Origin of the sequence: Ewingella sp. S1.OA.A_B6, assembly GCF_049889095.1 — a bacterium.
GTDB lineage: Bacteria > Pseudomonadota > Gammaproteobacteria > Enterobacterales > Enterobacteriaceae > Ewingella.
In genome coordinates this window covers 460,139-516,846 of sequence record NZ_JBLJFK010000001.1, presented here as the reverse complement: position 1 = coordinate 516,846, position 56,708 = coordinate 460,139, and the positions used below count along the sequence as shown (strand labels likewise).

The following is a 56,708-nucleotide window of genomic DNA, read 5'->3' as shown; positions in this document are numbered from 1 at the left end:
AGGCGATCCAGCGGCACGTAGCGCGCGACCTCACGCAATTGTTCAGCATTGCGGAAAGTGACAATGCCCGAAAACGAGATATAAAAACCTAAATCAAGCAGAAACTCTGCCGTGGATACATCCTCGGTAAAACAGTGTAAAACACCGCCGCATTCCCCTGCCTGCTCGTCACGCAGGATATCCAGCGTGTCCTGACACGCATCACGCGTATGTACAATCACCGGCTTGTTCAGCTCACGGCCAACGTGAATGTGATGACGGAAGGAGTCCTGCTGAAGCTTGAGCTGGTGATCTTCTTTTTGATAGAAGTAATCCAGACCCGTTTCGCCCATCGCAACAACTTTCAGATCCGTGGCCAGACGACGCAGTTCCTCGAAATCATACCCCTCTTCAATATTTAAAGGGTGTACACCGCAGGAAAACGCTACATCAGGGCGGTCGCCAATTAGCTGGGTCATGGCGGTGTAACCCGGCAAAGTGGTGGCGACGGCCAGCATAAATTTCACATCACGTTCACGGGCTTTTTCCACCACCGCATCCACGCCGCTGTGTAGCTCGTTGAAATCCAGGCTGTCGAGATGACAATGGGAGTCGACTAAAAACATAATATTTAACTCGTTAGGGTGGTTTTTCAGGCCAGTACGCAGGTAAAACTCGCATACCGCTGGGGGAGAATCGAAGCGGAACTAGCTCAGGGAAATATCCCATTCGAGCAGTTGCTCAGTCAGTATCAATTCACGGTTCACGCCAATGATTGTTAGCAGTTGCTGGCGGCAATGCATCCAGGCCTGAACATTTTTTTGCAGGGAATCATTACTCTGCAACCCGGCAACTTGTGCGATTAACAGCTGTTGATCGTGATTGATAATAAAATGTGCGGCGTTTTGCTGCCATTTGATGGCGTCCAGCAATAAAGAACAAAGCCATTGTAGGCGATCGGCCACATCATCATGGTTCAGTTGCGCCAGCAAAGAGAGCATATCGCGCTGCTGACAACTGGTGGCCAACTGCTGGCACAGATCGGTGCGCTGTTTCCAGCGCTCAGGCTGTAACAGGTCCAGCGCAGCCAGCGGAGTTCCGTTGCTGAGACGCAATGCGGTTTTAATTGCCACAGGAGCAGCACTAAGCTGGCGGCCAATCCATTGCGCGGCGGGAGCGTCATCCGGTATCGGCAGACGCCAGTAAAAACAGCGGCTGCGCAATGTCGCAAGTAGCCCCGACGTTTCACGACATCCAATCAGAAAGTAGGTTTTCGCGGGTGGCTCTTCCAGCGTTTTCAACAAAGCGTTGGCCGCGGCTTCTGTCAGCAATTCTGCCTGAGGCAGCCACACCACTTTTGCGCCACCTTGTTGAGAATAGTTGTAAAGCGTTTCAATCAGTTGGCGAACTGGCTCAACACCGAGGGAGTTTTTCCCTTTTTCAGGCGACAAAACGTGCCAGTCTGGGTGATTACCTGCAATCATCAACTGGCAACTGTGGCATTTACCACAACTTTTTTCGCCATCCTGATGCTGACAGAGTAACCAACGGCTAAGACCATAAACCAGCGCCTCATCACCCATACCATTGGCAGCATGCAGCAACACTGCGTGATGTCCACGGCCTGACTGATATTGACTAACCAGCTGCCGATAGGGGCCGCTCAGCCAGGGATACCAGGTCATTGCTGACCACCTTCCAACTGCTGTTGCGCTTCAAACCATTGCAACAGAGTCTGGTGAATCAACGTGCTCACCTTTTCCAGCGATTGGGAGGCATCTATGGTTTTAATGCGGCTGTCTTCGGCCACCAGGCTAAGATAACGCTCGCGCGTGCGTTCGAAGAACGGTAGCGCTTCTTTTTCGATGCGATCCAGTTCACCGCGGGCACTGGCACGTTGCAGACCAAGTGCCGGTGGCAAGTCGAGATAAAGCGTCAGGTCCGGGCGGAAGTCACCGAGTACCGTATCGCGCAAGGAACGCATCAGTTCGGCGTCGATACCGCGTCCACCGCCCTGATAAGCCTGTGAAGAAAGATCATGACGATCTCCTACCACCCAGGCACCGCGTGCCAACGCAGGCAGAATAACCGTTTCAATCAGTTGGACTCGAGCTGCGTAGAGCATCAGCACTTCGGCTTTGACGGTAGGTTTATCATCGTCCACTCCGAGCTTGAATAAGTCCCGCAGTTTTTCGGCCAATGGAGTACCGCCCGGCTCGCGGGTAAATACAATATCCTCAATACCAAGGCTACGCAGTGTATCAACCACCACGTCGCGCGCGGTGGTTTTACCGGCCCCTTCCAGACCTTCAATAACGATAAACTTACTTTTCATTCTTATTCTTTAATGCCTCACGATACACACGCACCGCTTTATTGTGATTTTCGAGGTTAGTAGTAAAAGTATGCCCGCCTTTGCCATCGGCCACAAAGTAAAGATACGGTGTTTTGGCTGGATGCGCTGCGGCTTCAATTGACGCTTCGCTCGGCATGGCGATCGGTGACGGCGGTAAACCAGAAATCACGTAAGTGTTATAAGGCGTCGGTGTTTCCAAATCTTTACGCGTGATATTACCGCTGTAGCTTTCACCCATACCGTAAATGACGGTTGGATCAGTCTGCAAACGCATACCAATGCGCAGGCGGTTGATAAAGACAGAGGCCACTTCAGGGCGCTCTTCTTTAACCGCCGTTTCTTTTTCAACAATTGACGCCATCGTCAGCATTTCAGTCGGATTTTTGTAGGGCAGAGACTCATCACGACCTTTCCAGATCGTATCAACGGTTTTTACCATGCGCTGGTGCGCTCGTTTGAGCAGGGATAAATCCGTCATGCCGGCAGTATAGAGATAGGTATCCGGATACAGCCAGCCTTCAGCATTAGTGGTGTCGTTGATGCCGATGGCCTTCGCGATTTCTTCTGCGCTTTTACCGGTCAGTTCATGCTTCACATATGCTGAATTTTGTAATAATTTCATCCAGTCGCTCAGTTTAAAACCTTCAACAAAGCGAATACTGAACTGTGCCTCTTTACCGCTTTTAAGCAACTCGAGCATCTGTCGGACAGTCATTCCTTTCTCAAAACGGTAAGTCCCGGCTTTAAACTCACTGAGTTGTGGCTCAATCCGCAACAGCCAGGAAAAGTAAGGGTTTTCCTGCATCAATTCATGCTTGACCAGCAGGGTTTCCAACACCACGCGTCCTGTACCAGCAGGCAGTGTAAAGATAGTTTCGCTGCTGACGTTAATAGGCCGGTCGGCAAAACGTTGCACTTTATGATAGGAGAAGGCAACAGCACCGAGTAACAGGACCAGGATAAGGGCGAAAATTTTGATTTTTTTATTTTTCATAGACATTCACTTTTAACGCGCGGTTTCAGCAAACCGGATGTAAAAAATCGTACAACTGCGACGACGTAAAGTGCCAGTCATCTGCCTGTCGAACCGGCAGAACGGGCATTAGAGCATTGCAAATAATAACCTCATCCGCTTCACGCAGAATTTCAGGTGTTTGTTGGACAATAGAAATTGTATAAATTCCCGATTGCTCAAGTAAAGAAATGATATGGCTGCGCATGATCCCCGCGACGCCGGAGCCGGAAAGTTCTGGGGTAAAGACCTGGTAACCTTCACGCCAGAAAATATTCGCGGCACAGCATTCTACCAGCATCCCTGAGGTATCAACCACCAGTGCCTCATCGGCATCCGTCTGGTCAAGGTGCAGTCGGATCATCACCTGCTCCAATCGGTTAAGATGCTTGATACCGGCGAACAACGCATTCTTACTCAATGCCACCGGGCTTAGCGCTAACTTGACACCCTGCTGCCGCCACTGATGGTAGTGCGCCGGATAAACAGAGAAGGAAACAATACGGGTAGGTGAACCACAACCTTGCGGGCTGTAACCACGCCCTCCCTCGCCTCGGCTTATAATGGCTTTAACGACGCCGTCCTCACGCATGCTGGCAGCATGGCCCATTTCAGCGGTAAGAGCAGACCAGTCAACGCCTTCAATCATCAATCGTTGAGTAGCCGTTTTTAACCTTTCTATATGGGCGGTTAAATACTGAATTTCACCGGCAATGACCCTTGCAGTGGTAAAACTACCGTCACCAAATTGTACCGCACGGTTGCTGGCTGCCAGCAAGCTGACCGGAGTGCCGTTAATCCACATGATCACTCTCCCGTGTCTGATTTATGGTTTGATATGCATAGAGCCTGATCTATTTTATGTTCTGTATCAAGCAGAGCATTCCTGTATTTTGATAGGAATATCAGACAGCAAAAAGGCCCGAAAATGGGCCTTTCAAGGAGATAGACGCCGCGTTATTACTCGTTAGATTTTACGGAAAACCAGTGAACCATTGGTGCCGCCAAAGCCGAATGAGTTACACAGCGTGTATTCCATATTTGTGACCTGACGAGCCTCGTGTGCGACGAAATCCAGATCACAACCCTCATCCGGGTTATCCAGATTGATGGTCGGAGGTACAGCCTGATCGCGAAGTGCCAGCAGAGTGAAAATTGACTCAACCGCACCGGCAGCACCTAACAGATGACCTGTCATGGACTTAGTGGAGCTGACCAGAACACGTTTTGCATCAATGCCAAATACTGATTTGACAGCCTGAGTTTCCGCTTTGTCACCCGCCGCTGTTGAAGTGCCATGTGCATTGATGTAGCCAATTTTTGACGCTGGGATCCCTGCATCGCGCAAAGCATTTTCCATCGCCAGAGCAGCGCCAGCGCCATCTTCTGGGGGTGACGTCATATGATAGGCGTCACTGCTCATGCCGAATCCGACGATTTCCGCGTAAATTTTCGCACCGCGTTTTTTTGCGTGCTCGTACTCTTCCAAAATCATGATGCCTGCCCCGTCACCCAGCACAAAACCATCACGATCTTTGTCCCACGGACGGCTTGCAGCCTGAGGGTTATCATTGCGTGTGGACAGTGCGCGCGCGGCGCCAAAACCACCTACACCCAAAGGAGTACTGGCCTTTTCAGCCCCGCCCGCCAGCATCACATCTGCATCATTATAAGCAATGATACGCGCAGCATGACCAATATTGTGGACACCAGAAGTACAGGCTGTGGCAATTGAAATGCTCGGACCACGTAAACCAAACATAATGCTCAGATGACCGGCAATCATGTTGACGATAGTGGAAGGAACGAAAAATGGGCTGATCTTGCGTGGTCCACCGTTAACCAGTGAGGTATGGTTTTCTTCGATCAAACCAAGACCACCAATGCCGGAACCAATCGCAGCACCAATGCGTGGCGCATTCTCAGCAGTCACTTCAAGCCCGGAGTCTTGCATGGCCTGAATACCGGCGGCAATACCATACTGAATGAAGGCATCCATCTTGCGTGCATCTTTACGCGCAATGTACTCTTCACAGTTAAAATCTTTTACTAAGCCAGCAAAACGCGTTGCATAGGCGCTAGTATCAAAATGATCGATTAGGCTGATGCCACTCTGACCGGCAAGAAGAGCATTCCAAGTTGACTCTACAGTACTGCCGACGGGAGACAGCATGCCAAGTCCAGTCACTACAACTCGACGCTTAGACACGTTGTGTACTCCAGGGAGGGAGAAAAGTGATACGGTGGTACAGAAAGAACTTAGGCGGTCAAGTGACCGCCTAATTATCTAAACTAAAATGCAGATTAGCTTATGCCTGGCTAGCGTTGATAAAATCAATAGCTGCCTGAACAGTAGTGATTTTTTCAGCTTCTTCGTCAGGGATCTCGGTATCAAACTCTTCTTCCAGAGCCATAACCAGCTCAACGGTGTCGAGAGAATCAGCGCCAAGGTCGTCTACGAAAGACGCAGCATTAACTACTTCTTCCTGTTTAACACCCAGCTGCTCAACAATGATCTTCTTAACGCGTTCTTCGATAGTGCTCATACTCTTAAATTTCCTATCAAAACTCGCTTTCGCGATGGTTTTCGTAGTGTATAAAATGTTGGAAAAGATGCAACTAAATCCCGGCTGGTCAAACCACGAATTTGCTCTATTTTGCGGTTTCTACCGCAAATAACGCAAATAGTTTCGTGATTTTTAAATCATGTACATGCCGCCATTGACATGTAATGTTTCGCCAGTGATATAGCTGGCCTCGTCAGAGGCTAAAAAAGCAACTGCGCTGGCAATCTCTTTTGCATCACCCAACCGGTTAGCTGGAACTGATGACAAAATGCCTGCGCGTTGATCATCTGTCAACGCCCTTGTCATGTCCGTCTCGATAAAGCCGGGAGCAACGACATTGACAGTAATGCCACGTGAAGCAATTTCACGCGCCAAAGACTTACTAAAACCAATCAAGCCAGCTTTAGCCGCCGCGTAGTTCGCCTGCCCTGCGTTACCCATAGTTCCAACAACAGAACCGATAGTAATGATCCGGCCAAACCGCTTTTTCATCATAGCCCGCATTACTGCTTTTGACAGCCGAAACACAGAAGTCAAATTCGTATCCAGGATATCCTGCCACTCGTCATCCTTCATACGCATGAGAAGGTTATCACGTGTGATGCCGGCATTATTAACTAAAATGTCAATTTCGCCAAATTCAGCTCGAATCGTAGCCAATACCTGTTCAATCGATGCAGAATCAACCACATTTAGAGCGATACCTTTACCGTTTTCGCCCAAATACTCGCTGATTGCTTCTGCGCCTTTCTCACTGGTCGCAGTGCCAATCACTGTTGCACCACCGGCTGCTAACTTTTCTGCAATCGCACGGCCAATACCACGACTTGCGCCAGTGATCAGAGCAATTTTACCTTCGAAACTCATTATCTACCTCTTTTTATTGTCCAAGCGCCGCTGACAGGCTGGCAGAGTCGTTCACTGCGCCCGCGGTCAGGGTGTCAACAATACGTTTGGTCAAGCCGGTTAATACTTTGCCCGGGCCAACCTCAACTAAATGCTCAATGCCCTGTGCCGCCATAAATTCGACTGACTCAGTCCAGCGGACTGGGTTGTAGAGTTGACGAACCAGCGCGCTGCGAATAGCTTCTGGGGACGTTTCCACCTTCACATCTACGTTATTTACTACCGGATAATGAGGCGCATTGAAAGTGACATTTTCGAGTGCTACAGCCATTTTGTCAGCAGCAGGTTTCATCAAAGCACAGTGAGAAGGTACGCTGACAGGCAGAGGCAACGCACGTTTAGCACCGGCGGCTTTACAAGCAGCACCAGCGCGTTCAACGGCCTCTTTGTTCCCTGCGATAACCACTTGGCCAGGGGAGTTAAAGTTCACCGGAGAAACAACCTGACCCTGTGCAGACTCTTCACACGCTTTAGCAATAGCGTCGTTATCGAGCCCGATAATCGCCGACATCGCCCCAGTACCCTCAGGCACGGCTTCTTGCATCAGTTTGCCTCGTAATTCAACCAGCGAAATGGCCTGTTTGAAATCCAGCACACCAGCACACACCAAAGCAGAGTACTCACCTAAGCTATGGCCTGCCATAAATACTGGCTCAGCGCCTTTCTGATCTTGCCACACCCGCCAGATAGCCACAGAAGCGGCCAGCAAAGCAGGCTGAGTCTGCCAGGTTTTATTCAACTCTTCAGCAGGTCCCTGTTGCACCAACTGCCATAAATCATAACCCAGAGTAGAGGAAGCCTCCGCAAAGGTTTCTTCTACAATCGGGTAGGTTGCGGCCAAATCAGCCAGCATTCCCAGAGCCTGTGAGCCCTGACCAGGAAAAACAACTGCTATTTTTGTCATTTTCATCATCCTGTTAAATCAAAAACGTATTAGCGCCGAGCCCCAGGTAAAGCCACCGCCAAATGCTTCAAGCAATACCAATTGCCCACGCTGAATTCGTCCGTCACGTACTGCTTCGTCAAATGCTGCAGGCACAGACGCCGCAGACGTATTCCCATGACGATCAAGCGTAATAACGACTTTATCCATCCCCATGCCCAGTTTTTTAGCTGTAGCAGTAATGATGCGCAGATTCGCCTGATGCGGAACCAGCCAGTCGAGTGCGGAACGGTCGAGGTTATTTGCTGTAAGCGTTTCATCAACAATGTGGGCAAGCTCAGTCACCGCCACTTTGAAGACTTCGTTGCCAGCCATGGTTACGTAAGTCGGTTTTTCTGGCTCAGCCTGACTTGGATACGGTAGCATCAACAAGTTGCCGTAATGGCCGTCAGCGTGCATGTGCGTTGAAATAATGCCGGGTTCTTCGGATACGCCAAGTAATACGGCACCGGCACCATCGCCAAACAAAATCACCGTGCCACGATCTTCAGGATCGAGTTTACGCGACAACACATCGGAACCGACCACCAGTGCATGTTTCACTGCACCGTTTTTGATGTATTGATCTGCCACGCTCAGCGCATAGGTAAAACCAGCACAAGCCGCAGCCAGATCGAACGCTGCACAATCTTTAATGCCCAGCATATTCTGCAATTGACAGGCAGAACTAGGGAACGCGTGGGAAGATGAGGTGGTTGCAACAATGATTAAACCCACGTCGCTTGCGCTGACGCCGGCCATTTCAAGTGCTTTTTCTGCCGCATGCAGGCCCATTGTGGCCACAGTCTCATCCGCCGCAGCGATGCGACGTTCACGAATACCTGTCCGGGTGACAATCCACTCGTCGGAGGTATCAACCATTTTTTCTAAGTCGGCATTAGACCGAACTTGCACGGGTAAATAGCTCCCCGTACCGAGAATTTTTGTATACATGTACGATCAGTCACTCTTGGGTAATACAGCCTTAAGGCGCGCGGCTATCCGTTTAGGAACTTGCCGCTGCACCGCCTGCACAGCCTGTTCGATAGCAACAGCAAACGCGCGCTGGTTTGCCCCGCCGTGGCTTTTAATAACAATGCCCCGTAATCCTAACAAACATGCGCCATTATATTGGTCTGGATTAAGATGGCTGAAGCGCTTTGCTAACTTCTTCTGCAAAATACGGCCTAACCATTTCAGCCACCAGGCCTTCTTGCCACCCTCACCAGAGGATTTTAACAGTGACAAAAACATCCTTATTACACCTTCCATGGTTTTAAGCGTGACATTACCGACAAAACCGTCACATACCATGACATCCGTCTTACCGGTTAACAGGTCATTGCCTTCAAGATAACCGATATAGTTGATTGCGGGGGTATTTTTTAGAATAGATGCTGCGCCCCGGATGTTATCCAGCCCTTTTGACTCTTCCTCACCAATATTCAGTAAGGCTACGCGTGGATTCGAAATACCCATGACTTCTTCAGCCATTACCGAACCCATCACGGCAAACTGGACTAGCATCGTGCTGTCACACTCAACATTTGCCCCGAGGTCAAGCACCACCGTTTTAGTGCGCTGCTGATTCGGTAAAACCGTCATCAACGCCGGACGCTCTATACCTTCGAGAGGTTTTACTATCATTTTCGCCAACCCCATCAGCGCACCTGTATTACCGGCGCTGATGCAGGCCTCGGCTTCTCCGCTTTTGATAAGTTCCAACGCCATACGCATTGAACTGCCCTTGCTGGTACGAATAGCTTGGGATGCACGAGCGTCACTCGCTATAACTGATTCAGCAGGAATAATCCGGATTCTTTCCATTTGGGAAGCATCGGCTTTATCGAGAAGAAATGGTGTGATTGCGTCGGGATCGCCGACCAAAAGAAGATAGAGTTCAGAATTAGAGATCAGTGCCTGCAATGAAGCAGGCACTGTAACGGAAGGACCAAAGTCCCCGCCCATTACATCTAACGCAAGGGTTAGACGAGTCAAGGAATCGCCTTGCTAGTACTTATCACGAGGGTTTCTCCGCAAATAAGTAGCAAGCAAATCTTAGCCGATTACCTTGCGACCGCGGTAGAAACCGTCGGCAGTAATATGGTGACGCAGGTGAGTTTCACCAGAAGTTTTGTCCACAGACAGAGTGGCGGTGGTCAGGGCATCGTGAGAGCGACGCATGCCACGTTTAGAACGGGTTGGTTTATTTTGTTGTACGGCCATGGACCTTACTCCTTAAGTACTTTTCTTTAAACTCGCTAATACGGCAAATGGATTTGGCTTCTCCACCTCTGCAGGCAGTTTACCAAACACCATGTCCGCGTCGGACACTTCACAGTGTTCAGATTCATGTACCGGAACGACAGGTAATGAAAGAATGATTTCATCTTCAATCATCGCCAGCAGATCGACTTCGCCAAACTCATCGACTTCAATCGGCTCGTACGCTTCCGGTAATGCCTCAGCCTGTTCATCATTGCGAACGGGACTAAAACAATACGTTGCGTGAACCTGGTGTTCAAACGTCTTACCGCATCTCTGACATTCCAGAGTGACGGTCAAATCAGACTGGCCATTAATAACAGCCAGACGCAGATTGTCGATATCAAACGACAAAGAGGTTTGTACATCAGAATCAACACTAACTACTGATGCAGCTACACGTGTCACCTGACCAGCAGTGTAGATACCGGAGTAATCTAAACGCTTTTGGGCTGTACGAATCGCATCAACAGCTAAGGGTAATTTTACTTTTTGCATAGGGCGCGCATATTAACTTTGTAACGACGTAGAGTCAAAGAAAAAGGCCTAAAAACCGCACCTTTCACCAATATTCGCTTCCGCAGCGGCATACAGTTTAAAATGTGTGATTCAAGAACGCTATGCTTTGTGGAAAAAATTATGGAACTCTCCTCTAAAAAACTTTTACTGGCCTCCACATCCCCCTATCGACGCGCCCTGCTGGAAAAAACGATGCTGCGCTTTGCCTGCGCCGCCCCAGACATTGACGAATCAGCGCTTCCGGATGAAATACCTGAGTTATTGGTGCAAAGATTGGCACAAGCCAAAGCCCGCGCATTGATCGTTTCATATGCGGACCATTTTATTATCGGGTCGGATCAGGTCTGCGTTATCAACGGACAGATAACCGGAAAGCCACATACCTTCGATAACGCATTTAAGCAATTAACCGCCGCCAGCGGGCAGACTGTGACCTTTTATACCGGTTTATCATTGGTTGACAGTGATACTGGGGAGGCTCTGACGCTATGTGAGACCTTTGAGGTTACTTTCCGCCACCTAACGGCTGAAGAGATTAGGGGTTATTTACAGGCCGAAGAACCTTTCGATTGTGCCGGAAGTTTTAAATGTGAAGGTTTGGGTATCACCCTTTTTGAGCGCCTCAACGGAAGAGACCCCAACACGCTCATTGGCATGCCCTTAATAGCCCTGCTGGAGTTGTTACGAATGAAAGGGATCAATCCATTGCTCGGCTGATTAGTATCTCAAAAATGAATAAAGCGCCTTTCAGCGCTTATTCATCAAATTTTCAAAATACTCAGGACTTTGCGGGTTTCAGTCGAAGTTTTTTCAAACAATTACGCAATTTCAGGTCGAGCGGCGCTTCAATACGCATGGTTTCGCCTGTTCCAGGGTGTTCAAAACGCAGAGCGGCCGCATGCAAAAACAGGCGACTCAGTCCAGTGCCCGCGAGCTGCCCGTCAAATTCGCGGTCACCATAGCGGTCATCGAAGGCGATCGGATGCCCTGCATGTTGCGCATGGACACGAATCTGATGCGTTCTTCCTGTTACCGGGCTGGCTTTAACCAACGTAGCAAACTCATAACGCTCTTCAATTTTGAAGCGAGTTTCAGAAGGTTTACCCTGCGCATTCACACGAACAATACGTTCACCACTTTGCAAAATATTCTTTAACAAAGGAGCTTGAACAACTTTGCAATGCGATTGCCACTCACCACGCACCAGAGCCAGGTAATCTTTCTGCATACCTTTCATGCGCAGCTGCTCATGCAGTGAACGCAACGCCGAACGCTTCTTGGCCACCAGCAATACGCCGGAGGTATCACGGTCCAGACGATGTACGAGTTCGAGGAAACGAGCTTCAGGGCGCAATGCACGTAACCCCTCAATAACACCAAAACTCAGTCCGCTGCCGCCATGTACCGCTGTGCCTGAGGGTTTATTAAGGATCAGTAGATGATCATCTTCATATAAAATGCAGTCGGTCAATGCCGCGACCTTGTCCAACTTAGCAGAGACAGGTATTTCATCGCGCTCAGCAACGCGTACAGGTGGAACCCGCACTATATCGTCGGCCAGCAATTTATATTCTGGCTTAATACGTTTTTTATTAACCCGAACTTCACCCTTGCGCACAATTCGATAAATCATGCTTTTCGGCACGCCTTTAAGGATTTTGAGCAAGAAGTTATCGATCCGTTGCCCGGCTTCGTCTTCGGAAATGGAGATTAGTTGTACAGATGGATTCTCAGTTTTCATGGCTCGCGATTCTAAATATCCGGCACGTTCCGCGCCACAAGTTTTATGTGCTTAGCGTATAGCTTACCAGTAAGCGGCAATGAAAACCCGACGGACTGCGTGCGATGAGTGGTAAATCAATGCGGCACATCTCGCATAAGCATAAGAATCTTTACTACAAGCGGTAAAGTCACCTTGCTATCACAGGGCCTGCAATGGAATAATGAAGTTACTTTCCGCGTTGTTTCTCTTAAGTTAGGGAAAACGCAGGAATTATATATTTGCCTGATCGCACAAAAGCGCAGCAATGGCGTAAGACGTAATGTGAAATCAAGCAATTAGCGGGCTGCGGGTTGCAGCTTGGCCGGCAAATGGAATGAGATCTGTTAACCTAAATTCAGAGGCTATTCCCCTAATAAAAGTACTGCTTTCACAACGCTGGTGTTTTTAAAACGGCAAAAGCAGGCTTACCGAAATAATGCGCCCCTATGCAAGCGACAGCCGTGAGGTTGACGACTTTGCGAGAAGACTCGGGGCCAACGGTTTATCCGGTCATGAGGTCATTTTTGCCCGTAGTTCTATCAATAATGGAAAAATAACGAGTAAGTTAAGATGAAAAGAATGTTAATCAACGCGACTCAACAAGAAGAGTTGCGCGTTGCCTTGGTAGATGGGCAACGGTTGTATGATTTGGATATTGAAAGTCCGGGCCATGAGCAGAAGAAAGCTAATATCTATAAAGGGAAAATCACCCGCATAGAACCTAGCCTTGAAGCTGCATTCGTTGACTATGGCGCGGAACGACACGGTTTTCTCCCTCTCAAAGAAATTTCCCGCGAATACTTCCCTAGCAACTATTCCTCGCATGGTCGCCCTAATATCAAGGATGTTCTGCGTGAAGGCCAGGAAGTTATTGTTCAGGTTGATAAAGAGGAACGCGGTAACAAAGGCGCTGCGCTGACAACATTCATTAGTCTGGCCGGTAGCTATTTAGTGTTAATGCCGAACAATCCACGCGCTGGGGGTATTTCCCGCCGTATTGAAGGTGATGACCGTACTGAACTGAAAGAAGCCCTGTCATCTCTGGAATTACCCGATGGCATGGGACTCATTGTGCGTACTGCAGGTGTGGGTAAATCTGCTGAAGCATTGCAGTGGGATCTGACTTTCCGTCTGAAACACTGGGATGCTATTAAGAAAGCAGCTGAAGGTCGCCCTGCTCCTTTCCTGATCCATCAGGAAAGCAACGTCATTGTGCGCGCATTCCGTGATTATTTGCGTCCAGATATTGGCGAGATCCTGATTGATAATCCGAAAGTCCTCGAACTGGCAAAGGAACACATTGCTGCGCTGGGCCGTCCGGACTTTAGCAGCAAAATCAAACCTTACGTTGGCGAAATTCCGCTGTTCAGCCATTATCAGATTGAGTCTCAGATTGAGTCTGCTTTCCAGCGTGAAGTTCGTCTCCCTTCTGGTGGCTCGATTGTCATCGACAGTACCGAAGCGCTAACGGCTATCGATATTAACTCCGCGCGTGCAACCCGCGGTGGCGATATTGAAGAAACGGCCTTCAATACCAACCTTGAAGCATCGGACGAGATTGCACGTCAATTACGCCTTCGTGACCTTGGTGGCCTCATTGTTATCGACTTCATCGATATGACGCCAGTGCGCCATCAACGTGAAGTGGAAAACCGTCTGCGTGATGCCGTTCGTCAGGATCGCGCGCGTATTCAGATTGGCCGCATTTCCCGCTTTGGTTTACTGGAAATGTCACGTCAACGTCTAAGCCCCTCGCTGGGTGAGTCAACGCATCACATCTGTCCGCGTTGTGCCGGTACAGGGACGATTCGTGATAACGAATCCCTGTCACTGTCTATTCTGCGTCTGATAGAAGAAGAAGCTCTTAAAGAGAACACCAAAGAAGTTCACGCCATCGTTCCGGTACCTATCGCATCGTACCTGCTGAATGAAAAGCGTGAATCGGTTAATGCTATTGAAAAACGTCAGGGTGGTGTCCGTGCAGTGATCGTTCCTAACGATCAAATGCAAACACCTCATTATGCCGTTCTGCGTGTACGTAAAGGTGAAGATTCTTCTGTATTAAGCTATTTACTGCCTCAGTATCATGAAGCCGAGATGCTGCAACCGTCAGAAGAAGCCCCTAGCGAACGCAAACGTCCTGAACAACCGGCTCTGGCTGCCTTTGCCTTGCAAGGCGAAGCACCACCGTCTTCTTTCGAACAGCCCGATGCTGTTGAGCAGCCAGTACAAACTCGTACAACAGTTATCAATACACCGGTTGCCGAGAAGCCAGGTTTAGTCAGTCGTTTCCTTAGCGGTTTGAAAGGTTTGTTTGCTTCAGAACCGCAAGTGGAAGTTAAACCTGTCGAAGCACCGAAAGTTGAAAAGGAAACCACTGAGGGCGAAAATCGCCGGAATGGTGAACGCCGGAATCAACGCCGTCAGGGCGGTGGACGCCGTGAACGTAACGGTGAGCGAGGTGATCGCGGCGACCGTGGTAACCGAGATAACCGCAGTGAAGGCCGCGAAAACAACCGTGATAGCCATGCTGAAGGCCGTGATTCTCGTGAGAATAACCGTGAACCACGTGAAGATCAGCGTCGTAACCGTCGTAATCAAGAACCGGTCGTTGTTTCTGAAGTGGTTGTTGAACAAGAAGTCGATACAACAGTCTCCCAGGATGAACAGCAGCAGCAACCGCGTCGTGAACGAGGTGATCGCTCTCGCCGTCGTTCAGACGATAAGCGTAAAGGCCCGCAGGAAGAGAAACCTCAGGAACCGATCGCGCAGGAACCCGTTGTTGCAGCTCCAGCCGCACCGGAAGAAACTGAGCAAGAAGATCGTCAACCTGCACAGCGCCGTCAGCGTCGCCAGCTATCTCAGAAGGTTCGTTTTGAGTCGGAAGTGGATCACGACGTAGAAGCCGCTGCACAACAGTTGATCACGGGTGTTATGCCATCGGCCGTGGTATCTCAGGAGCCGCAGGAGATTGCCCAGACAGCTCCTGAGGCTGAACATGTTTCTAACAATGATAATGATGACAACCAAAGTGAAAACGGTCGCGATGGTGGCATGCCACGTCGTTCGCGCCGTTCGCCTCGTCATCTGCGTGTTAGTGGCCAACGCCGTCGCCGTTATCGTGATGAGCGCTATCCAGGACAATCACCCATGCCGTTAGCGGGTGCATTCGTCTCTCCAGAGATGGCATCAGGCAAAGTATGGATCACATACCCGGTAGCACAAATCACTGACCAGCAGGACATTCAGGAAACGGTGGCGGATAACGCTGACTTACTGGCAAATCAGGTCGACATTGCTCAGACGAATACGCCAGCAGTCAATGAAATGACTGGCGTTGTGGCTGAACCCGTACAAGCTGAGCCTGAAGTGGCGCATGTCGCAGAAGCTAAAACTTTCGAGCCAGCACACGTTGAAACTGCAGTTGTCAGCACGCCAGTTGAACAGGAGCAGGGACAACCTGAAGTAACGGCTGAACAGCCTGTTACAGATGAGCCTGTACTGGTTAATGCTGAAACCGTAGAACCGGTTGAAGAAACGCCAGCGGTTGAAGTGAAGCCAGAAGCACAGCAACCGGTTGTCGTAGAGCCTGTCGCAGTGGCTACTGAGCTTCAGTTTGAGGTCATTGCTCCGGCTGCCGCCAAACCGGCACCGGTGACTGTCGTCGCCGCCGTACCGGCTGAACTTGCTCCACGCTTCAAGCATCATGCTACCGCTCCGATGACCAAAGCGCCTGCACCTGTTTATGTGCAGGAACCAACGCCTAAGAGTGACTGGGTCCGCCCGGAGTTTGACTTTGAAGGTAAAGGTTCAGCGGGTGGTCATGCTGCAGCCAGCACAGCGACAGCACCAGCCACTAAACCGGCCATGCCAACCGAATAATACGGCATCACTCTGGTAATAAAAAACCCGCCTCGGCGGGTTTTTTATTACCAGTTTTCAGGCATTCTCAAACAACGACTCCTGAACATTAGGCGACGGTTTTAAGACGTTTTATATCCAGACTGACTAGTTTCCCCTCCAGACGTCGGGCGAAATTAACAAAGTGCTCGGTATCATTGTGTTGCAACAGAGACTCTTTTGAAGTCCAGCGTTCGTAAAAAACAAAGGTTTCAGGATGGTCAATATCACGATGCAATTCATATTGTAAACATCCTACCTCCTGCCGACTTGGCTCAATCACTTCGTACAATGCGTCACTTACATCATTCAAAAACTCAGGTTTTACAATAACAGTGGCAACCACTCTGATTTCCATAATCCTCTCCTGTGGTATAGATCAAGCTTTCATTAGTTCGGATGAAATCTCTTGCTAACAATCTGCTGCCATTACTATGGACCTTTCACCACGTTGATTTCAACGCTAACTTTATTAAACAGATGCACCGGAACACATTTACGCTTATCCTTGTTCCCCGCTGTTAATGCTCCCATTACTGCACCTGACCCCAACTTTTGTCTCTCAATGCCGGAGTTCTGACTGATGACTGCAACACCGCAAGTTTTGAAAATTCGCCGCCCTGATGACTGGCATATTCACCTCCGTGATGACGACATGCTCAGCACCGTCTTGCCATTCACCAGTGAAATCTTTGGCCGGGCTATCGTTATGCCGAATTTGACACCTCCCGTGACCAGCGTAAAAGCAGCCATTTCTTACCGCAACCGCATAATTGCAGCCATTCCTGCTGGCCATCGTTTTACACCATTGATGACCTGCTACTTGACAGATTCTCTTGATCCTGAAGAAGTCGCGCGTGGCTATCTGGAAGGTGTTTTCACTGCAGCAAAACTTTACCCCGCGAACGCGACGACTAATTCCCAGCACGGCGTGTCTGATATTAAAGCGATTTACCCTATTTTGGAGCGCATGCAAAGCATCGGCATGCCGCTATTAATTCACGGCGAAGTAACCCATAGCGACGTGGATATTTTCGACCGCGAAGCCCGCTTTATCGATGAAGTTATGGAGCCTATCCGTCTTCACTTCCCTGAGTTGAAGATAGTATTTGAACATATCACCACTAAAGAAGCTGCGCAGTACGTCCAGGAGGGCAATCAGTATATTGGTGCCACCATTACCCCACAGCATCTGATGTTCAACCGCAATCATATGTTAGTGGGCGGCGTACGCCCTCACTTGTTCTGTTTACCGATCCTCAAGCGTAATATCCATCAGCAAGCGCTACGTGAAGTGATTGCCAGTGGCTCAGATCGTTTCTTCCTTGGTACCGACTCTGCGCCTCATACTAAAGGTCGTAAAGAATCCAGCTGCGGCTGCGCAGGGTGTTTCAATGCACCTCTGGCTATACCCGCTTACGCCAATGTTTTTGATGAGATGGATGCCTTACAGCATTTTGAGGCTTTTTGCTCCCTAAACGGTCCGCGTTTCTACGGTCTCCCCCTTAATGACGATTTCATCGAATTGACACGTACCAGCGTGGTTCAACCGGAAGAGATAGCTCTTGGACATGAATCCGTGGTGCCATTCTTAGCCGGACAAACCCTAAACTGGGCAGTGACATCCAGCTAAATACGTCCAAGAGCAGAATGTAATATTCAGCTATCTTACTTTGCCAATGCCTCAAAGGACTCTGCTTGCTTATCTGGAAATTTGACTGTATAAATATACAGTCAAATTTATATTCAGGTGGTATTATGCGTGTTGAAGTCACTATCGATAAAACCAAACCTCTGCCAGCCGGTGCTATCGAAGCATTGTCTGGAGAATTAAGTAAACGTATTAACCAACAGTTTTCCGATACCGATAATAAAGTTCAGGTACGTTACGCTGGCTCGAACAATCTTTCAGTAATGGGTGCGCCCAAGACAGACCGCGATCGTATTGAAGAGATTTTGCAGGAAACGTGGGAAAGTGCTGATGAATGGTTCACCACTGACTAATCAATATTAAGCCAGTCAGTAAATGCGGTTAACTGCGCTAAATGCTTTAACGAGATTAATAATAATCAGGTTGATAAAACCAGGCTCTTTGAGCTGATGCTTTTTTCGCCGGGCGTCGCTGTCCGGTTTTTTTTGGCAGATGCTTGCTTGTTCGAAATTCACTCATCTTTCCACCTGTGAATTTATGTTAAGTCAGTACCTCCACCCTTTCTTCATTTTTTCTCACACTTTATTTACGCTTAAATACGTAACTAGTCTCCATAAACACTTTTAAATGCTTATACTCAAAAAGCTCACAAGATAATGAGCCGCCTTGATCCTCGCTAGTTACTCATGTTAGTCACTACCAATAAGGGGTCTATATGGACAGAAATGATGAAGTTATTCAGACACACCCGCTTGTAGGCTGGGATATCAGTACCGTAGACTCTTATGACGCCATGATGATACGCCTTCATTACCTGTCTTCTAAAGGCCAAACCCCAGAGGATGCCCATGTAGACAGAACCTTGTGGTTAACCACAGATGTTGCAAGACAATTGATCAACATTCTTGAAGCTGGCATAGAAAAGATTGAATCCAACGAGTATGAGTATATTGAGCATCGTAAACATTAGTTCAGCCTTATTAGGCGCTTCACATTGAAGGCACTCTCGACTCACGTCAGAGTGCCTTTATCATTTATGACGCTTTAAAGCACCGCGCTCCGCCATCAGCGACTCTTCAAATACAGTACGCACCTTGCCTTTGACCAACAAAACTCACTATCATGAGCGTCACAAAATTGTGAAAAGTCATCTTAGGAACCTCAATAAATGGAGTATGACCTCATTGTGATCGGCAGTGGTTCAGTCGGTTCAGCCGCTGGATATTATGCGACCCTTGCCGGGCTGAAAGTACTCATGATTGACAGTGCCATGCCGCCACATACAGAGGGCAGCCATCATGGGGAAACACGCATCATACGTCATGCCTATGGCGAAGGTGCTCGCTATGTCCCTATGGTACTTAGGGCCCAGCAGCTTTGGAATGAACTGGCGCAAACCAGTGGCGAAGAAATTTTTCACCGCAGCGGAGTGATCAATATCGGCCCGCAAGGATCTCCGTTTATCACCAATGTTAAAAACAGCTCTGTAGAATATGACCTGAACACCGTAGCCATGAGCGCCAGTGAAATCCGAGCAAAGTGGCCGCTGATCAGCGTTTCTGATGACTACTGCGGGGTTTATGAGCCTGATTCAGGCTATCTGCAAAGTGAAATTGCTATAGCCGCTTATATCCGTCTTGCGCGCGAAGCTGGCTGCGCACAACTGTTTAAGTGCCCGGTCGAATCCATCGACTATGATGATCGGGGCGCGATAGTGTCGACACATGAAGGGACATATCGCACAGCTAAAATAGCGTTAACGGCGGGAACCTGGGTCAAAAAATTGCTACCTGAATTACCGGTCAGCCCGGTTCGTAAGCTTTTTGCCTGGCACCATGCAGATGGCCGCTACAGTGAACAGAACCACTTCCCCGCCTTTACCTTTGAAACGCTACAAGGCGACCAGTTTTATGGTTTCCCCTCCGTCAAAGATGAGCTAAAACTGGGTAAACATAATGGTGGCCAGCCGATCGACTCGCAGGAACAACGCAAACCTTTCGGCGCGGTACAACAGGACGGTACTGAAGTATTCAACTTTCTGCGCCATCATCTGCCTGGAGTGGGTGTGTGTCTGCATGGCGCGTCCTGTACCTATGATGTCACGGCAGATGAAGATTTCATTATCGATACCTTGCCGGGGCGTGACAATACTTTATTGATCACGGGACTGAGTGGTCACGGCTTTAAGTTTGCCAGTGTACTGGGTGAAATTGTTTCTGAATTCGGCCAAAACACGACGACAACGTTCAACCTAACCCCCTTCTCGCTTTCACGGTTTACCCGGTAAATCCTCAACGTTTATTATCCCGGACGCTCTGGCCGGGATAATAAACTAAGACTTAATTCATAATTATTTTGAAAAAATAATTATGATGAATTTTTATTATTGATCAATAACCACGTTTTCGGATTGACATTACTACGCGTAAAATTTTATCCTTTCCCCAGTTATCACAGGAGTGATAACCGACGCGCATCCTATGCGCATTGACAAGGAAGTAATATGAACCTGTTAGTCATCGAGTGCTGTAGTTTCACTCGTCTCGGCATATGCTCTTTTCTTCGAGAAAATGAAAAAATTCACATTGTGGACTGTGAGAGTATTTCACAGGCAATGCAAAAAATACCAAATTTTCGGCCTACTCTAATTATAGTTAATGCCACTAATTACTGTAAGAATTCAGAACTTTCGACTGAGTTAAAAGAGTTCATCGCGCAAGTGCATAACGTTAAGGTGTATTGTTATCTGGATGCAAAATATCCGGTAACCGACATCCCCATTCCAGTTACTCATGATTTCCACATCTTAAATAAATATCTGATCATTAGCTTATTGCAAGAAATAGTCTCCCATTCTGAACGTTATTCATCCACCAATATTTCCCGCATCAATAGGTCAATTTTTAGCGACCAAGAAATTCTGGTCATGAATTATTGGATGTCAGAAATGCCCAATCATCGCATAGCCCGTAAGCTTGACATAAGCAGTCGTACTGTCTATGTGTACAAACGTAATCTGACACAAAAAATCAAGGTAAGAAATCGGTTGGAGTTTTGTTTTATTTATAATTTTATCAAATATATCTTCTGGCCAATAGATCAGGCATCAAACGCACCGCTGAGTCGCCAGGAAAAAGAAGATATTTTGACGCTATATAGATAACGTCATCATATTTTCGATGACACAAAATTACCGAATATATGGAATTTTATCGTATTGAGTCACATGATGACACTATTTTAACCCTCTTCACTTTCCTTTAACGGAATCGTAGTGATAATACATATTGGTTCAAACTGGAATCTCAGTGAGAACCTGCAGTGATATCTATAGATACTCACTTTAAAGAGTATGATGAGTTAGCAACCCGCTCGAAAATCAATAGCAAATAATTCATTTTCTATTGGGTTAGCTAAAGATATAAACATAAACACAGAGGGGAAAACTCTTTTACAATGAAAATTTTGTTATATCTTTATGCCACAATGACATTACTCTCCCGGACTTCGGAATACTTAAAAATAAATATTGCACGTCAGCGCTGAGTGAATAATGATATGGAAACATCTTTACCTTTAATGACATAACCTGACAAATAGGTTCAAGATGATCGTTGAAGATGAAGCTTTAACCTCCGCCAAAATCTCTCGATATAACTGAATAACTTTTGCTTGTTACTTTCAAAAATAGTGAACAAGTATAATTAATGCATTTTATAATGAATTTTAGATTGCCAAAATATTTCCATATGTTTACTTTCTGTCTCAATGATGTGATTTATTTATAGGGAAATTTGATGATGTGGAAAAACTCACCGGCCCAGTTTGGCCATATTTCTGTGCTCGTGCACTGGCTGGTCGCTCTGGCTGTCTATGGTTTGTTTGCACTGGGCTTGTGGATGGTCGGGTTAGGGTATTACGACACCTGGTATCACCGCGCGCCCGAATTGCACAAAAGCATTGGCATTCTGGTTTTTGCATTAATGATATTCCGTCTGTTATGGCGTTTTATTTCCCCGCCACCCCTCCCGCTTGAAAGCTATAGCAATGCGACGCGTTTGGGTGCCTGGCTGGCTCATTTATTATTATTTGTCGGCCTGTTCAGCATTTTGATTAGCGGATATTTAATTTCTACCGCAGAAGGTCAAGCAATATCTGTTTTCGGCTGGTTTGATATTCCCGCCACCTTGTTTGGTTTGCAACAGCAGGCAGATATCGCCGGGACGGTTCACCTTTGGCTGGCATGGGGCCTGGTAATTGTTTCTGCGTTACATGCCCTTGCTGCGCTGAAACATCACTTTATGGACCGGGACGCTACGCTTGTGCGCATGCTAGGGCGTCGTCCCAATTAACTTGTTAGATAAATGGAGGTTGTTCATTGTGTTAAAAAAAACCGTACTGGGCCTGACTCTGGCCTCATTATTATTGGCAGCGGGTAGTGCAACTGCAGCAAATTATAAAATCGATAAAGAAGGTCAGCATGCCTTTATCGAATTCCGCATCAAGCATCTGGGCTACAGCTGGCTGTATGGAAGCTTTAACGATTTCGATGGCGGTTTCACATTTGATGAAAAAGACCCGTCAGCAGATAAAGTGAATGTCAGTATAAACACCACCAGCGTGTTCACCAATCATGCAGAGCGTGATAAACACCTGCGCAGCGCAGAGTTCTTGAATGTAGCTAAGCATCCGCAAGCCACCTTTACCTCTACATCAGTGAAAAAAGAGGGTGATAGACTGACGGTGAATGGCGACTTTACTTTGAACGGTGTAACAAAACCGCTGACATTGCAGGCTACATTGCTCGGCCAGGGTAAAGATCCCTGGGGCGGATACCGCGCAGGTTTTGAAGCAGCGGGGAATATTAAGCTGAAAGATTACGGTATCACTACCGATCTCGGTCCTGCCTCTCAGGACGTAGAACTGATCATCTCGGTTGAAGGCGTACAGGAGAAGTGATCCTCCTGTCGAATTAAACTGCAATGGAAAAGGGCTCAACCTTCTGAGCCCTTTTTTATCTAAATTAAATCAATACCATACTGCCAAAAAAATCACTCTTTTTCCGGTGACGGAATATGCATGGTGGTCTGCAACAGGCCTTTAGATTTGTTGAAGATCTTGATGCCATTCTCACGTCCAGCACGCAAAGCCCGCTGCTCTTCACGCGGTAACTTCAGCTCAGTCTGGCAAATTTCACTGCAACAACCGCTAAATTTCGTAGCGCAGATTGGACACTGAATAAAAAGGAGATGGCAGCCGTCATTTTTGCAGTTGGTGTGATCGTCACAGGCTATACCGCACTGGTGGCAGTGCGCAATCACATCTTCAGAAATCCGCTCTCCCATACGTTCATCAAAGACAAAGTTTTTTCCTTTAAATTTTATCGGTAAACCCTGCTCTTTGGCACGCCGGGCATATTCAATGATGCCGCCTTCCACGTGATACACGTTTTTAAAACCTTTATGCAACATGTAAGCACTGGCTTTTTCACAGCGAATTCCGCCGGTGCAATACATGACGATTTTTCTGTCTTTGTCTTCCTGGAGCATATCGACAGCCATCGGCAGCTGATCGCGGAAAGTATCCGACGGCACTTCCAGCGCCTGATCAAAATGCCCGACCTCGTATTCGTAGTGATTACGCATGTCGACGAACACCGCTTCAGGATCGTCGATCATGGCATTAACCTGCTCGGCCTTAAGGTATTGCCCCACGTTTGATGGGTCAAACGTCTCGTCGTCAATACCATCGGCAACGATACGCTCACGCACTTTGAGGCGCAGTACCCAGAAGGATTTTCCATCATCTTCCAGCGCGACATTCAGCCGAACGTGATCGAGCATCGGGTGGCTGGCAAAAAGCTCAGTTTTAAACGTGCCGAACTGGCTTTGCGGAACGCTGACTTGCGCATTGATGCCTTCTTTCGCTACATAAATACGGCCAAACACATTGAGTTTGGTCAGGAAGATGTAGAGCACATCGCGGAAAGCTTTCGGATCATCAATATGAAAATATTTATAAAAAGAAACTGTGGTACGCGGCTCGGTTTCGGCCAGCATGCGTGCCTTCAGTTCCTCGTTAGAAATTCGGTTATGTAACACTGGCATGGTGTACGTTCCTGTCTTTCATGGAGGCTGTATTAATGGACATCTTTGAAGATGGTGTAGCCGCATCGGGCTACACCAATGCGACTTTTCAAGCGGCAATATTATACATTAAAGCCACGACGACGGCATATCCCGTTGTGACGTTTTACCGCAAAACAGCGCAGAAACGGGAACCTGTTCATGCAGAATCACAGAAATACGATACTTTACGCTGAGCGAACATTAATTATGTTGTTCACAATCATGTATTCATCAACGGCATTGAGGAAACTATGAGCAAGCTTTTCGAACCAATTTCACTGGGTAATTTGACCTTAGCTAACCGCATTGTCATCGCGCCAATGTGCCAATATTCCTCGGATCACGGTAAAGCAACCTCATGGCACCATGCGCATCTGGGGCAACTCTCTTTTTCCGGCGCAGGGCTGTTGATCCTTGAAGCAACCGCCGTCGAAGCCATTGGCGGCATCACGCCACAGGATTTAGGCCTGTGGGACGATGAAACCGAAGCCGCAATGAAAAGTCTGCTGACGTCAATTCGGGATAACAGCCGCATTCCGCTTGGACTGCAACTGGGGCATGCCGGCCGTAAAGCCTCATGCCAGGCGCCCTGGGAAGGCGGAAAACAACTGACGCCGGAACAAGGTGGCTGGCAAACTATTGCGCCGTCCGTAGTGCCATTTTCAGAAACAGACGCCGCGCCGCAAGCCATGACGTTAGAGCGGATTGCCCAATTGAAGCAAGCCTATGTGGATTCTGCCAAACGGGCCGACCGTCTGGGCTTTGATCTGCTCGAACTGCACAGTGCGCACGGCTATCTATTGCACCAGTTCCTGTCACCCCTCGCAAACCAACGCACCGATCAGTACGGTGGCTCACTGGAAAACCGCATGCGCCTGCTGCTGGAGATCTTCCAGGAGTTGCGCGCGGTCTTCCCTGCGAACAAACCGATTGGCGTGCGTATTTCAGCAACCGACTGGGTTAATGGCGGTTGGGATCTTGAGCAGTCTGTCGCCCTGTCTAAAGCACTGGATAAATTGGGTTGTGACTACATCCATGTCTCCAGCGGTGGGTTAAGTCCACAGCAAGAAATCAGCGTTGGCCCTAACTATCAAGTGCCCTTCGCGGAAAGGATTAAACAGGAAGTGAATATGCCGGTGATCGCCGTAGGCCTTATAACCGAACCGGAGCAGGCGGAAGGCATCATCAGCACCGGCCAAGCTGATATGATAGCCCTGGCGCGCGGGATTCTTTATAACCCACGCTGGCCATGGCATGCGGCAGCAAAACTGGGTGCGAAAATCAGCGCACCTAAACAATACTGGCGCAGCGAACCTCATAACGTTAAAGGGCTATTTTCCGCTGAGTAACTTCCATACACCTTATAACGGGCAACCTAAAGTTGCCCTTCTTATTGCGCCAATTACCCCTTTACCTTCCGCATATTCACCATAATAAACATAAACAAATAGGCCAATAAAATCGCCAGTATAATTGACAAAACAGCACTGTTTGCCGATATTTAATTGGACTGAATAACACCATTTTCAGCACATCTACTCATAAAAAGATCACCATCTGGTCTTTTCATACACAGATGTCGATCAAATTAGCTACTAATGCCATTCATTTTCACCTGAAACCCAAAAAGTGCCATAATGTGTTACTCCTATTCAGGAAATGAATCACCGTGGCCATATTGGTCAGGCTGTGGCGTTTTTCCGTTGCGGCTACTGCATAAGACAGAGCTTATATTTTCTTACTTCGACACTGACGCAGAGAGCTTATGACTCAGATACCGACCTTTACACTTTCCCTGCTGCATCCGCGTTACTGGTTAACCTGGATAGGCTTAGGATTGCTTTACTTACTTGTGCTTCTGCCTTATCCGGTTATTTACCGTCTGGGTACAGGTCTCGGTCGCTTCTCAATGCGTTTTTTAAAACGCCGTCTTCATATCGCCCAGCGCAATATTGAGCTCTGCTTCCCGGCAATGAGCCGTGAACAGCGCGATCACCTGGTGCTGAAGAATTTTGAGTCAGTCGGTATGGGCCTGTTTGAAACGGGTATGGCATGGTTCTGGCCAGACCGGCGGATCGAACGCTGGTTTAAAGTCAGCGGACTGGAACATATTCAGAAAGCCCGCGATCAGCAGCGAGGTGTTTTGTTGATCGGCGTACATTTCCTAACGCTCGAGTTAGGTGCCCGTGTCTTCGGCATTCATAATCCAGGTGTTGGTGTTTATCGTCCACATGATAATAAGCTAATGGACTGGATCCAAACTAAGGGTCGCATGCGTTCTAATAAGGCAATGGTTGACCGCAAAGATCTGAGAGGGATGATACGCAGCCTGAAACAGGGTGACATTATCTGGTATGCCCCTGACCACGATTACGGCCCGCGCAGCAGCGTCTTTGTACCCTTCTTTGCCGTGGATAAAGCCGCCACCACAACTGGCACCTACCTGTTGGCGCGTATGGGTAAACCGGCGATTATTCCGTTTACACCGCGCCGCCTTGAAGGTGGTAAAGGCTATGAATTATTGCTGCATCCCGCAGTGGATAATTTCCCGCTGGATGATGAAGTCGTTGCCGCTACCTATATGAACAAAGTGGTGGAAAATGAAATTCGTCTGGCACCCGAGCAATACATGTGGCTCCACCGTCGCTTTAAGACCCGCCCTGAAGGCGAGCCTTCGTTGTATAAGGCGGTAGATTAGAAAGCCTAAGCAAGATCCAGGCTGATGCCGCAGCAGTCAGTCTGGATCCTTAATGACCCTAACGCCGCCAGCCTTGACTCACTATTTTCGCTCTTCTATTGACTTGCCCTTTGATCGGTATTCTCTGCATAAAATTAATGAACCCGTATTTTATTTTCGCGTTAACTTTTTCGTAACATCATTGATGTGACTGATTATTAGGCGCATAATTATCCAGCTAAATGATAGTTAAGCTTCTCTGTCCTGCTTTCAGCAGCATCTCAGAATCAATGAACCACTTTCATCGGTATTTTATGACGTTGGAACCTGCACCAGAAAAAGCACCTTCTCCAATAAATTGGAAACGTAATCTCTTCGTCGCCTGGATCGGCTGTTTTCTTACCGGTGCTGCGTTTAGTCTGATCATGCCTTTCCTACCGCTTTATGTTGAAACTCTTGGCGTTACTGGCCATGGATCCCTGAATATGTGGTCCGGGTTGGTGTTCAGTATTACGTTTCTGTTTTCCGCCATCGCATCACCCTTTTGGGGCAGTCTGGCTGACCGTAAAGGCCGTAAAATTATGCTGCTGCGTTCAGCGTTGGGCATGTCTATCGTGATGGTGTTGATGGGATTTGCGCAAAATATCTGGCAGTTTCTCTTCCTGCGCGCTCTGCTTGGGTTACTGGGTGGTTTTGTTCCCAATGCCAATGCGCTGATCGCTACCCAAATTCCCCGCAATAAGAGTGGCTGGGCACTGGGTACGCTATCTACAGGTGGCGTTAGCGGTGCGTTGCTGGGCCCCTTGGTCGGCGGGTTACTGGCTGATAGTTACGGATTGCGGCCAGTATTTTTCATCACAGCCAGCGTACTGTTTTTGTGCTTCCTGATGACGCTTTATTGCATTCGCGAGCAGTTTGTTCCAATCCATAAAAAAGACATGCTTAATCGCAAGCAAGTTTTTGCCTCGCTGAAAAATCCCCGACTGGTGCTATTTTTATTTATTACCACCATGATCATTCAGGTGGCGACCGGCTCGATTGCGCCAATCCTGACGCTCTATGTACGCGAGCTGGCAGGCAATACACAGAATCTGGCATTTATCAGCGGGATGATTGCCTCAGTGCCCGGCGTTGCCGCACTGATGAGTGCTCCGAAGCTTGGAAAACTGGGTGACAGGATCGGGCCGGAAAGGATTCTGGTCGCGATGCTCGCCTTATCGGTACTGCTACTGATCCCCATGGCTTTTGTGCAAAACCCGCTGCAACTCGGGATCCTGCGTTTTATGCTCGGTGCCGCCGACGGTGCCTTATTGCCTGCGGTCCAGACTCTGCTGATTTATAATTGCACTAATCAGGTCGCAGGCAGGGTCTTCAGCTATAACCAGTCGTTTCGAGACGTTGGCAATGTAACAGGCCCGCTGCTGGGCGCTGCTGTATCTGCAAGTTACGGCTTCCGAACGGTATTCATCGTTACTGCGCTGGTCGTGTTGTTCAATACCCTTTACTCTTACTGGTGTCTGCAACGCCGGCCACGCCAGGCAATGGTCGACTAATCCTCGTCAGAGGGTCCATCCACGCTGAGCAAGCACCACGCGATAACCATCGATATCTTCAAATGTTTTGCCGGTGTGATCCCAATAGGGATTGTATGAAGCTACTTCCATAAAACCGGCAGTTTGCATTTGTTCGCACTGTTTTTGCCATCCCTGCACATCCGGCATATAGAATACTAATAAATTATCCTGCGTAGGTGCCCTACCGACCTTTGTTTCCAGATGATGGGTAAATTCCAGATGATAGTGATGTTGCGTATGGCCTATCAACACGCCGTAAAAACCCAAATGATCGTTGAACTCACCCAGTAATTCGAAACCCAACCCATCACGATACATCTGCGCTATACGTTGCAGATTGTCGGTTGGACGAGCAATACGTAAAACACTTTCGCGTGGAATCATAGGCTTCTCCCGGTAAGTACTCAGCTTTAAAAATAGCTAAAACTAATCAATTTATGCGCTATCGGGCGTCGAAAACTTGCATCCCTGGCCATAGCATCAACAATTAGTGAGTAAGAGAAAAAGTCAGCTGACTTTTTTTCTGCGTCACGTTACCCCTTAATTACTAAAGATTTCATTAAACACTAGCCGGAAGCCCGGCGAAAGCAACTCAGGAGAAAAAGATGAGCATGTACGCAACCCTGGAAGAAGCTGTTGATGCCGCCCGCGAAGAATTTATTGAGTCAGCGCAGAACACCACAGACAGTGACGAAACACCCGTGCCTGAACAATTTAATCTGCAAAAGTACATTTTGCAGGACGGTGACGTCATGTGGCAGGCGGAATTTTTTTCTAAAGAAGGCGAGTCGATTGAAAGCCTGACTTTTCGCAGCGGCGCTGCGGCACAAGCTATTTTTGATGACGATTATGATAAACGCGAGCTGGAAGAGGAGTGGCTGGAAGAAAGTACGCTGTATGAGTGGGATGAAGGCGAATATCAACATGAACCGCCGCTAGACAGTGAAGAAGGTCAAGCCGCTGCCAGCGAATGGGATGACGAAGATGACTATCCTGGCCGCGATATAGACTGACGCTGCACCTTTAATCTTACTCGTATGGCCCATGGCGGGCATCGATTGGCAACATGAAGGTATCGACAATCATGGAAAGTGGCACGTCGATAACAGTCACATACCGCCAGGCGCCTTCCCGCACATCCCACTGTACGCCGGGATAGTATTGATCACCGTGTCCCTGACCGGGCACCATACGGCTAATAATACTGCCGCAGCCCGTCAGCGTTACCGACGCAACTATCACTACTGTGGCGCGCAAGATAAAACGTTTAATCACTTCTCGCCTACCCGTTTAAGCCGATAAAAAGGGCAGCATGCTTAGCATACTGCCCACTATTTTATTTCGCGTAATTCAGTTTACTCGCTTTACCCGTTTAACGCGGGTTTCATTTCCAGCGTTTGCGTTTCAGGGAATGCCTGAACGTTACGCGGTAGTTCACTGTAATACGCGCTCCAGGCGTGCTGGTCTGGCTGAGTCCAGACAGCGGAGTGCAGACGCGCCATTAATACCGGATCACTGAGCAGAATCAGGCGGTCTGCTTTGCCCAATGCCTTAGGACCGGTTTTGAATGCCTGCTCAAGGCGTTGCTTACGACCATTTTCTACGCTATCGCGCTGCAGATGGCGTGATGTCGCCATACCGGTTGCCAATGCGTTGAAACTTGGGTCAAAGACCGCGTGCATGAAGCCATTTTTCAGCAAACGGGAACGGTTAAGTTTGAGGTATTCCTCTGTCGCCACCAGTTCACGCGGCGGGTTGTACTCTTCTGGTATCAGGAAAAGTTTGGCCCTTTTGCTCTTGATCCCCAGCGTTGCACGGCTCGACAGCACGGATACAAACGGTGAAAGAATCAGTGAGAAAACGATCGGTGACAACCACCACAAGAAACGCAGATCCAACCAAGCCATTCCGCCGGCCCACACTGCGCCTAACAGCAATTGCGAACCATGACGCTTAAAGGCTTCTCCCCAAGGAGTGTCATCATCGTCACGCTGCGGAGAATTCCAGACAACTTCCCAACCTAGAAAAGCACTGACCACGAAAACGGTATGGAATAGCATTCGCACCGGTGCAAGCAGAACAGAGAACAACATTTCCAGCAGCATCGACAGGAACAGGCGAATACTACCGCCGTACTCTTTCGCACCTTTCGCACAGATCAGCACGATACTGAGGAGTTTAGGCAGGAACAGCAGTATCAACGTGGTTGAGAACAGTGCAATAGCCAACTCAGGCCGCCACTGTGGCCAAACCGGGAACAACTGCCGTGGTTGCAGAAAGTACTGAGGCTCCATCAGGGTATGGACCACCTGGAGCGCCGTGGATAAGGCCAGGAACATAAACCACAGCGGCGCCGACAGATAGGACATAACGCCGGTCAGGAACACCGCACGGTGAACCGGGTGCATGCCTTTGACCAGAAACAACCGGAAGTTCATCAGGTTACCGTGACACCAGCGACGGTCGCGTTTCAACTCGTCAAGCAGATTCGGCGGTAACTCTTCGTAACTGCCCGGCAGGTCATAAGCTATCCAAACGCCCCAACCGGCACGACGCATCAGCGCAGCTTCCACAAAGTCATGTGACATAATGGAACCAGCAAATGAGCCTTCACCCGGCAAGGGTGCCAACGCACAGTGTTCGATGAACGGTTTCACACGAATGATGGCGTTATGCCCCCAATAGTGTGATTCACCCAGTTGCCAGAAGTGCAGACCGGCAGTAAACAATGGACCGTAAACCCGGGTAGCAAATTGTTGGCAGCGCGCATACAGCGTATCCATCCCTGACGCTTTTGGTGCAGATTGAATAATACCGGCGTTTGGGTTGGCATCCATCAGACGTGACAGACCGGTAAGGCATTCACCGCTCATGACGCTGTCGGCATCCAGAATAACCATGTAGGCGTATTCTCCGCCCCAGCGACGGCACCAGTCATCAATGTTGCCACTTTTGCGTTTCACGCGACGACGTCGGCGACGGTAGAAAATACGCCCATGTCCCTCAACATCACGACAAACTTCCATCCAGGCTTTTTGTTCTGCCACGCAGATGTCCGGATCGTAGCTGTCGCTTAGAACGTAAATATCAAATTGTTCGAGGTCGCCGGTGGCTTTAACAGATTCATAAGTCGCCCGCAGACCCGCAAATACGCGTTCCACATCCTCATTACAAATCGGCATGATAAGCGCGGTGCGGTTATTCGGGTTCAGCGGTTCAAGGCCAGTTGTTGAGGCCGTAATGCTGTATTTATCCCGCCCGATGAGCAGTTGTAAAAACCCCATCAGTGCCGTCCAGAACCCGGCGGAAACCCAACAGAACAGGATCGCAAACAGCACCAGTATGCAGGTCTGTAAGACATATGGCAGCAGTTGCAGCACGGACTGTAACCAATCCTGATTGAACATATCGGCAGGATCGATTAGCGCCCATCCCTGATACGGCAGGATAGTTTTCATATACCAGGTCGCGATCGCCGTTTGTACCAACATCAGGATCAACAAGGTATAACGACGCATCGAACCGGCATGACGCCATCTTTTCTCTGACTCCGGCATATCCGATGAGCTGTAACGACGGGCAACCGCGCCACGCCCCATCATGGTGTCCCAGAAGCGGCCTACCGGGTTCGTGCGCCAGACATCAGGGAACATGCTGGAACGCTTAATAGGCGGCATAGCACTGACGATGGCACGGCCTTCGTTGTCCACATTGGACAAATTGTCATTTTCCATCGCATCAGGCCAACTGGCGGCCAGGCGAGCTTGTACAGAAAGCAGCGGTGCATCGAGATCAGCAATATCGCTGGTTTGCATTGAAGCACCACCTAAACGGCGGTGTACGGTAGCAAAGGCCTCACCTTCAGCAGAAGGGAGCTGCTGAGTGAGAGCCGCTTTCTGTTCTTCAGGAAGCGGCAAAGCCTTCACGTAATCTTGAGTAGAATGCGTTGACTTATTCATTGGCAGGCAGCTGATAGCTCCAGGTTTCACTCAGTGTTTTTTCGCCATTGACCAAAGAAGCGCGCATTTCGATCGCCTTCTTAGGATCCTTCACTTTCAGACGTAGCGTCAGACGCCAGCCTTTGGTTACAGGATTATAGCGGACAGTGTTTTCAACCAGTTCTCCGTTGTCACCGATGCTGACCTGAGAGGCCACCGGGGTGTCACTTTTCAGGGCTTTCAAATTCGTACCGACAAAATCGACCAGGAATGCCACGCTGCCATCAGCTTCACGGGTCAGATTTGACTGCTTCACATCACCGGTGGAGCGCATAGTACGCTGTACCCATGCCAGATCAGGAGAATGCAGTTTTTCTTCATCACGGCTGAAGTGCAGACGGTAATTCAGGTCAAGAGACTTACCGACGTCTGGCAACTTTTCAGGCGTCCAGAAAGCAACGATATTGTCGTTAGTCTCATCAGCGGTAGGAATTTCCACCAGCTCAATTTTGCCTTTGCCCCAGTCGCCTTTGGTTTCGACCCAACCACTTGGACGCAGGTCATAGCGGTCGTCGAGATCTTCGAAGTTAGAGAACTCACGGCCACGTTGCAGCAAACCAAAGCCTTTCGGATTTTCCATGGTGAACTGGCTGACAGCGAGATGTTTAGGATTGTTCAGCGGACGCCAGATCCACTCACCGTTGCCGGCTTGCATAGATAGGCCGTTAGAGTCATGCAGCGCCGGGCGATAATTCATTACCGGAGACGGCTGGTTAGCGCCAAACAAGTACATGCTGGTGAGCGGTGCAATGCCCAACTTACCCACTTTGTCGCGCAGATAGACTTTAGACTGCACGTCAACAGTTGCTTCTTTACCCGGATAAACATCCAGGCGATAAGCGCCCGTCGCGCGCGGAGAATCAAGCAACGCGTAAATTACCAGATGCTTTTCATCCGGATTCGGACGTTCAATCCAGAATTCGCGGAAACGCGGGAACTCCTCGCCAGAGGCAAGTGCAGTGTCAATAGCAAGGCCACGGGCAGACAGGCCATAGACCTGACCTTTGCCAATCACACGGAAGTAACTGGCACCCAGCACACTCATGATTTCATCGTTTTTATCAGCTTTATTAATTGGATAAAGCACTTTAAAACCAGCAAAACCAAGGTTTTTGACCGTATCAGCATCGTGCTTCACGTTGCCAAAATTAAAATAGTCCGGGCTATATTTGATTTCTTTGACAGCATTAGCCGTCACTTCATTGATTTTCACCGGCGTGTCGAAGTACATGCCCTGATGATAGAACTCAAGCTTGAAAGGCGTATTCAGGTTGCCCCAATACGCTTTGTCATGATTGAATTGAATTTGTTGGTAGTCCGCGAATTTGAGATCGCGAAGTTGGGATGGAAGGTTGCTTTTCGGCGCTTCATAGCCTTTATCGGCTAACGTCTTAGCTTGTTTGGCAACATCATCAATAGAAAAAGCCCAGGCAGATGAAGAGATCAAAGACATCAACACTGCGGCACTCAGCAAACGGACTTTAGTCATACGTGGTCCTTTGGAAAAAATTTTACCCGACACATCCACTCCTTTACGTGCGCTAAACTCATCATTTTATTTTAAAGGAACAGTCAGGTTTCCGACAACATGAGAAACTGATGGTTCATCCCGTTGATGAACCGTTTAAGCACACAACGGTACAAGGATATCAATTCGTTGAAACTCCGGCTATGGAAACTTGTCCTATAAAGAGTTCCATAACTATAAAGAGTCTCATAACATTGTAGCTTCACAGCAGATAAATTAAGTTAACGTAAGCAATGAACATTTTTACTTACCACACATTATTACCCTGTTAGCAATTTAGGCACTAAAATCAGGATAAGCTTGATACAACGGATACGTAATGAAACCACAAAAAAATCAACGTGAGTTCTTTTTGGACTCTATCCGAGCCTATTTGATGCTGCTCGGTATTCCATTTCATATATCATTAATTTACTCAAGCCACGTTTGGGCTGTAAACAGTGCTGTGCCCTCCCATGGTCTGACGATTTTCAATGATATAATCCATGCTTTCCGTATGCAGGTATTCTTCGTGATATCCGGCTACTTCTCCTACATGCTGTACGAGCGCTATGACCCACAGCAGTGGTTGAAGGTACGCCTTGAGCGCGTAGCAATCCCGTTGGCTGCGGCTTTCCCGTTGATCACGTTGCCGCAGCTCTACTTTCTGATGAAGTTTACCGACAAGTTTTCCAACTGGGATACTCTCGGTCTCTATCAGAAAATCAACGTCACAGTATGGGAAATGGTTTCACACTTATGGTTCCTGTTGACCTTAGTGATCCTGACCAGCATCTGTTTTTATTTATTCAAATTAATCAAAGAAATTAAGATTAATCGCATTAACTTTATTAAGAGCCGAACTAATTCATTAGGAAAACTCTCAATTATATTTTTATTTATCGGCTTAATTTATGCCACTTTTAACCGCGCGATTTATATTTTCGCACCAGAACTGTTATCCAATGGTGCATTTAATTTTGTGGTTATGCAGACCCTGTTCTACTTGCCATTTTTTGTGATCGGCGCGTTTGCCTACAAATTTGCTTGGTTAAAAGAACTTTTCATCAAGCCTTCAGTGTGGGCTGGCATCACCAGTTTGTTCCTGTTTCTCGCCTACATGATCAATCAGCATATCAATACGCCACAACTTTACTCGATGGAACTTGATGCGATAATCACCTCGCTGCTGGGTATTCTGATGGTCAATGTCGTCTTCTCTTTCAGCCATTACGTGCTGAATTTCCAGTCGCCATGGATCACCTATCTGGTGAATTCCTCCCTGTTCATCTATCTGGTCCACCATCCATTGACGCTAATTTATGGGGCTTTTATTACCCCACGCATTCACAATGACTGGGTCGGTTTCCTGGTAGGCCTGGTGTTCGTGTTCGGGATTGCCTTCATATTGTATGAGATCCACAAACGCATCCCCGTTCTGCGTTTCCTGTTCTCTGGTAAACCTCAAGAGGCAAGAGTGAAAACACAGAGCCAGCCCTCATAGCAACCACATAACACAGTTTTTACCCCAAAGAAAAGGCGACCACGAATTCTATTCTGGTCGCCTTTTCTTTTATATTAAGAAGAACAGAATAGACGTTAAAGATGCCACCGGCATTGTCACCGCCTACCCTGTTCTCAAATTCTCAACGGTATTACCAACGTCCCGGAGGCGGGCCTTCACGCCATCCTGGAGGCGGCCCTTCATGCCAGCGCGGCGGAGGAGGACCTTCACGCCAATAGTGGTCGTGATGCCAGTATCGTGGCGGTGGTGGCTCCGGTTCGTAATAGACCCAATGTCCGCGACCTTCATCACGGTAATGATGATTCCACCAGCCCGGTTCACGCCAGCCCCCCCCATCCCAATAATACCCGCGTGGATCGCGATCACCGACATGCACGGAGAGGCCGGGGACGTTCACGCCTATCTCGACATTCGCCTGAGCTACGGCTGGTAAACTCAGCATAACAGCGAGAGCTAAAATTAATTTTTTCATAAAATACCTCACGACCTGCTTATCAGGTGATGCCAAGGTACTGCCGGGTATCTTACTGTTCTATAGGAATTTATCCCATTTACTCAGACCTCACGCTCTCTTTACAAATGCGTCGAAATAGACATACATTGATGAAGAAGGCAACGCGTTAACAACAAAGGGAAATTTGTTGTTAACGCGTAATATTGCTGACATGAAAAAACCGCCGGAGCGGTTTCTTTTTTTAAAGCGTAAAGCGCATTATTACAGACTTCAGGACACGTTAGATTTTGCAGCCTTCACAGTCACTTTCATCCTGAACCACGTCAGGCACGGCAGAGGCCTTCTCGGCAGCTTTCTCTTCCGCTTTTTCCAGTGCAGCATCTATATCAAAATCAAAAATATCGTCACTCATTCTCTTCACCTTAAATTATCAAACGCTGAGGACATTATAAACCAGTGACAGGACCGCAGCTCTTTTTAATCCTTTGCCGGGCACATTTTGTCACTATATGTAGTGGCTGTGCCTAAAAAAACCATCATGTCGCACACTTTTACGCCGCCTGGATTTGCACCCCACACGGTCAGCGACCATAGTTAAAGAGATCAATATTCTGAATAATTGAACAAAGGGAGAATGAGATGACAACGTCAAACATACAGGCTTGGGCCGATACGCGTGAAACGTCGCATGAAATTGCGGAAGCTATTTTTGAACTGGCCGGGAATGATGAAGCGCTGGCACAACAGATTTGGGAAGAAGGTAATGATGAAGTTCTTCCGCTCGCATTCGCTAAAACCCATGAAGATCATTTGTTCTGGGGAGAAGAAAAGATAGACCGCAAAAATGTCTAAAAACGGATACACCAAACCCTGGGTTGCACGCTCAGGGTTGAAACCGGGCTAAATTAGCTGTTGAAACCAAACCCCATCTGATGCGCCCACTCAAAAACCTGCTCTTTGTAGACAAAGCGCGGTTCACAAACGCCTGGTTGCCCCGGCGTCTGGATCATCACTGCAATACAAGGATATGAAAGTGGACGTGCATCAAAGATAAAATCGTCAACTTCCTGATCGACAAATTCAGTGCTTTCGGACACCGCACTGACCTGAAAAATTTCTTCCATGATCCAGTTACGGTATTCAAATTCATTGTTGATAAACGTCATCATTCCCCCTTTAATTGCCGATCACGGCTATTCTACCAGCCATCGCTGCATAACTCACCCATGCAGCCCCTCAGAGCCACAACAAGGGCACATTTCGACACGTGATACCGACATTTCAGTGCTGCCATCACACTCCCACTCCACCCGTAACGCCTGGCCTTCGGGGCAAGATTCATGCAGATGTTCAAACGGGATAAAACGCTCAAAATGATTCGCCTGACCTTGCATGGTTTCAATTAGCAACAGAGTATCACCCGCGTAAATACGCGCAGTGGCCGTTGTATCCTGTTTTTCACAGGCAGAAGCTAGGGTTGAATCAGAAGGAAGTTTGTATAGATGATGAATAGTGAGTTTGATACGTTCCACTGCGGCCCCCGTTCTGAGCGGTTGTTTCTTACGGCGGCATTATCACGTTCGCCAGCCGAATATTTCAGTTTATCAGAAGCGCAGCAGTAACGTCATTACCAGGAAAAAAGTCAAACGGGGTATTAATGTGCAACCTGCACACTGTCAAGTGTGTAGTTCAATAGCTTGTCCTGGCGGGCAACATCGTAAACGTCATAGAAATCAATTGAGCCTTTATTACGCACAATCGCCTGGATACGGTTTTTAATCCGCGGACTGACTTCTTCTGAACTCAGTAACTGCGCTACGGCCTCATCAGAAATTTCGCGGCTAAAGTACCATTCACCGTTATAGCAAACGCGCAGGTCCAGCACGCCAATGTCTTCGTAGCGGTAAGTGGGTTTGATCTCCAGCAACAACATAACTGACATAAACAGCAGAAAAGCAGTGAAACCGACAAACCACCACACGCCCATGTAGGGGGACATATACATGACAACTGCCACCAGAATGTAGCCTGCCAGCATAGCGAAACACAACCAAGGATGGTTCACAAAAAACTCGCTATTGATCCGCGGTTTACCGTCACGACCTTCAAGACGGTTAATCCGCTCAATGTCGCTATTTAATATATTTTTGATTACGTCCATCTCAACCTCTCACGACAGATACGATTATTCTCAATTTGATAGCAAGATTTTATCATGGTCACTGTTATAGTGCGTAGAGCAGTTGACGGCAGTTGTGGTGGAAACTGTTATAGCTAAAGCCGTTTTCTTTTTTATAAAGAATTTCATTCGCTGATATCGACTAATGAGAATCTTATGACGTTAATGATAGCAGCCCGTTCAAGTCAGCAGGTTGATATCCGACTGACGGCAAAAATCGACATATGCCCGGGTGGGCTGCACGTCAGTAACCAACGTGTTAAAACGAGCCAAAGGTGCGATAGCAGCAGGTCTTACCTGTTCAAATTTACTGCTATCTGCCACCAGGATATTTTGTTTTGTTCTTTCCATCGCCTGATGCTTCATCAGTAACTCTTCGAAATTAAAACAGCTCACGCCGTACTGAATGCTCACGCCTGCGGCTGAGATAAAAGCTTTATTGGGACGAATATAATCAAGCTCATTACTGCGGCCAATCGGAGTAAAAATGCTGTTACTGGATTTAAATGCTCCCCCACATAAAATCACCTCACAGTGAGGCTTTTCCTGTAAAGCCAGGAAAGTGTTCAACGAATAACAAATGGCCGTAAAAATCCGTTCATCCGGAATGCTTTCAATAATGTAAGGGGTTGTCGTACCGCAATCGAAAAACACCGTGTCATCATCTTCCACCAGGTTGGCGGCCAGTCTCGCCAGGCGTCGCTTTTCTTCTACCTGACGCATTTTTTGTTCACTGACAAAATAGTGTGTTGCCGGGCTGCTTCTAGGATCGATCACGATATATCCACCGAGCAGGATCACCGCTGACGGCGCAGCGTTTAAATCGCGCCGGATGGTCATTTCGGACACATTGAGCAACAGCGCAGCTTCTTTTAGATGGATTTTATCGGCTTTCTTCAACGCCATTAAAAGACGTTGGATCCGGTCTTCGCGCTTATTTTCCATAATGATGTCTTTATTCAGTTTCAAAGGCTATCGGCCACTATACCCTGCGCATTGTAGGGCCAGCAAACCGACGGGCGGAACAATTATATATTGATAGATAATCGGGCATGCGTTGATAGATAATCGGGTGTCATGCGAATCAGGTGATCCATCAGTTTGTGTGAATATTTTAAGTCTAATGCATCCAACACCAGTGATGAACAGCGCAACATCATGACAAAAGCATTAGTCTGTAAAAAAAAACCGGCGTTATAGACCCCCTAAAGAACGGCTAAGTCGCGGTTCGTAACCTACTTTTATAAATCGCTTACACCTTGTTGGGCTTAAAATCCACTAATAAAAAAATTATCACTAAGTGATTGGCGCCTTTTCGCGCTATACTGTCGGCCGCTCGGAATAAAACCGGAGGTTTTATGAGTTCCACAGTAGTAAGCACTCGTGATGAGTGCCCATTATGCCAAAGCACCAATAAGACGTCAGTTAACATGTCGGCGAAAATTGTCACCGTGACCTGCACCTCTTGTGGCCGTTACAGTATCTTCCGTAAAACAATGGAAGAGATCTCAATAGATCGCAAGAAGCGCGTAGCTTTGCAGGCTTTCTTTACCAGCCAGCCAAACTACCATCTGCCTTTGTCCATCAGGGCGCTGAGCAACACTGATACATCGGGTGAAATTTGACCCTAAAAACGCCCCTCGGGGCCGTTTTAACATTCCCCTGTTTTATTTAAAACTTCATGAACTTCTCACTCAATCATTGATAAAACAGCACACTCTAAAAGAGCGGGTTAAAACCTGCTCTTTTTATATTGTTGCTATTGTTCAATAAACACCCTGGCTTTGCACCTATAATTAAAACCGTCCTATAATGATTTGAAATTTCTAAAAATTACTTTAGCTAATAAATATCTCACGCTTTACGCGGTTGAGTTATTTGAACAAAGGACGTAAAAAATGAGATTACGAAAAAAACGAGTTAAACCTATGCAAATCAATGATATTACTATCATTGATGATACCAAGCTAAAAAAAGCCATCACTGCAGCTGCGCTAGGTAATGCCATGGAGTGGTTCGACTTTGGTGTATATGGTTTCGTCGCTTTCGCACTGGGTCAGGTATTTTTCCCCGGCGCAGATCCGGGTCTCCAAATGATCGCTGCATTGGGAACCTTCTCTGTTCCATTCCTCGTGAGACCTTTGGGTGGTATATTCTTCGGCGCATTAGGTGATAAATTTGGACGGCAAAAAGTGCTATCCGTCACCATTATTATTATGTCTGTCAGCACCTTCTGTATCGGCTTAATTCCTGGCTACGCCACTATAGGCATCTGGGCACCGATCCTGCTGTTACTCGCAAAACTTGCCCAGGGCTTTTCCGTGGGCGGCGAATATACCGGTGCTGCTATCTTTGTCGCCGAATACTCCCCAGATAGAAAGCGTGGGTTCCTCGGCAGTTGGCTTGATTTCGGCTCCATTGCAGGTTTCGTGTTAGGCGCAGGTGTCGTTATTCTGATCTCCAGCATTGTTGGTGAAGAGAACTTCCTTGACTGGGGCTGGCGTATTCCTTTCTTCATTGCTGCCCCCCTGGGATTAATCGGTATTTATTTGCGCCATGCACTGGAAGAGACCCCAACGTTCCAGCAGCACGTGGATAGCATAGACAATGATTCACGCAATAATATTGCCGCGCCACCAAAAGTCTCTTACCGTGAAATTCTGACTAAACAGTGGAAAAGCATGATTGTGTGCGTGGGGATCGTCATTGCAACTAACGTCACGTACTACATGTTACTGACGTATATGCCAAGCTATCTTTCGCATAGCCTGCATTATTCTGAAGACCACGGCGTATTGATCATCATTGCTATCATGGTCGGTATGTTGTTCGTGCAGCCATTTATAGGAATGATGAGTGACAAAATAGGACGTAAGCCGTTTATCATCGCCGGTAGTGTTGGCCTATTCATTCTGGCCATCCCATGTTTTATTCTGATTAATAGTGGCGTAATTGGGCTGATTTTCTGCGGACTGTTGATTCTGGCGATACTGCTTAACTGCTTCACCGGTGTCATGGCGTCAACACTGCCAGCAATGTTCCCGACGAATATTCGCTATAGCGCTCTGGCCATTGCTTTCAACATCTCCATTATAGTGGCAGGTGTTACTCCTACCGTTGCTGCCTGGTTGGTTGAGTCAACCCAGAACCTGTATATGCCAGCCTACTATCTGATGGTAGTGTCCGTTATTGGTTTGGTTACCGGTGTATTCATGAAAGAAACTGCCAATAAGCCATTGAAAGGTGCGACACCAGCAGCCTCCGATCGCGCGGAAGCCAAAGAGCTGTTGCAGGAGCATCACGACAATATCGAAAACAAGATCGAAGATGTTGATGCTCAGATCGCTGAGTTGGAAACCAAAAGAAAGAACCTGATCGCCCAGCATCCTGAAATTGATTAATTAGACGCCTGTAAGGGTTAGCGTGCAAAAGCGGGTCAGTAAAAACTGACCCGCTTTATTTTTAGCATCATCTTAACGAATCGATGCCAGCAACAGTACCCGTAAGCACCGCTGTGCTCAGCTTAATTATCTTGCTCATAGAGTATCGTAACTTCAACATTTGACGGTCTGGAAAGATAACATTCCTCCTTCGCCAGCTTGATGTACATGGGTAAACATTGATATATGCACACGTGGACGATGCGGGAAATAAGAACTTTGTTCCCAACAACTCTTTATGACGAAGAAGGCCATATGCCAGCAGCTGGCGACCAGGGATATTATGAAGGGCATAAAAAAAACCACCCAAAGGTGGCGATAATATACGACATTACTTTTTTATTGCTTTGAATCTATTACGTTAATTTTCCATGGTACCCGGGACGAGACTTGAACTCGTACAGCCTAAGGCCGAGGGATTTTAAATCCCTTGTGTCTACCGATTCCACCACCCGGGCTCCGGGAAAATTGGAGGCGCGTTCCGGAGTCGAACCGGACTAGGCGGATTTGCAATCCGCTACATAACCGCTTTGTTAACGCGCCTTTAATTCTTACTACTTATCTTGTACTTAAGCCGATATTACTATCCGCTTAATAAATTTGGAGCGGGAAACGAGACTCGAACTCGCGACCCCGACCTTGGCAAGGTCGTGCTCTACCAACTGAGCTATTCCCGCTTAATCAGAACTTACTGATTTTTTTAACTATCTTCATGCAACTGTTGGCTGCCGTCTGATGCGATGCATTCTACTGACCTGACGCAATGAGTCAATAAAATTATCCACTACACACGATCGTTTGACGATTTTTAACTCAGTTTGATCAGGGTTCCAGCAAATCATGACGTGCTGCATTCAAATATTGGAACATAGACCAGAAAGTCAGCACGGCGGCAATGTACAGTGCACCCACTCCGGCCCAAATAACTGCCGCATCAGGACGCCACAACAAAGCGACCAACGACAACATCTGCGCGGTGGTTTTTACTTTGCCAATCCAGGAGACCGCAACGCTGCTTCGTTTGCCTATTTCAGCCATCCATTCACGCAACGCCGAGATAATAATCTCACGAGCAATCATGGTTGCCGCAGGTAACGTTATCCACCACGCATGAAAATGCTCTGCAACCAGAACTAAGGCTATGGCTACCAATACTTTATCTGCCACTGGGTCAAGGAACGCACCAAAACGCGTGGTCTGCTTCCAGCGACGTGCCAGATAGCCATCAAACCAATCAGTGATCGCCGCAAAAACGAAAATCAGTGCACATGCCGTCGGAGCCCATGCATAAGGCAAGTAGAATGCCAGCACGAAAAACGGGATAAGTACAACGCGAAACAGGGTGAGGCACGTCGGTATATTAAATTGCATAGCGTAGGTAAATGTCTGTCTTGTGTGGTTATTATGAGTATGTTGCTACATCGCTCTTAGTGTTTCAACGCATTATGGATCTTTTCTGCCAACGCGTTAGAAATACCAGGCACTTGCGCTATTTCCTCGATACTGGCATTCAGCAACGGCTGAATACCGCCCATATACTTCAGTAAAACTTGCCGGCGCTTAGGCCCGACACCTTCAATCTCTTCTAATGCACTGGTATTACGTACTTTGGCGCGTTTTTTCCGGTGTCCGGTAATAGCATGATTATGCGAATCATCCCGGATATGCTGAATAAGATGCAGTGCGGGTGAATCTGAAGGCAATGCGATACCCTCGCCTTCCGCTACAAAAAACAGCGTCTCCAGACCGGCTTTACGGTCCGCGCCCTTCGCTATACCAATCAGCAGCGGCTTTGACTTATCCCACGTTACATGCAGCGACGAGAATACGTCAATCGCCATACCCAGTTGGCCTTTCCCCCCATCAATAAAAATAACATCAGGGATTTTTTTATCTTCGATGTCTTTACCGTAACGTCGGGTCAAAACTTGCGCCATCGCAGCGTAATCATCACCGGGCGTAATACCTGTAATGTTATATCGTCGGTATTCTGAACGCAGCGGTCCATTAGCATCGAAAACCACGCAGGAAGCGACAGTTTGTTCACCCATAGTATGGCTGATATCAAAACATTCCATACGGTTAATTTCTGAAAGTTTGAGCGTTTTTGCCAGCTCACTCATTCGCTGGTGGATGGTTGACTGCTGTGCAAGTTTGGTCGTCAGGGCCACAGAAGCATTGGTGCGCGCCAATTTGAGATAACGCGCCCTGTCGCCCCGAGGCTTACTCTGAATTTGAACTTTGCGCCCAGCCATCTCACTGAGTGAATCGGCCAGCAGATCCTTTTCTGTGAGACTGAAATCGAGCAGTATTTCTCCAGGCAATGTGCGGGATTGACTGCCCTGTAAATAAAATTGTCCAACAAAGGTTTGCACCACTTCACTCAGATCCGTGCCACCAGGCACTTTCGGGAAATAGCTGCGACTGCCCAGCACTTTACCCTGACGAATGAACAGCACGTGCAGGCAAGCCATACCGGATTCAAAAGAGACGCCGATAACATCCAGATCTTCACTGTTGCCTGAAACAAATTGCCGCTCTGTAACGCGTCTTACGGCCTGAATCTGATCACGGATGCGCCCCGCATCTTCGAACCGCAGCGTTTTACTGGCGTCTTCCATCCGTTCAACCAGATTATTCAGAACTTGCTGATCCTTGCCTGAAAGAAACAGGCGGACGTAATCAACTTGGGCTTTGTACTCTTCCTCACTGACCAGCCCTTTGACACAAGGACCCAGACAGCGGCCAATTTGATATTGCAAACAGGGGCGTGAACGGTTGCGATAAACGCTGTTTTCACATTGACGGATCGGGAAGAGTTTCTGTAACAACGCGAGAGATTCCCGCACGGCGTAGGAGTTAGGGAAAGGGCCGAAATATTCACCTTTGGCGTGCTTGGCACCCCGGTGAATTGAAATCCGCGGATGGTCGTCAGCACTCAAAAAGATCAGCGGATAAGATTTATCGTCGCGTAACAACACGTTGTAGCGCGGCTGATAAAGCTTGATGTAATTATGCTCAAGCAGAAGCGCTTCAGTTTCCGTATGAGTGACAGTCACATCGATTTGCGCGATGTTTTTAACCAGGGTTTCTGTTTTTCGGCTCGAAACCTGCAGACGAAAATAGCTGGAAAGACGTTTTTTCAGGTCTTTTGCTTTACCGACATAAATAACGGTGTCACTGGCGTCATACATTCTGTAGACACCTGGCTGGCTGGTGACCGTATTTAAAAAGGCTTTGGGATCAAAACGTTCATTACTCACTGCCAGACAAAGTCTCCGCGTTGAACAGACCGTGCCGGATCGCAAGGTGCGTCAATTCGACATCGCCATTAATATTTAGTTTACTAAACATTCTGTAACGATAGCTATTAACCGTCTTCGGGCTCAAGTTCAGTTGCTCCGAGATTTCGTTGACCTTCTGACCTTTAGTGATCATCTGCATGATTTGCAGTTCACGTTCAGAAAGGCTGTCAAACGGCGTTTCTGATTGGGGCTCAATCTGACTAAGGGCCATCTGCTGAGCAATATCTGAGGCGATATAGCGCTGACCTGAATCTACCAGACGTATCGCATTCACGACTTCCTGTGGCGCTGCACCTTTACTCAGATAACCATAAGCTCCCGCCTGCATCACTTTAGCTGGCAATGGATTTTCGGTATAGATAGTCAATATGATGATCTTGATGTCAGGCGAGAAACGGACAATCTTTTTGGTCGCTTCTAACCCACCGATCCCCGGCATATTCATATCCATCAAGACAATATCTACATCATTGCTGCGACACCATTTAACGGCGTCTTCGCCACACTGAGCTTCGCCCACAACTTTGATGCCTTTGATATCTTCTAAAATGCGTCGGATCCCTGCACGCACCAGTTCGTGGTCATCAACAAGAAGAACACTAATCAAAGAGTAGTCTCCAAAAATAAAGGCGACACACAGTCATGTTTTCATTGCTTGTCGGCAGACGATATTACGTAGGAAACGTGAATAAAGAGCTTTGGACAGCTTGACAACCAAAAGAGTGCAGCATTGACAGGTCGATTATGGAGCTGCTGACCTGGCTGTCAGACATTGACAGCGGAAATTAATAACACACGAAGTAATAACGTTAACTTAATCAACCGCAGCATTTTACTCCATACTCGGGAAGTTGACCATGTAGTGTCTGTAAAAAAAAGCATTAGCACATGTAAAATTTAAATGCCATTAAAGTAAAGAATCGATTAAAAAACACTAATAAATCATAGATGAAACACGTTAATCGTGATTTTACAGAACGTTTTTAAATCAGATTTTGTTGCCCGATCAGAGTTTACTGCAGGAGATTAATAGCGCGTAAATAAACACTGTAGATTATCCCTGATATATTTATAAAATATATTATAAACCGTACATAGAAAAGTCAGCGATTTCGAGTGAATAAAACTCTTCTGAAACTTGAAAGTTTCTCAATCCCATTAAAAGTTTAGTATCCTGTACAACCACAACGAGAGTTAACCCCTTATTTCAGAAGACTGACTGAAACGCAGTGCTGCACGAAGTACGGAATGATTGTGTTAGAATACCGTCACTTTCTTTCTGGCTGATAAAAAACGCCCGAAAATCTTTTATTGAATAAGCTGAGAACAGCTTTGGAGTCCGAATGAGTAACTGCGATTTTACCACTGAAGCCAATGTCGAAACGCTGGCAACGGAAGTGGCCTGTCTTAAAGCCACCCTGACTCTTATGCTGAAAGCGATCGGTCAGGCTGATGCTGGCAAGGTCATGCTGAATATGGAAAAATTTGCTGCTCAGATGGAAGATGAAAAACAAGCCAATATATTCAGAAATTCTCTGCAGCAGATCAAATTCGCCTACCGCCAATAAGCTATTTGAGCCTCTGCTTCCCAGGCCTGTCCCCGCGGGGGCCTGACATCTTTTTTTCCCCGAGGTCCCCGGTTCTCAATATCAATATCCATCTCCATCCTGATTTACAGCCCGATCTCTGCTAAAATTAAACTCCGCGTTCTCCAGCAGACTTTTGCTCCTATAACATGTCTCAAACAGGAAAAATGATGAGTGAGAAAAATAGTGACAACAAAACTAAAGCCGATGAAGTGCATATCAGCGATGGTCTGGCAAAACTGCACGAAGTCGCCGAGCTAATGACCGAAGAAGAGATACAGCAAAAAGCAGAAGAAGCCAAACAGGCCGTGGAAGACGCTAAAAACAACCGTCCAGCATAAGCCTATCCGTCAGCGGTTAGCTTCGGGCTGTCTGGGAACGGGCAGCCAACTCTTTTAGCCGTAGCTTTTGTCGGCAACCTTCAGTCCGGAAAATCTCGCCCGATGCATATCTCCCCTCTCGCCCCTTTCCAGTCGGTAGCCACGCTTGCTATTGAGTACCAGCATGGTGAATACGAACCCCTGCACAGTCATGACTGTTCTCAGCTGATTCATACCCTGAGCGGCGTAGTGGAAATCAGTACCGCATTGGGCATATGGATAGTGCCTCCGGGTCGGGGCGTATGGCTTCCGTCCGGGGTAGAGCACAGTCTACGTTTTATCGGTGGAGTTCGAGCCAGAACACTCTTTGTTGACCCTCTGGCCCGCGCCGATTTGTCTGCGCAGTGTCAAGTTGTGCAGATTTCGGCACTACTATGCGAGCTAATTTTGGTCTCCCTGAGCGTTCCCACTGACTATTCCAGCGGCGGGCGTGATGAACGCATCATGGAATTGTTACTCGATGAACTGCGCCTGTTACAGGAGCTACCGCTGCATCTGCCAGAACCCAAAGAGAGACAGTTGCTCGAGATCTGCCAGCACATTCGCAACGATTTATCTTCCCACTGGGAGCTCGAAGAGGTGGCGGCACAACTGGGTGTTAGTGGCCGGACTTTGTCGCGCCGTTTTCAGCGCGAAACAGGCCTGCGTTTTAGTGATTGGGTAAGGCGGGCAAAATTGCTGGCAGCGTTACAAGCGCTGGCGACAGGAACATCAGTGCTCGATATAGCACTGGCACTGGGCTATGACAGCCCCAGTGCCTTTAGTGCGATGTTTAAACGCACCCTCGGCGTGTCACCCAGCGATTACTTTTCGCTTGAGCTTCCTCTCCCGGCATTTAATCCCAAAAGCTGAGCTGCTGCATTAAACAGAGCCTGTAACGACGCGCTGGAAACATCGCTGTCAATACCAACGCCGTAGCGCATCTCACCCTGCTTACGCTGACAGCTTACATAGGCTACGGCACGACTATGGCTCTGATGCCCCAGCGTATGCTCATGATAATCACCAATCTCAAACTGCAGATCAAAAGTGCGGCTCAGGGCGTCAACCGCGCCTGATAGCAGGCCGTTCCCCGTTCCGGACAACATTTGCTCATGTCCCTGATAGTTCACCCGCGCACTGAAATGATAGGCACTTTTTTCATCACTGCGAATGTCATATCCCAGCAACTTTATCTGCGGCTGATCTACCAGCCCGTAACGCTGGCGGAATAAACGCCACACATCACTGGTGCTCATCTCTTTACCGGTGGTATCGGTCTCGCGCTGTACGGCTTTACTGAACTCAATCTGCAAGCCACGCGGTAACGTCAGACCATGATTTTGCTCCAGCAACCAGGCCGCACCACTTTTGCCGGACTGGCTGTTAACGCGGATCACTGCCTCATAGCTACAGCCAACATCGGCAGGATCGAGCGGCAAATAAGGGACTTGCCAATACGCGTCATCGCGGCTGTTTTGTGCAGCGAAACCTTTTTTGATCGCATCCTGATGCGATCCTGAAAATGCCGTAAACACCAGGTCTCCGGCATACGGATGACGCGGATGTACAGGCAGCTGATTACACTGTTCAACCACTTCGACGATCCCCTGCAAATTACTAAAATCCAGTCCCGGCGCCACTCCCTGGGTGTATAAATTCAGCGCCAGTGTCACCAGATCCACATTGCCGGTACGCTCTCCATTTCCAAACAAACAGCCTTCCACGCGATCGGCTCCGGCCAACATTGCCAACTCAGCGCAGGCGACACCGGTCCCCCGGTCATTGTGCGGATGAACACTTATAGAGACCTGCTTGCGGCGGCTGAAATGACGGCAGAACCACTCAATCTGGTCAGCATAAATATTGGGCGTACTGACTTCCACGGTAGCGGGTAAGTTGATGATCATTGGACGCTGAACGTCCGGCTGCCAGATATCCGCTACCGCTTCGCAAATCTCCAGCGCAAAATCGAGTTCGGTAAAACAGAAGGTTTCCGGAGAGTATTCGAAAATCCATTGTGTTTGTGGATTCTGTTCACACAATTGGCGAATCTGTTTTGCACCACGCACTGCCAGTTCACGCGTGGCGACTCGGTCTTGATTAAACACCACGTCGCGAAAAATCGGCGCGGTAGCATTATATAAATGCACAATGGCGCGAGGAACATCCTTCAGTGCCTCAAAGGTACGTTCAATCAGATCCGGCCGCGAGGGCGTTAAGACCTGAATACAGACATCATCAGGAATGACTTTGCCGTCGATTAACCCACGCACAAAGTCAAAATCCGTTTGTGAAGCCGAAGGAAAAGCCACTTCAATCTGTTTAAAACCGCAGCGAACCAGCAAATCAAAAAACAAACGCTTACGTTCATTATCCATCGGCTCGGCCAACGCCTGATTGCCATCACGAAGATCGCTTGAACACCATTGCGGCACCTTGTTTAGCACATTCCCAGGCCACTGGCGGTCGGACAAGTTGACGGGAGGAAACGGACGATATTTCTGCGAAGGGTCGGCTAACATGGCAATGCTCCATTCAATGCTGCTAACGTCATGCTGCAGCCTGAAAAGAGTATGCCGTAATCGAAAGACGCCTGCGCCTTGCTAACTGACATCAACCCGTGCGTAACGGACAGACAGTCAACAAAGGCCATGGGAAAGGAGGCATTACTGGGCTATAGATGATCCATAGCCCGCGGGATCACTCTTCTTCTGCGTGATCAGCCACAAACTTAGTGACTTTCAGCAAGCGGTCAAAATGGGCCAGGATCATATCCACGTCAGATTGCAAAATCTCCTGCGAGGACTGTGACGCGGCTAACGCAGCGCTATGGATGTTAGTCGACAGATCGTCCGTCTCCTCTTTACCCACCGAAAGCAAAAGCGCAGCAATCAATAGAGATTGCGCTTCAACCTGAGCCACCAGCTCTTTGGATTCCACTTCAACTTTTGATAGTTTGATCAGCACATCGATCATCAGATTCTTCATTTACGCACCCTTGGTTAACTCTGCAAAATCGAAAATAGCACTGAATGTTTTGGCGTGGTAGCCGAGGCTGTCACACCTTGATGATATAATATCAGCCTCACTTTTACTGCCTGATCCTGATGAGAAACACAACGGTGCCCCCAGCTTCTTCAACCTATGCTAAGTTGAAGATATACCGACGGCAAACAGCGCAGTACCGTCAGAGGAGGAGCCATGATTTTTCAGAAAGGCAGTATTGTGAAGCATCAATCAGGCGAGATAAAAGGCGTCATCGGCAATATCTTTGAGCCTCTTTCAGGCGAGGTATCCTATTACATTTCGTGGGGAGATAGCACCATCAGCCTGCATCGCGAAAGCGAAATTCGTTGGGCAAGTGTAGACACTCCTCTGGAGATTAAAAATTTCTACGAGAAATAAGTGCCAATATTAAGTAATATTACCGTCCTATATAAGCAACCAAGATAAGCCATTCATGATAATCAAACCTAAAATTCGCGGTTTTATCTGTACGACCACTCACCCTGTCGGTTGTGAAGCCAACGTACGTGAGCAAATTGCCTACGTGAAAGCGCAGGGCAAACTAAAAGACGGGCCTAAACGCGTCCTGGTCATCGGTGCCTCTACGGGTTATGGGCTTGCCTCAAGAATTAATGCAGCTTTTGGTGCAGATGCTGCCACCATCGGTGTATTTTTCGAAAAACCAGGTAGCGAAACCAAAACCGGCTCCGCTGGCTGGTACAACGCAGCCGCTTTCGATAAAGCAGCCAAAGAAGAAGGTCTTTATTCCAAAAGCGTTAACGGCGATGCATTCTCCAACGAATGCCGTGACACCGTTATCGACCTGATCAAACAGGATCTGGGCAAAATTGACCTGGTGGTTTACTCGCTGGCGTCGCCGGTGCGTAAAATGCCGGATACGGGTGAAGTTGTACGCTCTGCACTGAAGCCTATCGGCGAACCGTACCAATCCACGGCGCTGGATACCAACAAAGACAAACTGGTTTCTGCCGTGGTTGAACCGGCCAATGAGCAGGAAATCGCCGACACCATCAAAGTGATGGGCGGACAGGATTGGGAACTGTGGATGGACGCCCTCGCTGATGCGGGCGTGCTGGCGGATAACGCTAAATCTGTAGCCTATTCCTATATTGGTACTGAACTGACCTGGCCGATTTATTGGCACGGTACGCTGGGCAAAGCGAAAGAAGATCTGGATCGCGCCGCGCACGCTATCGACAGAAAATTGAAAGCCACAGGCGGTTCAGCCAACGTGGCGGTATTGAAATCGGTGGTCACCCAGGCTTCCGCTGCTATCCCAGTGATGCCGCTTTATATCTCTATCGTGTTCAAAATCATGAAAGAGCAAAGCATTCACGAAGGGTGTATCGAACAAGTTCAGCGCCTGTTTGCGACCAAACTGTATAACGGTCAAACGCCGGAAACCGACGACCAAAACCGTCTGCGTCTGGACGACTGGGAACTGCGTGAAGACGTGCAAAAGACCTGTGGCGAAATCTGGGCACAAATCAATGATGACAACATCTATGAATTGACCGATTACAAAAGCTACAAACAAGAGTTCCTGCGTCTGTTCGGCTTTGGCCTGAAAGGCGTAGATTATGACGCCGATGTCAGCGCTGAAGTTCATTTCGAAGTTATCGAATTAGTCTAAGTATTCATCATCGACAAATTTGTAAATCTAAGAAGCCTGCGTAATTGCAGGCTTTTTTATAACTCCGCCGAAGGCAATCAAGGGGTTATTCCTGCGCGCAGGGATGGCTGAATTCACTTTAGCCGCTGCTACCGCAGACAACTCACGCTGACGAATAAGCCGTGCCAGCGACTGCGCATCAAAATTAAGGATCGCGTTCATGGCTGCTCAACCTCACAAAGTAAGAAATACTTAACGGGCTTATGGATACTGACTTGAGTACCCGTTTTTAGCCGGTTAATTTTTCTTCTTATCAGGGATAGACCGTCAGAATAGGAGGTTTTTTTCGGTGTGCTAGCGGTTCACAAAATATCATCCGAAAAGCTGATTGCCGGGAAAAAAATAGAAATAAGGAAATGAGCGTCGATGGAAATACAGCATGGAAGGCGGGTTTAATTAGCGCAGTGATAGAAGACTTTCGTTTTCATGATTTGCGCTATGCATGGACAAACGGGTTCGTTCAATGCGGGGTTTAATTATCTGCACGGCAAGAAAGGGCGATATGGAGTCAACAGAAATGGTTCAGAGATAGGCTTATCTCTCGCTAAATCGTTTAACTCACACAACACTCAAATAGACGTCATATTTGGCAGGAACGGCTCAAATATGTCTCAAGGGATAATGTAGAGGCAAAAAATATAATGTAACTCTTTGAAATTGTTGGTGGGTCGTGCTGGGTTCGAACCAGCGACCAATTGATTAAGAGTCAACGGCTCTACCAACTGAGCTAACGACCCAACGCGAAGGATTATTCTCCTCTGACCATCAGATGTCAAACTTTGAACCAATTTTTTGCAGTCACTTCCCCTCGTTATTGTGATTTCTATCACACCGAAACAAGGTATTATTGTCCGCTCTGATGTCAAAAATCGATTAATTAACACTCACACACCACGCATGTAAAAATTACTATACGTTTTACTCGGTCTTAATTTTCATGCTGGTTATAATAAGCGAGATTTTAACATTACCATTACAGCGCTCAGCCCAATCAAACGGGGGTAAATGACAGGTGTAAAGAGAGCCACTCAGAGCTCAAAAAACGATAAATGATAGTGACAGGGTTGAATCATGTCGCTACAAAGCGCAAACAGGAATCAATACAACATGCAAGAAGAGACAAACATCCTCACAAAACCGGAAGCCGAGAGCGCAGACAGCCTGCGGCGTAACCTCAGTAACCGGCATATACAACTTATCGCTATCGGTGGCGCCATTGGTACGGGTCTGTTTATGGGCTCGGGGAAAACCATCAGCCTGGCCGGCCCTTCCATCATTTTCGTTTATATGATCATCGGCTTTATGCTGTTTTTCGTGATGCGGGCGATGGGCGAACTGCTGCTCTCCAACCTCGACTACAAATCCTTCAGTGACTTCGCCGCCGACCTATTAGGTCCGTGGGCCGGATATTTCACCGGCTGGACTTACTGGTTCTGCTGGGTGGTCACCGGGATTGCCGACGTGGTGGCGATAACCGCTTACGCCCAGTTCTGGTTCCCCGGGCTGTCACAATGGATTGCCTCTCTGCTTTGTGTTGCGGTTTTACTGAGCCTGAACCTCGCCACCGTGAAAATGTTTGGTGAGATGGAATTCTGGTTCGCGATGATTAAAATCGTTGCCATTGTCGGCCTGATCATTGCAGGGTTGGTGATGGTATTAACCCATTTCCAGACGCCAACCGGTTCGGTAGCTTCCTTCAGCAACTTGTGGAATGACGGCGGTTTCTTCCCCAAAGGCATCAGCGGATTCTTTGCTGGCTTCCAGATCGCGGTCTTTGCCTTCGTCGGCATTGAGCTGGTAGGCACTACCGCTGCAGAAACTAAAGACCCGCTGAAATCCCTGCCGCGCGCCATCAATGCGATCCCCTTGCGCATCATTATGTTTTACGTGTTCTCGCTGATCGTCATTATGTCAGTCACACCGTGGAGCTCAGTGGTGCCTGACAAAAGCCCGTTCGTGGAGCTGTTCGTTATTGCCGGTTTGCCCGCTGCGGCCAGTATTATCAACTTTGTGGTCCTGACATCTGCGGCTTCCTCCGCTAACAGCGGAGTATTCTCCACCAGCCGCATGCTGTTTGGTCTGGCACAAGAAGGTAATGCACCCAAGGCGTTTGGCAAGTTATCCTCCCGCGCAGTACCGTCGAACGGGCTGACCTTCTCCTGCATCTGCCTGCTGGGCGGTGTCGTGCTGATATATCTTATTCCCAACGTAATGACGGTATTCACGCTGGTCACTACGGTGTCAGCCATCCTGTTTATGTTCGTGTGGACTATCATTCTATGCTCGTATCTGGTCTATCGCCGCCAACGCCCGCAGCTGCATGAAGCGTCTATCTACAAAATGCCGCTCGGCAAGCTGATGTGCTGGGTTTGCATGGCATTCTTCGTCTTTGTGCTAATACTGCTGACCTTGCAGGACGATACCCGGCAAGCACTGATCGTGACTCCACTGTGGTTTGTGATCCTGGGAATTGGATATTGGTTGCGAAGCCGCAAACGTACAGCCTAACGATAGTGGTTTACTGCCAGCTGTTATCCGGTCTACTGCCCGGTTAGCCGCTGGCTTTTTGTTTCCAATCTTCTTACATCTCAAACTTATATCAACGTTCCCGCGGCATTTTCCCGTTAGAAAAAATGCTCTGGAACCGTTAGCACCGTTTCGCCCTGCCCGCTCATTCCAAAACTCATGTCAGAAAAATCAACAACCTGGCGAAATTCTCAGCAAACGAACGCTATTTTCACTTAACCCTTTGACATGCCCACGGTCACTCGATATTATTCGCCCCGTTCAAACGATTCCTCTGTAGTTCAGTTGGTAGAACGGCGGACTGTTAATCCGTATGTCACTGGTTCGAGTCCAGTCAGAGGAGCCAAATTAGAAAATCCCGCTTCAGGGAACTGAAGCGGGATTTTTGCTTTTTGTGGACATCTGGTATGAGCTAAGAGCGGACATCTTACCGCCTTCATCACTATTACCAACAAAGAGTACTGAAATATGGCTTAAAAATTCGATGTCTCAAAAAGTAGATGGTTAGTCTTGATGGGGTACTTTCAGAAAGTTCGATTTACTCAAAAACGCCCTTTTCTATCTAACCTTGGAAAGATAGGGTCTTAATACATCCACCAACATTGCACTTATTAACAATAAAGAAAAACCAAATATCTGTTTAGTAGCTAGATCTTCATTCATAAATACCGAGGCTATCATGACGGTAATAACTGGCGACAGCAATGTAGCATAACTTGCAAATTCAGCACTTTCGTTTTGTATCAAGTAAAACCATATATAAATTAGTTGGGGTTGGTATTAATTACTGATCTTGACAGAGCTTCGTTGAATACATCGAATTTAGATAACCGATCCCCTGTCCGCGACCCGATGCAATGTTGCCATCAGAAAACAGTGGGAAAGGTTAGTTGCTCGTAACAAAGGCGGGAAGTAGGCATTTATGCCGTCATGCGTAAGCTGCTCCAACTCGCTTATGGCGTGCTGAAGTCAGGACTCCCTTTTGACGCAGAAATTGCATTTGCAATGAAATGAGTGCCACGGTATCTCGATACGGTGTGATTTTTGAAAACGGCCGTCACTTTTTAAATTAAAATCAGCCCTTCAGCCACTACGCGCAACGCAGAACTGCTCCATATGAGAGCAATAAATGTCATCTTGTGGTGCAAGTTATTACTTTTATTTATAGGTTCGTTTACCTTCTTCTCATTAATTATCTAAAAATGTATAACATCAAAGCCCTGCCTGATTTCCTTCCGTGATTTCAACTATGGCGTAGTAATTGCTTAAACAACTTGTCTATACAGGGTTGCACATTAGGATTTTATTAGCCGTCTTTTTCTCTTACCACACCAAGCGAGGAAATTATGTCACCTTCTCAGACCTTAACCGGCTTCTTCAAAAGCAAACTGGCACTGGCCTGCTGCCTGAGCGTACTCGGTACCTTCAGCCTGAACACATCAGTACTCGCGGCCGCGGCGGAAGCCGGCACGTTCAAAATGGGGATCGAGCCCTGGCTGGGCTACGGCCAGTGGCACGTCGCACAAAGTCAGGGCATTTTTAAACAACAAGGACTGGAAAAGGTCGATATCGTTAACTTCGCCGAAGATAAAGACATCAACGCCGCCTTAGCCAGCGGCCAGATCGACGGCGCAAATATTGCCACGCACACCGCCATGGCGATGGTCTCAGCCGGTTTACCAGTCAAAATCGTGCTGTTGCTCGATCAAAGCGAAACCGCAGACGCCCTGCTGGTCGGTAAAGACATCACCACGCTCAAAGATCTGAAAGGCAAACAGGTGGCCTTTGAAGAAGGCACCACCAGCGACATTCTGCTGCACAGCGCGGTTAATGCCGCGGGGCTGAAATGGAGCGATATCACGCCGGTACCGATGCCCGCTGATTCTGCGGGCAGCGCGCTGATCGCCAAACGCGTAACCGCCGCCGTGACTTACGAACCGTACATTTCTGCCGCGAAAAAACAGGATCCGTCGCTGAAAATGCTCTACAGCGGGTCTTCTGACCCCGGTCTGATTGGCGATGTGCTGGTGGTCCGTGATTCCGTGCTGAAAGAAAAACCGGGGCAGATCGTCGCGCTGATTAAAAGCTGGGATGCCGCTCTGACCCATTATCAGGCTAATACCACGGCAGATCGCGCGATTATCGCCAAAGCCGTTGGCGCAACGCCTGCTGATCTGGAAACCGCGTTTGACGGCGTCAAATATTACTCGCTGGCGGAAAACAAACAGGTACTCAGCCACACCTTCGCTGACCAGACTTTTACCCACGTGTTGAAAGCCGCCACCGCCGCCGGTCTTATTCCTAAACCGGTGACCGCCGCTGAGGTGATTGACGCCAGCTTCGTGAACAGCCTGCCATGAGTTCGCGTCGTAAACCGCTCAACCTGATGGTGATTGGCCGCCTGCCGTCGCGCAAAGTGTTCGTCGGCATTGCGGTCACGCTGTTCATTATCCTGTTTATGGCCTGGGGACTGGCAACAAGCAGCGGCGCGATCCCGCCAATTTTTCTGCCCAAACTGACCGATGTCTGGCTGAAAATGGTTAGCCTGGCGCAGGACGGTACATTGTGGAGCGACATTAAAAGCAGCCTGTACCGCATCAGTATTGCCTTCGCGATCTCCTCGGTGATGTCGATTGTGATTGGCGTGCTGGCGGGCTGTTACGGCTTCTTCAAAGCGCTGACTGAACCGCTGGTGGATTTCATTCGTTATATGCCGGTGGTGGCGTTCGTGCCGCTGACTATTCTGTGGACCGGCACTGACGATGTGCAAAAATTCCTGATCATCTGGATTGGTACCTTCTTCCAGCAGGTACTGATGGTGATCGACGCCGTGAAACGAGTGCCTGGCGATTTTGTCGGCTTAGGCCGCACGTTAGGCATGCCGGATCGCAAGATCTTGTTCCGTATCG

At 48.1% G+C, this 56,708-nt stretch carries 59 protein-coding genes and 5 tRNA genes (2 of these 64 running past the window's edge); 27 read left to right on the top strand and 37 right to left on the bottom strand.

Annotated elements, in window-relative coordinates; translation table 11 throughout:
* The 13 genes from ACMV8I_RS02420 to yceD all read right to left on the bottom strand — a co-directional run.
* A protein-coding gene (locus tag ACMV8I_RS02420; RefSeq protein WP_498863621.1) for a metal-dependent hydrolase crosses the window boundary here: on the bottom strand, window positions 1–605 show its 5' portion. 196 nt of this gene lie to the left of the window's left edge; 605 of the gene's 801 nt are visible here — the first part of the coding sequence; its start codon is at window positions 603–605; its stop codon lies off the left edge, out of view.
* 81 nt (window positions 606–686) lie between these two features.
* A complete protein-coding gene (gene holB, locus ACMV8I_RS02415) occupies window positions 687–1,664 on the bottom strand; it encodes a DNA polymerase III subunit delta' (RefSeq protein WP_498863620.1) in 978 nt (325 codons plus the stop codon).
* Window positions 1,661–2,314 (bottom strand): dTMP kinase, encoded by a 654-nt coding sequence (tmk, locus tag ACMV8I_RS02410; protein WP_498863619.1) that lies wholly within the window; start codon window positions 2,312–2,314, stop codon window positions 1,661–1,663. Before tmk ends, holB begins: the two co-directional genes overlap by 4 nt.
* Window positions 2,304–3,329, bottom strand: coding sequence for an endolytic transglycosylase MltG (mltG, locus tag ACMV8I_RS02405; protein ID WP_498863618.1), 1,026 nt, complete (start codon window positions 3,327–3,329; stop codon window positions 2,304–2,306). The genes tmk and mltG overlap by 11 nt, the downstream gene beginning before the upstream one ends.
* 25 nt (window positions 3,330–3,354) lie before the next feature.
* Entirely contained in the window at window positions 3,355–4,155 is an 801-nt protein-coding gene (pabC, locus tag ACMV8I_RS02400) for an aminodeoxychorismate lyase (RefSeq protein ID WP_498864697.1), read from the bottom strand.
* Window positions 4,156–4,314: 159 nt separating this feature from the next.
* A complete protein-coding gene (gene fabF / locus ACMV8I_RS02395) occupies window positions 4,315–5,556 on the bottom strand; it encodes a beta-ketoacyl-ACP synthase II (RefSeq protein ID WP_498863617.1) in 1,242 nt (413 codons plus the stop codon).
* Between the two features lie 100 nt (window positions 5,557–5,656).
* Window positions 5,657–5,893 (bottom strand): acyl carrier protein, encoded by a 237-nt coding sequence (gene acpP, locus ACMV8I_RS02390; RefSeq protein WP_188472210.1) that lies wholly within the window; start codon window positions 5,891–5,893, stop codon window positions 5,657–5,659.
* A 153-nt stretch (window positions 5,894–6,046) separates the two neighbouring features.
* Complete coding sequence (gene fabG, locus ACMV8I_RS02385; protein WP_498863616.1) at window positions 6,047–6,781, bottom strand: 3-oxoacyl-ACP reductase FabG; 735 nt, start codon at window positions 6,779–6,781, stop codon at window positions 6,047–6,049.
* Between the two features lie 13 nt (window positions 6,782–6,794).
* Entirely contained in the window at window positions 6,795–7,724 is a 930-nt protein-coding gene (fabD, locus tag ACMV8I_RS02380) for an ACP S-malonyltransferase (protein WP_498863615.1), read from the bottom strand.
* Window positions 7,725–7,742: 18 nt separating this feature from the next.
* Window positions 7,743–8,696, bottom strand: coding sequence for a beta-ketoacyl-ACP synthase III (locus ACMV8I_RS02375; RefSeq protein WP_498863614.1), 954 nt, complete (start codon window positions 8,694–8,696; stop codon window positions 7,743–7,745).
* A 6-nt stretch (window positions 8,697–8,702) separates the two neighbouring features.
* Window positions 8,703–9,740 carry a phosphate acyltransferase PlsX gene (gene plsX / locus ACMV8I_RS02370; RefSeq protein ID WP_498863613.1) on the bottom strand — a complete coding sequence of 346 codons (1,038 nt, stop codon included), beginning with the start codon at window positions 9,738–9,740 and terminating at the stop codon, window positions 8,703–8,705.
* 60 nt (window positions 9,741–9,800) lie between these two features.
* Window positions 9,801–9,968, bottom strand: a complete 168-nt coding sequence (rpmF, locus tag ACMV8I_RS02365; protein WP_002210931.1) for a 50S ribosomal protein L32 — start codon at window positions 9,966–9,968, stop codon at window positions 9,801–9,803.
* Between the two features lie 12 nt (window positions 9,969–9,980).
* The gene (gene yceD, locus ACMV8I_RS02360) at window positions 9,981–10,505 is read right to left on the bottom strand and encodes a 23S rRNA accumulation protein YceD (protein WP_498863612.1); all 525 of its coding nucleotides are present in this window, start codon (window positions 10,503–10,505) and stop codon (window positions 9,981–9,983) included.
* A gap of 141 nt (window positions 10,506–10,646) precedes the next feature.
* Between yceD and ACMV8I_RS02355 the strand changes: the two genes are divergently transcribed.
* A complete protein-coding gene (locus ACMV8I_RS02355; protein WP_498863611.1) occupies window positions 10,647–11,243 on the top strand; it encodes a Maf family protein in 597 nt (198 codons plus the stop codon).
* A 61-nt stretch (window positions 11,244–11,304) separates the two neighbouring features.
* On the opposite strand, the gene rluC is transcribed toward ACMV8I_RS02355, so the two are convergent.
* Window positions 11,305–12,267, bottom strand: a complete 963-nt coding sequence (gene rluC, locus ACMV8I_RS02350) for a 23S rRNA pseudouridine(955/2504/2580) synthase RluC (RefSeq protein WP_498863610.1) — start codon at window positions 12,265–12,267, stop codon at window positions 11,305–11,307.
* A gap of 591 nt (window positions 12,268–12,858) precedes the next feature.
* Here rluC and rne point away from each other — a divergent pair.
* Entirely contained in the window at window positions 12,859–16,170 is a 3,312-nt protein-coding gene (rne, locus tag ACMV8I_RS02345) for a ribonuclease E (protein WP_498863609.1), read from the top strand.
* Between the two features lie 88 nt (window positions 16,171–16,258).
* Here rne and ACMV8I_RS02340 read toward each other — a convergent pair whose 3' ends face one another.
* On the bottom strand, window positions 16,259–16,546 hold the full coding sequence (locus tag ACMV8I_RS02340) for a putative quinol monooxygenase (RefSeq protein WP_498863608.1): 288 nt from the start codon (window positions 16,544–16,546) through the stop codon (window positions 16,259–16,261).
* A 225-nt stretch (window positions 16,547–16,771) separates the two neighbouring features.
* Here ACMV8I_RS02340 and pyrC point away from each other — a divergent pair, with 225 nt between their 5' ends.
* The 7 genes from pyrC to ACMV8I_RS02305 all read left to right on the top strand — a co-directional run bounded on the left by pyrC (window position 16,772) and on the right by ACMV8I_RS02305 (window position 22,798).
* Window positions 16,772–17,821: a dihydroorotase gene (gene pyrC, locus ACMV8I_RS02335; protein WP_498863607.1), complete on the top strand. Its 1,050-nt coding sequence runs from the start codon at window positions 16,772–16,774 to the stop codon at window positions 17,819–17,821.
* A gap of 125 nt (window positions 17,822–17,946) precedes the next feature.
* A complete protein-coding gene (dinI, locus tag ACMV8I_RS02330; protein WP_498863606.1) occupies window positions 17,947–18,192 on the top strand; it encodes a DNA damage-inducible protein I in 246 nt (81 codons plus the stop codon).
* 362 nt (window positions 18,193–18,554) lie between these two features.
* Entirely contained in the window at window positions 18,555–18,809 is a 255-nt protein-coding gene (gene bssS, locus ACMV8I_RS02325; RefSeq protein WP_498863605.1) for a biofilm formation regulator BssS, read from the top strand.
* A gap of 198 nt (window positions 18,810–19,007) precedes the next feature.
* Window positions 19,008–20,126: an N-methyl-L-tryptophan oxidase gene (solA, locus tag ACMV8I_RS02320; protein WP_498863604.1), complete on the top strand. Its 1,119-nt coding sequence runs from the start codon at window positions 19,008–19,010 to the stop codon at window positions 20,124–20,126.
* Window positions 20,127–20,342: 216 nt separating this feature from the next.
* Window positions 20,343–21,002, top strand: a complete 660-nt coding sequence (locus tag ACMV8I_RS02315; RefSeq protein ID WP_498863603.1) for a response regulator transcription factor — start codon at window positions 20,343–20,345, stop codon at window positions 21,000–21,002.
* Window positions 21,003–21,636: 634 nt separating this feature from the next.
* Window positions 21,637–22,191 carry a cytochrome b gene (locus ACMV8I_RS02310; RefSeq protein WP_498863602.1) on the top strand — a complete coding sequence of 185 codons (555 nt, stop codon included), beginning with the start codon at window positions 21,637–21,639 and terminating at the stop codon, window positions 22,189–22,191.
* Window positions 22,192–22,219: 28 nt separating this feature from the next.
* Window positions 22,220–22,798 carry a YceI family protein gene (locus ACMV8I_RS02305; RefSeq protein ID WP_498863601.1) on the top strand — a complete coding sequence of 193 codons (579 nt, stop codon included), beginning with the start codon at window positions 22,220–22,222 and terminating at the stop codon, window positions 22,796–22,798.
* 92 nt (window positions 22,799–22,890) lie between these two features.
* Here ACMV8I_RS02305 and trhO read toward each other — a convergent pair whose 3' ends face one another.
* The gene (gene trhO / locus ACMV8I_RS02300) at window positions 22,891–23,946 is read right to left on the bottom strand and encodes an oxygen-dependent tRNA uridine(34) hydroxylase TrhO (RefSeq protein WP_498863600.1); all 1,056 of its coding nucleotides are present in this window, start codon (window positions 23,944–23,946) and stop codon (window positions 22,891–22,893) included.
* A gap of 35 nt (window positions 23,947–23,981) precedes the next feature.
* Here trhO and ACMV8I_RS02295 point away from each other — a divergent pair, with 35 nt between their 5' ends.
* The 4 genes from ACMV8I_RS02295 (at window position 23,982) to mdtG (ending at window position 28,197) form a co-directional block, all read left to right on the top strand.
* Window positions 23,982–24,161 (top strand): hypothetical protein, encoded by a 180-nt coding sequence (locus ACMV8I_RS02295; protein WP_498863599.1) that lies wholly within the window; start codon window positions 23,982–23,984, stop codon window positions 24,159–24,161.
* A 57-nt stretch (window positions 24,162–24,218) separates the two neighbouring features.
* Window positions 24,219–25,316 (top strand): NADH:flavin oxidoreductase/NADH oxidase, encoded by a 1,098-nt coding sequence (locus tag ACMV8I_RS02290; protein WP_498863598.1) that lies wholly within the window; start codon window positions 24,219–24,221, stop codon window positions 25,314–25,316.
* A gap of 416 nt (window positions 25,317–25,732) precedes the next feature.
* Window positions 25,733–26,665 (top strand): Kdo(2)-lipid IV(A) acyltransferase, encoded by a 933-nt coding sequence (locus ACMV8I_RS02285; RefSeq protein WP_498863597.1) that lies wholly within the window; start codon window positions 25,733–25,735, stop codon window positions 26,663–26,665.
* Window positions 26,666–26,958: 293 nt separating this feature from the next.
* The gene (gene mdtG / locus ACMV8I_RS02280) at window positions 26,959–28,197 is read left to right on the top strand and encodes a multidrug efflux MFS transporter MdtG (protein ID WP_498863596.1); all 1,239 of its coding nucleotides are present in this window, start codon (window positions 26,959–26,961) and stop codon (window positions 28,195–28,197) included.
* A gap of 6 nt (window positions 28,198–28,203) precedes the next feature.
* On the opposite strand, the gene ACMV8I_RS02275 is transcribed toward mdtG, so the two are convergent.
* Window positions 28,204–28,602 carry a VOC family protein gene (locus tag ACMV8I_RS02275; protein WP_498863595.1) on the bottom strand — a complete coding sequence of 133 codons (399 nt, stop codon included), beginning with the start codon at window positions 28,600–28,602 and terminating at the stop codon, window positions 28,204–28,206.
* Window positions 28,603–28,823: 221 nt separating this feature from the next.
* Between ACMV8I_RS02275 and ACMV8I_RS02270 the strand changes: the two genes are divergently transcribed.
* The gene (locus ACMV8I_RS02270) at window positions 28,824–29,231 is read left to right on the top strand and encodes a MysB family protein (protein WP_498863594.1); all 408 of its coding nucleotides are present in this window, start codon (window positions 28,824–28,826) and stop codon (window positions 29,229–29,231) included.
* A gap of 16 nt (window positions 29,232–29,247) precedes the next feature.
* Here the strand turns inward: ACMV8I_RS02270 and ACMV8I_RS02265 are convergent, their stop codons facing one another.
* From ACMV8I_RS02265 to ACMV8I_RS02255, 3 genes are all read right to left on the bottom strand, one after another.
* Window positions 29,248–29,493, bottom strand: coding sequence for a YceK/YidQ family lipoprotein (locus tag ACMV8I_RS02265; RefSeq protein ID WP_498863593.1), 246 nt, complete (start codon window positions 29,491–29,493; stop codon window positions 29,248–29,250).
* Window positions 29,494–29,582: 89 nt separating this feature from the next.
* The gene (gene mdoH, locus ACMV8I_RS02260) at window positions 29,583–32,177 is read right to left on the bottom strand and encodes a glucans biosynthesis glucosyltransferase MdoH (protein WP_498863592.1); all 2,595 of its coding nucleotides are present in this window, start codon (window positions 32,175–32,177) and stop codon (window positions 29,583–29,585) included.
* The gene (locus tag ACMV8I_RS02255) at window positions 32,170–33,705 is read right to left on the bottom strand and encodes a glucan biosynthesis protein G (protein ID WP_498863591.1); all 1,536 of its coding nucleotides are present in this window, start codon (window positions 33,703–33,705) and stop codon (window positions 32,170–32,172) included. The genes mdoH and ACMV8I_RS02255 overlap by 8 nt, the downstream gene beginning before the upstream one ends.
* Before the next feature lie 358 nt (window positions 33,706–34,063).
* On the opposite strand from ACMV8I_RS02255, the gene mdoC reads away from it, so the two are divergent.
* Window positions 34,064–35,227 (top strand): glucans biosynthesis protein MdoC, encoded by a 1,164-nt coding sequence (gene mdoC / locus ACMV8I_RS02250; protein ID WP_498863590.1) that lies wholly within the window; start codon window positions 34,064–34,066, stop codon window positions 35,225–35,227.
* A gap of 151 nt (window positions 35,228–35,378) precedes the next feature.
* Here the strand turns inward: mdoC and ACMV8I_RS02245 are convergent, their stop codons facing one another.
* Together ACMV8I_RS02245 and ACMV8I_RS02240 are read right to left on the bottom strand one after the other, a co-directional pair.
* Window positions 35,379–35,720 carry a DUF2502 domain-containing protein gene (locus ACMV8I_RS02245; protein WP_498863589.1) on the bottom strand — a complete coding sequence of 114 codons (342 nt, stop codon included), beginning with the start codon at window positions 35,718–35,720 and terminating at the stop codon, window positions 35,379–35,381.
* 262 nt (window positions 35,721–35,982) lie between these two features.
* On the bottom strand, window positions 35,983–36,114 hold the full coding sequence (locus ACMV8I_RS02240; RefSeq protein ID WP_277752555.1) for a hypothetical protein: 132 nt from the start codon (window positions 36,112–36,114) through the stop codon (window positions 35,983–35,985).
* Window positions 36,115–36,341: 227 nt separating this feature from the next.
* Between ACMV8I_RS02240 and ACMV8I_RS02235 the strand changes: the two genes are divergently transcribed.
* Window positions 36,342–36,554, top strand: coding sequence for a YccJ family protein (locus tag ACMV8I_RS02235; RefSeq protein WP_498863588.1), 213 nt, complete (start codon window positions 36,342–36,344; stop codon window positions 36,552–36,554).
* A gap of 53 nt (window positions 36,555–36,607) precedes the next feature.
* Here the strand turns inward: ACMV8I_RS02235 and ACMV8I_RS02230 are convergent, their stop codons facing one another.
* From ACMV8I_RS02230 to deoR, 4 genes are all read right to left on the bottom strand, one after another.
* On the bottom strand, window positions 36,608–36,868 hold the full coding sequence (locus tag ACMV8I_RS02230; RefSeq protein WP_498863587.1) for a hypothetical protein: 261 nt from the start codon (window positions 36,866–36,868) through the stop codon (window positions 36,608–36,610).
* A gap of 54 nt (window positions 36,869–36,922) precedes the next feature.
* Entirely contained in the window at window positions 36,923–37,234 is a 312-nt protein-coding gene (locus ACMV8I_RS02225) for a hypothetical protein (protein WP_498863586.1), read from the bottom strand.
* A gap of 122 nt (window positions 37,235–37,356) precedes the next feature.
* Entirely contained in the window at window positions 37,357–37,863 is a 507-nt protein-coding gene (locus tag ACMV8I_RS02220) for a YlaC family protein (protein WP_498863585.1), read from the bottom strand.
* Between the two features lie 198 nt (window positions 37,864–38,061).
* On the bottom strand, window positions 38,062–38,826 hold the full coding sequence (deoR, locus tag ACMV8I_RS02215; protein ID WP_498863584.1) for a DNA-binding transcriptional repressor DeoR: 765 nt from the start codon (window positions 38,824–38,826) through the stop codon (window positions 38,062–38,064).
* Window positions 38,827–39,239: 413 nt separating this feature from the next.
* On the opposite strand from deoR, the gene ACMV8I_RS02210 reads away from it, so the two are divergent.
* Both ACMV8I_RS02210 and proP read left to right on the top strand, forming a co-directional pair.
* On the top strand, window positions 39,240–39,506 hold the full coding sequence (locus ACMV8I_RS02210; protein WP_498863583.1) for a hypothetical protein: 267 nt from the start codon (window positions 39,240–39,242) through the stop codon (window positions 39,504–39,506).
* A 273-nt stretch (window positions 39,507–39,779) separates the two neighbouring features.
* A complete protein-coding gene (gene proP / locus ACMV8I_RS02205) occupies window positions 39,780–41,282 on the top strand; it encodes a glycine betaine/L-proline transporter ProP (protein ID WP_498863582.1) in 1,503 nt (500 codons plus the stop codon).
* Window positions 41,283–41,693: 411 nt separating this feature from the next.
* Here the strand turns inward: proP and ACMV8I_RS02200 are convergent.
* From ACMV8I_RS02200 to uvrY, 6 genes are all read right to left on the bottom strand, one after another.
* A tRNA-Leu gene (locus ACMV8I_RS02200) sits at window positions 41,694–41,779 on the bottom strand.
* Window positions 41,780–41,790: 11 nt separating this feature from the next.
* A tRNA-Cys gene (locus ACMV8I_RS02195) sits at window positions 41,791–41,864 on the bottom strand.
* Window positions 41,865–41,922: 58 nt separating this feature from the next.
* Window positions 41,923–41,998, bottom strand: a tRNA-Gly gene (locus ACMV8I_RS02190).
* 145 nt (window positions 41,999–42,143) lie between these two features.
* On the bottom strand, window positions 42,144–42,692 hold the full coding sequence (pgsA, locus tag ACMV8I_RS02185) for a CDP-diacylglycerol--glycerol-3-phosphate 3-phosphatidyltransferase (RefSeq protein WP_498863581.1): 549 nt from the start codon (window positions 42,690–42,692) through the stop codon (window positions 42,144–42,146).
* Window positions 42,693–42,748: 56 nt separating this feature from the next.
* A complete protein-coding gene (gene uvrC / locus ACMV8I_RS02180) occupies window positions 42,749–44,584 on the bottom strand; it encodes an excinuclease ABC subunit UvrC (RefSeq protein ID WP_498863580.1) in 1,836 nt (611 codons plus the stop codon).
* On the bottom strand, window positions 44,577–45,233 hold the full coding sequence (gene uvrY, locus ACMV8I_RS02175; RefSeq protein WP_498863579.1) for a UvrY/SirA/GacA family response regulator transcription factor: 657 nt from the start codon (window positions 45,231–45,233) through the stop codon (window positions 44,577–44,579). Before uvrY ends, uvrC begins: the two co-directional genes overlap by 8 nt.
* A 736-nt stretch (window positions 45,234–45,969) precedes the next feature.
* Between uvrY and ACMV8I_RS02170 the strand changes: the two genes are divergently transcribed.
* The 3 genes from ACMV8I_RS02170 (at window position 45,970) to ACMV8I_RS02160 (ending at window position 47,444) form a co-directional block, all read left to right on the top strand.
* Entirely contained in the window at window positions 45,970–46,194 is a 225-nt protein-coding gene (locus ACMV8I_RS02170; RefSeq protein ID WP_498863578.1) for a DUF2594 family protein, read from the top strand.
* Window positions 46,195–46,382: 188 nt separating this feature from the next.
* A complete protein-coding gene (locus ACMV8I_RS02165; protein WP_498863577.1) occupies window positions 46,383–46,553 on the top strand; it encodes a hypothetical protein in 171 nt (56 codons plus the stop codon).
* A gap of 102 nt (window positions 46,554–46,655) precedes the next feature.
* Window positions 46,656–47,444, top strand: a complete 789-nt coding sequence (locus ACMV8I_RS02160; protein WP_498863576.1) for an AraC family transcriptional regulator — start codon at window positions 46,656–46,658, stop codon at window positions 47,442–47,444.
* Here the strand turns inward: ACMV8I_RS02160 and leuA are convergent.
* Window positions 47,396–49,096: a 2-isopropylmalate synthase gene (gene leuA, locus ACMV8I_RS02155; RefSeq protein WP_498863575.1), complete on the bottom strand. Its 1,701-nt coding sequence runs from the start codon at window positions 49,094–49,096 to the stop codon at window positions 47,396–47,398. The two genes, ACMV8I_RS02160 and leuA, sit on opposite strands and share 49 nt — an antisense overlap.
* Window positions 49,097–49,274: 178 nt before the next feature.
* Window positions 49,275–49,562, bottom strand: coding sequence for an anti-adapter protein IraP (gene iraP, locus ACMV8I_RS02150; RefSeq protein ID WP_498863574.1), 288 nt, complete (start codon window positions 49,560–49,562; stop codon window positions 49,275–49,277).
* Between the two features lie 213 nt (window positions 49,563–49,775).
* On the opposite strand from iraP, the gene ACMV8I_RS02145 reads away from it, so the two are divergent.
* Window positions 49,776–49,979, top strand: coding sequence for a hypothetical protein (locus ACMV8I_RS02145; protein WP_498863573.1), 204 nt, complete (start codon window positions 49,776–49,778; stop codon window positions 49,977–49,979).
* 55 nt (window positions 49,980–50,034) lie between these two features.
* A complete protein-coding gene (gene fabV / locus ACMV8I_RS02140; RefSeq protein ID WP_498863572.1) occupies window positions 50,035–51,234 on the top strand; it encodes an enoyl-ACP reductase FabV in 1,200 nt (399 codons plus the stop codon).
* A gap of 27 nt (window positions 51,235–51,261) precedes the next feature.
* Here the strand turns inward: fabV and ACMV8I_RS02135 are convergent, their stop codons facing one another.
* Together ACMV8I_RS02135 and ACMV8I_RS02130 are read right to left on the bottom strand one after the other, a co-directional pair.
* Window positions 51,262–51,435, bottom strand: a complete 174-nt coding sequence (locus ACMV8I_RS02135; RefSeq protein WP_498863571.1) for a hypothetical protein — start codon at window positions 51,433–51,435, stop codon at window positions 51,262–51,264.
* A 499-nt stretch (window positions 51,436–51,934) separates the two neighbouring features.
* Window positions 51,935–52,010 (bottom strand) — tRNA-Lys (locus tag ACMV8I_RS02130).
* A gap of 370 nt (window positions 52,011–52,380) precedes the next feature.
* Between ACMV8I_RS02130 and cycA the strand changes: the two genes are divergently transcribed.
* Together cycA and ACMV8I_RS02120 are read left to right on the top strand one after the other, a co-directional pair.
* Window positions 52,381–53,781: a D-serine/D-alanine/glycine transporter gene (gene cycA, locus ACMV8I_RS02125; protein ID WP_498863570.1), complete on the top strand. Its 1,401-nt coding sequence runs from the start codon at window positions 52,381–52,383 to the stop codon at window positions 53,779–53,781.
* A gap of 288 nt (window positions 53,782–54,069) precedes the next feature.
* Window positions 54,070–54,145: transfer RNA gene (locus ACMV8I_RS02120), tRNA-Asn, on the top strand.
* Window positions 54,146–54,357: 212 nt separating this feature from the next.
* On the opposite strand, the gene ACMV8I_RS02115 is transcribed toward ACMV8I_RS02120, so the two are convergent.
* Window positions 54,358–54,558, bottom strand: coding sequence for an EamA family transporter (locus tag ACMV8I_RS02115; RefSeq protein WP_498864696.1), 201 nt, complete (start codon window positions 54,556–54,558; stop codon window positions 54,358–54,360).
* Between the two features lie 587 nt (window positions 54,559–55,145).
* Between ACMV8I_RS02115 and ACMV8I_RS02110 the strand changes: the two genes are divergently transcribed.
* Both ACMV8I_RS02110 and ACMV8I_RS02105 read left to right on the top strand, forming a co-directional pair.
* On the top strand, window positions 55,146–56,159 hold the full coding sequence (locus tag ACMV8I_RS02110; protein WP_498863569.1) for an ABC transporter substrate-binding protein: 1,014 nt from the start codon (window positions 55,146–55,148) through the stop codon (window positions 56,157–56,159).
* Window positions 56,156–56,708 carry the 5' portion of an ABC transporter permease gene (locus ACMV8I_RS02105; protein ID WP_498863568.1) on the top strand. The gene runs 257 nt beyond the window's last position, so only the first 553 of its 810 coding nucleotides appear in the window; it begins with the start codon at window positions 56,156–56,158; the stop codon falls past the right edge of the window. Before ACMV8I_RS02110 ends, ACMV8I_RS02105 begins: the two co-directional genes overlap by 4 nt.

Excerpts from the sequence above, each read along its gene's own strand:
- ACMV8I_RS02110 (WP_498863569.1), top strand. The coding sequence starts at position 55,146 with ATGTCACCTTCTCAGACCTTAACCGGCTTCTTCAAAAGCAAACTGGCA.
- leuA (WP_498863575.1), bottom strand. The coding sequence starts at position 49,096 with ATGTTAGCCGACCCTTCGCAGAAATATCGTCCGTTTCCTCCCGTCAAC.
- ACMV8I_RS02375 (WP_498863614.1), bottom strand. The coding sequence starts at position 8,696 with ATGTATACAAAAATTCTCGGTACGGGGAGCTATTTACCCGTGCAAGTT.
- ACMV8I_RS02220 (WP_498863585.1), bottom strand. The coding sequence starts at position 37,863 with ATGGACGTAATCAAAAATATATTAAATAGCGACATTGAGCGGATTAAC.
- deoR (WP_498863584.1), bottom strand. The coding sequence starts at position 38,826 with ATGGAAAATAAGCGCGAAGACCGGATCCAACGTCTTTTAATGGCGTTG.
- holB (WP_498863620.1), bottom strand. The coding sequence starts at position 1,664 with ATGACCTGGTATCCCTGGCTGAGCGGCCCCTATCGGCAGCTGGTTAGT.
- fabG (WP_498863616.1), bottom strand. The coding sequence starts at position 6,781 with ATGAGTTTCGAAGGTAAAATTGCTCTGATCACTGGCGCAAGTCGTGGT.
- tmk (WP_498863619.1), bottom strand. The coding sequence starts at position 2,314 with ATGAAAAGTAAGTTTATCGTTATTGAAGGTCTGGAAGGGGCCGGTAAA.
- ACMV8I_RS02270 (WP_498863594.1), top strand. The coding sequence starts at position 28,824 with ATGAGCATGTACGCAACCCTGGAAGAAGCTGTTGATGCCGCCCGCGAA.
- ACMV8I_RS02165 (WP_498863577.1), top strand. The coding sequence starts at position 46,383 with ATGAGTGAGAAAAATAGTGACAACAAAACTAAAGCCGATGAAGTGCAT.
- fabD (WP_498863615.1), bottom strand. The coding sequence starts at position 7,724 with ATGACAAAAATAGCAGTTGTTTTTCCTGGTCAGGGCTCACAGGCTCTG.
- ACMV8I_RS02310 (WP_498863602.1), top strand. The coding sequence starts at position 21,637 with ATGATGTGGAAAAACTCACCGGCCCAGTTTGGCCATATTTCTGTGCTC.
- rpmF (WP_002210931.1), bottom strand. The coding sequence starts at position 9,968 with ATGGCCGTACAACAAAATAAACCAACCCGTTCTAAACGTGGCATGCGT.
- ACMV8I_RS02245 (WP_498863589.1), bottom strand. The coding sequence starts at position 35,720 with ATGAAAAAATTAATTTTAGCTCTCGCTGTTATGCTGAGTTTACCAGCC.
- solA (WP_498863604.1), top strand. The coding sequence starts at position 19,008 with ATGGAGTATGACCTCATTGTGATCGGCAGTGGTTCAGTCGGTTCAGCC.
- yceD (WP_498863612.1), bottom strand. The coding sequence starts at position 10,505 with ATGCAAAAAGTAAAATTACCCTTAGCTGTTGATGCGATTCGTACAGCC.
- trhO (WP_498863600.1), bottom strand. The coding sequence starts at position 23,946 with ATGCCAGTGTTACATAACCGAATTTCTAACGAGGAACTGAAGGCACGC.
- ACMV8I_RS02170 (WP_498863578.1), top strand. The coding sequence starts at position 45,970 with ATGAGTAACTGCGATTTTACCACTGAAGCCAATGTCGAAACGCTGGCA.
- ACMV8I_RS02255 (WP_498863591.1), bottom strand. The coding sequence starts at position 33,705 with ATGACTAAAGTCCGTTTGCTGAGTGCCGCAGTGTTGATGTCTTTGATC.
- proP (WP_498863582.1), top strand. The coding sequence starts at position 39,780 with ATGAGATTACGAAAAAAACGAGTTAAACCTATGCAAATCAATGATATT.
- ACMV8I_RS02340 (WP_498863608.1), bottom strand. The coding sequence starts at position 16,546 with ATGGAAATCAGAGTGGTTGCCACTGTTATTGTAAAACCTGAGTTTTTG.
- fabV (WP_498863572.1), top strand. The coding sequence starts at position 50,035 with ATGATAATCAAACCTAAAATTCGCGGTTTTATCTGTACGACCACTCAC.
- iraP (WP_498863574.1), bottom strand. The coding sequence starts at position 49,562 with ATGAAGAATCTGATGATCGATGTGCTGATCAAACTATCAAAAGTTGAA.
- mltG (WP_498863618.1), bottom strand. The coding sequence starts at position 3,329 with ATGAAAAATAAAAAAATCAAAATTTTCGCCCTTATCCTGGTCCTGTTA.
- ACMV8I_RS02145 (WP_498863573.1), top strand. The coding sequence starts at position 49,776 with ATGATTTTTCAGAAAGGCAGTATTGTGAAGCATCAATCAGGCGAGATA.
- ACMV8I_RS02315 (WP_498863603.1), top strand. The coding sequence starts at position 20,343 with ATGAACCTGTTAGTCATCGAGTGCTGTAGTTTCACTCGTCTCGGCATA.
- dinI (WP_498863606.1), top strand. The coding sequence starts at position 17,947 with ATGCGTGTTGAAGTCACTATCGATAAAACCAAACCTCTGCCAGCCGGT.
- mdtG (WP_498863596.1), top strand. The coding sequence starts at position 26,959 with ATGACGTTGGAACCTGCACCAGAAAAAGCACCTTCTCCAATAAATTGG.
- ACMV8I_RS02160 (WP_498863576.1), top strand. The coding sequence starts at position 46,656 with ATGCATATCTCCCCTCTCGCCCCTTTCCAGTCGGTAGCCACGCTTGCT.
- mdoC (WP_498863590.1), top strand. The coding sequence starts at position 34,064 with ATGAAACCACAAAAAAATCAACGTGAGTTCTTTTTGGACTCTATCCGA.
- bssS (WP_498863605.1), top strand. The coding sequence starts at position 18,555 with ATGGACAGAAATGATGAAGTTATTCAGACACACCCGCTTGTAGGCTGG.
- acpP (WP_188472210.1), bottom strand. The coding sequence starts at position 5,893 with ATGAGCACTATCGAAGAACGCGTTAAGAAGATCATTGTTGAGCAGCTG.
- ACMV8I_RS02295 (WP_498863599.1), top strand. The coding sequence starts at position 23,982 with ATGGACATCTTTGAAGATGGTGTAGCCGCATCGGGCTACACCAATGCG.
- rne (WP_498863609.1), top strand. The coding sequence starts at position 12,859 with ATGAAAAGAATGTTAATCAACGCGACTCAACAAGAAGAGTTGCGCGTT.
- ACMV8I_RS02135 (WP_498863571.1), bottom strand. The coding sequence starts at position 51,435 with ATGAACGCGATCCTTAATTTTGATGCGCAGTCGCTGGCACGGCTTATT.
- mdoH (WP_498863592.1), bottom strand. The coding sequence starts at position 32,177 with ATGAATAAGTCAACGCATTCTACTCAAGATTACGTGAAGGCTTTGCCG.
- ACMV8I_RS02275 (WP_498863595.1), bottom strand. The coding sequence starts at position 28,602 with ATGATTCCACGCGAAAGTGTTTTACGTATTGCTCGTCCAACCGACAAT.
- ACMV8I_RS02355 (WP_498863611.1), top strand. The coding sequence starts at position 10,647 with ATGGAACTCTCCTCTAAAAAACTTTTACTGGCCTCCACATCCCCCTAT.
- ACMV8I_RS02230 (WP_498863587.1), bottom strand. The coding sequence starts at position 36,868 with ATGACGTTTATCAACAATGAATTTGAATACCGTAACTGGATCATGGAA.
- ACMV8I_RS02285 (WP_498863597.1), top strand. The coding sequence starts at position 25,733 with ATGACTCAGATACCGACCTTTACACTTTCCCTGCTGCATCCGCGTTAC.
- ACMV8I_RS02210 (WP_498863583.1), top strand. The coding sequence starts at position 39,240 with ATGAGTTCCACAGTAGTAAGCACTCGTGATGAGTGCCCATTATGCCAA.
- pyrC (WP_498863607.1), top strand. The coding sequence starts at position 16,772 with ATGACTGCAACACCGCAAGTTTTGAAAATTCGCCGCCCTGATGACTGG.
- ACMV8I_RS02235 (WP_498863588.1), top strand. The coding sequence starts at position 36,342 with ATGACAACGTCAAACATACAGGCTTGGGCCGATACGCGTGAAACGTCG.
- ACMV8I_RS02240 (WP_277752555.1), bottom strand. The coding sequence starts at position 36,114 with ATGAGTGACGATATTTTTGATTTTGATATAGATGCTGCACTGGAAAAA.
- ACMV8I_RS02290 (WP_498863598.1), top strand. The coding sequence starts at position 24,219 with ATGAGCAAGCTTTTCGAACCAATTTCACTGGGTAATTTGACCTTAGCT.
- rluC (WP_498863610.1), bottom strand. The coding sequence starts at position 12,267 with ATGAAAACTGAGAATCCATCTGTACAACTAATCTCCATTTCCGAAGAC.
- cycA (WP_498863570.1), top strand. The coding sequence starts at position 52,381 with ATGCAAGAAGAGACAAACATCCTCACAAAACCGGAAGCCGAGAGCGCA.
- pgsA (WP_498863581.1), bottom strand. The coding sequence starts at position 42,692 with ATGCAATTTAATATACCGACGTGCCTCACCCTGTTTCGCGTTGTACTT.